At 63.5% G+C, this 57,381-nt stretch carries 49 protein-coding genes, 1 tRNA gene and 2 pseudogenes (1 of these 52 cut by a window edge); 27 read left to right on the plus strand and 25 right to left on the minus strand.

What is annotated here, in order from left to right:
• Nucleotides 1-77: 77 nt before the first annotated feature.
• Nucleotides 78-1,223, minus strand: coding sequence for a porin (locus QQK95_RS26950; protein ID WP_284277455.1), 1,146 nt, complete (start codon nucleotides 1,221-1,223; stop codon nucleotides 78-80).
• Between the two features lie 471 nt (nucleotides 1,224-1,694).
• On the opposite strand from QQK95_RS26950, the gene QQK95_RS26955 reads away from it, so the two are divergent.
• A tRNA-Ser gene (locus QQK95_RS26955) sits at nucleotides 1,695-1,785 on the plus strand.
• 295 nt (nucleotides 1,786-2,080) lie between these two features.
• Entirely contained in the window at nucleotides 2,081-3,256 is a 1,176-nt protein-coding gene (locus QQK95_RS26960) for a porin (RefSeq protein WP_284277456.1), read from the plus strand.
• A 380-nt stretch (nucleotides 3,257-3,636) separates the two neighbouring features.
• Here the strand turns inward: QQK95_RS26960 and QQK95_RS26965 are convergent, their stop codons facing one another.
• Entirely contained in the window at nucleotides 3,637-5,316 is a 1,680-nt protein-coding gene (locus QQK95_RS26965) for a tetratricopeptide repeat-containing sulfotransferase family protein (protein ID WP_284277457.1), read from the minus strand.
• 159 nt (nucleotides 5,317-5,475) lie between these two features.
• Here QQK95_RS26965 and QQK95_RS26970 point away from each other — a divergent pair, with 159 nt between their 5' ends.
• Nucleotides 5,476-6,588: a pyridoxal phosphate-dependent aminotransferase gene (locus QQK95_RS26970; protein ID WP_284277458.1), complete on the plus strand. Its 1,113-nt coding sequence runs from the start codon at nucleotides 5,476-5,478 to the stop codon at nucleotides 6,586-6,588.
• Here QQK95_RS26970 and QQK95_RS26975 read toward each other — a convergent pair.
• Nucleotides 6,585-7,112 (minus strand): MarR family winged helix-turn-helix transcriptional regulator, encoded by a 528-nt coding sequence (locus QQK95_RS26975; protein ID WP_284277459.1) that lies wholly within the window; start codon nucleotides 7,110-7,112, stop codon nucleotides 6,585-6,587. The genes QQK95_RS26970 and QQK95_RS26975 overlap by 4 nt on opposite strands.
• Nucleotides 7,113-7,290: 178 nt before the next feature.
• On the opposite strand from QQK95_RS26975, the gene QQK95_RS26980 reads away from it, so the two are divergent.
• From QQK95_RS26980 to QQK95_RS27010, 7 genes are all read left to right on the plus strand, one after another.
• Complete coding sequence (locus QQK95_RS26980; protein WP_284277460.1) at nucleotides 7,291-7,575, plus strand: acylphosphatase; 285 nt, start codon at nucleotides 7,291-7,293, stop codon at nucleotides 7,573-7,575.
• Between the two features lie 81 nt (nucleotides 7,576-7,656).
• Complete coding sequence (locus QQK95_RS26985) at nucleotides 7,657-8,298, plus strand: TetR/AcrR family transcriptional regulator (RefSeq protein ID WP_284277461.1); 642 nt, start codon at nucleotides 7,657-7,659, stop codon at nucleotides 8,296-8,298.
• Between the two features lie 72 nt (nucleotides 8,299-8,370).
• Nucleotides 8,371-9,534: an isovaleryl-CoA dehydrogenase gene (locus tag QQK95_RS26990; protein WP_284277462.1), complete on the plus strand. Its 1,164-nt coding sequence runs from the start codon at nucleotides 8,371-8,373 to the stop codon at nucleotides 9,532-9,534.
• 2 nt (nucleotides 9,535-9,536) lie between these two features.
• Nucleotides 9,537-11,144, plus strand: coding sequence for a carboxyl transferase domain-containing protein (locus QQK95_RS26995; protein WP_284277463.1), 1,608 nt, complete (start codon nucleotides 9,537-9,539; stop codon nucleotides 11,142-11,144).
• A gap of 1 nt (nucleotide 11,145) precedes the next feature.
• Complete coding sequence (locus tag QQK95_RS27000) at nucleotides 11,146-11,676, plus strand: O-acetyl-ADP-ribose deacetylase (protein WP_284277464.1); 531 nt, start codon at nucleotides 11,146-11,148, stop codon at nucleotides 11,674-11,676.
• A gap of 120 nt (nucleotides 11,677-11,796) precedes the next feature.
• Nucleotides 11,797-12,171: a hypothetical protein gene (locus tag QQK95_RS27005; protein WP_284277465.1), complete on the plus strand. Its 375-nt coding sequence runs from the start codon at nucleotides 11,797-11,799 to the stop codon at nucleotides 12,169-12,171.
• Nucleotides 12,172-12,220: 49 nt separating this feature from the next.
• Nucleotides 12,221-14,203 (plus strand): acetyl/propionyl/methylcrotonyl-CoA carboxylase subunit alpha, encoded by a 1,983-nt coding sequence (locus QQK95_RS27010; RefSeq protein WP_284277466.1) that lies wholly within the window; start codon nucleotides 12,221-12,223, stop codon nucleotides 14,201-14,203.
• A gap of 83 nt (nucleotides 14,204-14,286) precedes the next feature.
• Here QQK95_RS27010 and QQK95_RS27015 read toward each other — a convergent pair whose 3' ends face one another.
• Nucleotides 14,287-15,408, minus strand: a complete 1,122-nt coding sequence (locus QQK95_RS27015) for an ABC transporter substrate-binding protein (RefSeq protein ID WP_284277467.1) — start codon at nucleotides 15,406-15,408, stop codon at nucleotides 14,287-14,289.
• 425 nt (nucleotides 15,409-15,833) lie between these two features.
• The gene (locus tag QQK95_RS27020) at nucleotides 15,834-16,100 is read right to left on the minus strand and encodes an SEL1-like repeat protein (protein WP_010915070.1); all 267 of its coding nucleotides are present in this window, start codon (nucleotides 16,098-16,100) and stop codon (nucleotides 15,834-15,836) included.
• Nucleotides 16,101-16,537: 437 nt separating this feature from the next.
• On the opposite strand from QQK95_RS27020, the gene QQK95_RS27025 reads away from it, so the two are divergent.
• From QQK95_RS27025 to QQK95_RS27045, 5 genes are all read left to right on the plus strand, one after another.
• A complete protein-coding gene (locus QQK95_RS27025) occupies nucleotides 16,538-16,879 on the plus strand; it encodes a DUF2147 domain-containing protein (protein ID WP_284277468.1) in 342 nt (113 codons plus the stop codon).
• A gap of 223 nt (nucleotides 16,880-17,102) precedes the next feature.
• On the plus strand, nucleotides 17,103-17,258 hold the full coding sequence (locus QQK95_RS27030; protein ID WP_284277469.1) for a hypothetical protein: 156 nt from the start codon (nucleotides 17,103-17,105) through the stop codon (nucleotides 17,256-17,258).
• Between the two features lie 41 nt (nucleotides 17,259-17,299).
• On the plus strand, nucleotides 17,300-17,494 hold the full coding sequence (locus QQK95_RS27035; RefSeq protein WP_284277470.1) for a hypothetical protein: 195 nt from the start codon (nucleotides 17,300-17,302) through the stop codon (nucleotides 17,492-17,494).
• 116 nt (nucleotides 17,495-17,610) lie between these two features.
• Complete coding sequence (locus QQK95_RS27040) at nucleotides 17,611-19,074, plus strand: AMP nucleosidase (RefSeq protein WP_284277629.1); 1,464 nt, start codon at nucleotides 17,611-17,613, stop codon at nucleotides 19,072-19,074.
• A gap of 66 nt (nucleotides 19,075-19,140) precedes the next feature.
• Nucleotides 19,141-20,217, plus strand: coding sequence for an endonuclease/exonuclease/phosphatase family protein (locus tag QQK95_RS27045; RefSeq protein ID WP_284277471.1), 1,077 nt, complete (start codon nucleotides 19,141-19,143; stop codon nucleotides 20,215-20,217).
• Nucleotides 20,218-20,277: 60 nt separating this feature from the next.
• Here QQK95_RS27045 and QQK95_RS27050 read toward each other — a convergent pair whose 3' ends face one another.
• From QQK95_RS27050 to QQK95_RS27060, 3 genes are all read right to left on the minus strand, one after another.
• Nucleotides 20,278-20,943 carry a DUF922 domain-containing protein gene (locus QQK95_RS27050; protein WP_322791228.1) on the minus strand — a complete coding sequence of 222 codons (666 nt, stop codon included), beginning with the start codon at nucleotides 20,941-20,943 and terminating at the stop codon, nucleotides 20,278-20,280.
• The gene (locus QQK95_RS27055; protein ID WP_284277472.1) at nucleotides 20,940-22,619 is read right to left on the minus strand and encodes an electron transfer flavoprotein-ubiquinone oxidoreductase; all 1,680 of its coding nucleotides are present in this window, start codon (nucleotides 22,617-22,619) and stop codon (nucleotides 20,940-20,942) included. Before QQK95_RS27055 ends, QQK95_RS27050 begins: the two co-directional genes overlap by 4 nt.
• A gap of 63 nt (nucleotides 22,620-22,682) precedes the next feature.
• Nucleotides 22,683-22,841, minus strand: coding sequence for a hypothetical protein (locus QQK95_RS27060; protein WP_284277473.1), 159 nt, complete (start codon nucleotides 22,839-22,841; stop codon nucleotides 22,683-22,685).
• Between QQK95_RS27060 and QQK95_RS27065 the strand changes: the two genes are divergently transcribed.
• The 3 genes from QQK95_RS27065 (at nucleotide 22,840) to QQK95_RS27075 (ending at nucleotide 25,449) form a co-directional block, all read left to right on the plus strand.
• Entirely contained in the window at nucleotides 22,840-23,484 is a 645-nt protein-coding gene (locus QQK95_RS27065) for a hypothetical protein (protein ID WP_284277474.1), read from the plus strand. The genes QQK95_RS27060 and QQK95_RS27065 overlap by 2 nt on opposite strands.
• A gap of 223 nt (nucleotides 23,485-23,707) precedes the next feature.
• On the plus strand, nucleotides 23,708-24,589 hold the full coding sequence (locus QQK95_RS27070) for a uracil-DNA glycosylase (RefSeq protein ID WP_284277475.1): 882 nt from the start codon (nucleotides 23,708-23,710) through the stop codon (nucleotides 24,587-24,589).
• 47 nt (nucleotides 24,590-24,636) lie between these two features.
• Nucleotides 24,637-25,449, plus strand: coding sequence for a helix-turn-helix domain-containing protein (locus QQK95_RS27075; RefSeq protein WP_284277476.1), 813 nt, complete (start codon nucleotides 24,637-24,639; stop codon nucleotides 25,447-25,449).
• Nucleotides 25,450-25,549: 100 nt separating this feature from the next.
• On the opposite strand, the gene QQK95_RS27080 is transcribed toward QQK95_RS27075, so the two are convergent.
• Both QQK95_RS27080 and QQK95_RS27085 read right to left on the minus strand, forming a co-directional pair.
• Complete coding sequence (locus QQK95_RS27080; protein WP_284277477.1) at nucleotides 25,550-26,509, minus strand: DMT family transporter; 960 nt, start codon at nucleotides 26,507-26,509, stop codon at nucleotides 25,550-25,552.
• On the minus strand, nucleotides 26,506-28,812 hold the full coding sequence (locus QQK95_RS27085) for a xanthine dehydrogenase family protein molybdopterin-binding subunit (protein ID WP_284277478.1): 2,307 nt from the start codon (nucleotides 28,810-28,812) through the stop codon (nucleotides 26,506-26,508). Before QQK95_RS27085 ends, QQK95_RS27080 begins: the two co-directional genes overlap by 4 nt.
• A 151-nt stretch (nucleotides 28,813-28,963) precedes the next feature.
• Here QQK95_RS27085 and pepN point away from each other — a divergent pair, with 151 nt between their 5' ends.
• Nucleotides 28,964-31,609, plus strand: coding sequence for an aminopeptidase N (pepN, locus tag QQK95_RS27090; RefSeq protein ID WP_284277479.1), 2,646 nt, complete (start codon nucleotides 28,964-28,966; stop codon nucleotides 31,607-31,609).
• 197 nt (nucleotides 31,610-31,806) lie between these two features.
• Complete coding sequence (locus tag QQK95_RS27095) at nucleotides 31,807-34,128, plus strand: PAS domain-containing sensor histidine kinase (protein ID WP_284277480.1); 2,322 nt, start codon at nucleotides 31,807-31,809, stop codon at nucleotides 34,126-34,128.
• 32 nt (nucleotides 34,129-34,160) lie between these two features.
• On the opposite strand, the gene QQK95_RS27100 is transcribed toward QQK95_RS27095, so the two are convergent.
• The 15 genes from QQK95_RS27100 to QQK95_RS27170 all read right to left on the minus strand — a co-directional run bounded on the left by QQK95_RS27100 (nucleotide 34,161) and on the right by QQK95_RS27170 (nucleotide 51,167).
• Nucleotides 34,161-34,640: an EF-hand domain-containing protein gene (locus tag QQK95_RS27100; RefSeq protein WP_284277481.1), complete on the minus strand. Its 480-nt coding sequence runs from the start codon at nucleotides 34,638-34,640 to the stop codon at nucleotides 34,161-34,163.
• Between the two features lie 54 nt (nucleotides 34,641-34,694).
• On the minus strand, nucleotides 34,695-37,649 hold the full coding sequence (locus tag QQK95_RS27105) for a bifunctional [glutamine synthetase] adenylyltransferase/[glutamine synthetase]-adenylyl-L-tyrosine phosphorylase (RefSeq protein ID WP_284277482.1): 2,955 nt from the start codon (nucleotides 37,647-37,649) through the stop codon (nucleotides 34,695-34,697).
• Nucleotides 37,649-39,127: a sensor histidine kinase gene (locus QQK95_RS27110; protein ID WP_284277483.1), complete on the minus strand. Its 1,479-nt coding sequence runs from the start codon at nucleotides 39,125-39,127 to the stop codon at nucleotides 37,649-37,651. The genes QQK95_RS27105 and QQK95_RS27110 overlap by 1 nt, the downstream gene beginning before the upstream one ends.
• 8 nt (nucleotides 39,128-39,135) lie before the next feature.
• Nucleotides 39,136-39,810: a response regulator transcription factor gene (locus QQK95_RS27115; RefSeq protein WP_027041628.1), complete on the minus strand. Its 675-nt coding sequence runs from the start codon at nucleotides 39,808-39,810 to the stop codon at nucleotides 39,136-39,138.
• Between the two features lie 355 nt (nucleotides 39,811-40,165).
• Entirely contained in the window at nucleotides 40,166-41,716 is a 1,551-nt protein-coding gene (locus QQK95_RS27120) for a Do family serine endopeptidase (RefSeq protein WP_284277484.1), read from the minus strand.
• 134 nt (nucleotides 41,717-41,850) lie between these two features.
• Nucleotides 41,851-42,318 carry a cytochrome c-type biogenesis protein gene (locus QQK95_RS27125; protein ID WP_284277485.1) on the minus strand — a complete coding sequence of 156 codons (468 nt, stop codon included), beginning with the start codon at nucleotides 42,316-42,318 and terminating at the stop codon, nucleotides 41,851-41,853.
• Nucleotides 42,315-44,300, minus strand: a complete 1,986-nt coding sequence (locus tag QQK95_RS27130; RefSeq protein ID WP_284277486.1) for a heme lyase CcmF/NrfE family subunit — start codon at nucleotides 44,298-44,300, stop codon at nucleotides 42,315-42,317. The genes QQK95_RS27125 and QQK95_RS27130 overlap by 4 nt, the downstream gene beginning before the upstream one ends.
• 5 nt (nucleotides 44,301-44,305) lie before the next feature.
• A complete protein-coding gene (ccmE, locus tag QQK95_RS27135) occupies nucleotides 44,306-44,749 on the minus strand; it encodes a cytochrome c maturation protein CcmE (protein WP_284277487.1) in 444 nt (147 codons plus the stop codon).
• 8 nt (nucleotides 44,750-44,757) lie between these two features.
• Nucleotides 44,758-45,897 (minus strand): c-type cytochrome biogenesis protein CcmI, encoded by a 1,140-nt coding sequence (ccmI, locus tag QQK95_RS27140; protein WP_284277488.1) that lies wholly within the window; start codon nucleotides 45,895-45,897, stop codon nucleotides 44,758-44,760.
• 185 nt (nucleotides 45,898-46,082) lie between these two features.
• Complete coding sequence (locus QQK95_RS27145) at nucleotides 46,083-46,520, minus strand: hypothetical protein (protein WP_284277489.1); 438 nt, start codon at nucleotides 46,518-46,520, stop codon at nucleotides 46,083-46,085.
• A 208-nt stretch (nucleotides 46,521-46,728) separates the two neighbouring features.
• Entirely contained in the window at nucleotides 46,729-48,099 is a 1,371-nt protein-coding gene (locus tag QQK95_RS27150; RefSeq protein ID WP_284277632.1) for an ATP-binding protein, read from the minus strand.
• 40 nt (nucleotides 48,100-48,139) lie between these two features.
• The gene (locus QQK95_RS27155) at nucleotides 48,140-48,805 is read right to left on the minus strand and encodes a response regulator transcription factor (protein WP_019857144.1); all 666 of its coding nucleotides are present in this window, start codon (nucleotides 48,803-48,805) and stop codon (nucleotides 48,140-48,142) included.
• 90 nt (nucleotides 48,806-48,895) lie between these two features.
• Complete coding sequence (locus tag QQK95_RS27160; RefSeq protein WP_284277490.1) at nucleotides 48,896-49,195, minus strand: hypothetical protein; 300 nt, start codon at nucleotides 49,193-49,195, stop codon at nucleotides 48,896-48,898.
• A 171-nt stretch (nucleotides 49,196-49,366) separates the two neighbouring features.
• Nucleotides 49,367-49,774 (minus strand): DUF3168 domain-containing protein, encoded by a 408-nt coding sequence (locus QQK95_RS27165; RefSeq protein ID WP_284277491.1) that lies wholly within the window; start codon nucleotides 49,772-49,774, stop codon nucleotides 49,367-49,369.
• A 199-nt stretch (nucleotides 49,775-49,973) separates the two neighbouring features.
• Nucleotides 49,974-51,167: an amidase gene (locus tag QQK95_RS27170; RefSeq protein ID WP_284277492.1), complete on the minus strand. Its 1,194-nt coding sequence runs from the start codon at nucleotides 51,165-51,167 to the stop codon at nucleotides 49,974-49,976.
• 294 nt (nucleotides 51,168-51,461) lie between these two features.
• Here QQK95_RS27170 and QQK95_RS27175 point away from each other — a divergent pair, with 294 nt between their 5' ends.
• The 7 genes and pseudogenes from QQK95_RS27175 to QQK95_RS27200 form a co-directional block, all read left to right on the plus strand.
• On the plus strand, nucleotides 51,462-52,163 hold the full coding sequence (locus QQK95_RS27175) for a GntR family transcriptional regulator (RefSeq protein WP_284277493.1): 702 nt from the start codon (nucleotides 51,462-51,464) through the stop codon (nucleotides 52,161-52,163).
• A 49-nt stretch (nucleotides 52,164-52,212) separates the two neighbouring features.
• Entirely contained in the window at nucleotides 52,213-53,355 is a 1,143-nt protein-coding gene (locus QQK95_RS27180; RefSeq protein ID WP_284277494.1) for a substrate-binding domain-containing protein, read from the plus strand.
• A 103-nt stretch (nucleotides 53,356-53,458) separates the two neighbouring features.
• Nucleotides 53,459-54,523: pseudogene (locus QQK95_RS27185) on the plus strand (sugar ABC transporter ATP-binding protein); the annotation flags it as partial.
• A gap of 46 nt (nucleotides 54,524-54,569) precedes the next feature.
• Nucleotides 54,570-54,662 (plus strand): annotated as a pseudogene (locus tag QQK95_RS33560) (hypothetical protein); the annotation flags it as partial.
• 123 nt (nucleotides 54,663-54,785) lie between these two features.
• Nucleotides 54,786-54,953 (plus strand): hypothetical protein, encoded by a 168-nt coding sequence (locus QQK95_RS27190; protein ID WP_284277496.1) that lies wholly within the window; start codon nucleotides 54,786-54,788, stop codon nucleotides 54,951-54,953.
• Nucleotides 54,950-55,939, plus strand: a complete 990-nt coding sequence (locus QQK95_RS27195) for an ABC transporter permease (protein WP_284277497.1) — start codon at nucleotides 54,950-54,952, stop codon at nucleotides 55,937-55,939. Before QQK95_RS27190 ends, QQK95_RS27195 begins: the two co-directional genes overlap by 4 nt.
• 5 nt (nucleotides 55,940-55,944) lie before the next feature.
• Nucleotides 55,945-57,381 carry the 5' portion of an aldehyde dehydrogenase family protein gene (locus QQK95_RS27200; protein ID WP_284277498.1) on the plus strand. Its footprint extends 21 nt past the window's final position, so only the first 1,437 of its 1,458 coding nucleotides appear in the window; it begins with the start codon at nucleotides 55,945-55,947; the stop codon falls past the right edge of the window.

Here is a 57,381-nt window from a genome sequence, read left to right on the forward strand (position 1 = left end):
GTTGACCCAGCCACGAAACAAAAACAGCCCGGGCGTTTGTGCGCCCGGGCTGGATTTCACCTGTAAGGAACCAGCCCTTAGAAGGAGCGCTGGAAGCGGAGGATACCGCCGACACCGTCATCCTTGACAGCGCGGAAGTCGCCTGACGCCTTGTTGAAATAGTCGACTTCGGCCGTGACCGTGAAGCCCGGGACGATGTCGTAAGCGATGTTAGCCGCGAGACCGAAGGTCTTGCCGTCGTCATACGACGCCTGGACGTTGAACGAGGTCTTCTCGTTGAACTTGTAGGTGCCACCGCCCCAAACAGCCCAGCTTCCGTCCCAGTTCTTGTAGTAGTTGTGACCGGAATTCGGGTCGCCGACGTCAGACTTGTTGCCATAGCCAGCCATGACCCACAGCGCCAGCGCGCTGGTCGCATTGACGTCCAAACGAACCTTGCCCGAGACAGCTTCATAGTTGCTGTCGTACGCAACGACGCCGGAAATGCCACCCCAGCCCTGCGTCCACTTCACGCCACCGACGACATGCGGAACATAGCTGTCGATCGTGTAGGCGCCATCACCCTCTTCGAGCGAGACCACGGCCGAGAAGCCATTGCCAGCGTCGAAATAGTACTGGATGACATTGGTGTCGAAGCGGCCGTAGGGAACGAGCGTATCGTCGATCACATTGCCGGCGTAGCCGGTGAACGTGTTGAAGGCCGATTCGTCCTTACCGACGCGCAGGCCACCGAGCTGGATCCAGGCGAAATTCAGCGAGATACCGCTGTTACGGGCCTGCCAGTTGGCGGCGTCCGCGTTGTACGTCGGGCTGGTCGGATCCGTATCCTGGTTCGCATAGTCGCCCGAGCTGTTGCCGAAATTGAAGCGGGTCTCGGTGTAAGTCTTCAAGGTGCCGAGCTCGGTTTCCTGGCCGGTCCAGGTTTTCAGCGTGAAGCGGGCCTGCTTCCAGTAGGTGTCGTTGGTGCCGCCAACATCGAGATGATCCGGAACGTTCTGCACGCCTTCGCGATCACCCACGCCGATGTCGTAACGGACATAGCCGCCGATGCGCAGGCAGGTTTCGGTGCCGGGGATGTAGAAGTAGCCAGCGCCGTAGACGTCGCAGATCTTGACGTATTCAGCGGGTTCCGGCTCGGCGACGACGACGGCGTCGGCGGCGCGCGCACCGGAAACTGCGATCAGGGCCGCAGCGGAGCCGAGAAGAAGGCTCTTGATGTTCATTTTCTGACCTCCAGTCAAAAGTTAAAAAACGGGTCTGGGTATTCTTTGCTGAAGGACAGCGTTCCCTGCCCCATCCCCACTACCGAAAAAGATGCGCACCGCGCCGCTCCTTCGAAATCGACATTACCCATGAGGCGGCGGCGTTCAACAACGATCGTACCGGCGAAAGGGGTGTTGGGCTGCTATCCCCCAGCGTTGTTGCACAAATGACACGATTTGGCCTCACTCAGAAAGCTCTCGTTAACCATTCGGCCGCTCCAAGCGCTTGTTTCCGGCCGAATCCGGCAACCGGCAGACGGAATCAAGGCGAGGCTGCGAGTCATTAGCCAGGGATTTGCCGCAGAACCGCCCCACGCGGGAAAGGCGCGGTTCGGTGCGCCTGTCATTTTTCCATATAATGACTTCTTTTTCCGAGATAATGGCTGGGGCTTGTTGATTGTGCCGGCGCTTTTCTTTATCCAGCGGCGCAACGGAGAGGTGGCCGAGTGGTCGAAGGCGCTCCCCTGCTAAGGGAGTAGAGGTCAAAAGCTTCTCGTGGGTTCGAATCCCATCCTCTCCGCCATTCTGCTTCGCGCTGCGCGCTTCGAATCACATCAACCCAGGCCATTTGACGTCGACCAAGGCTCATCAGCCTGTCGTCTTGAAGGCGTGTATTGCAGTCGAAACCGAGGCCAATGCACTGGAGCTGGGGCGGCATTTCAATCCCGGATCAGGCAAGGCTTTTGCGAGCAAGTGATTTTGGCGAACCGCGTCCCGCCGACGGTCAATAATGCTATCTATCTGAGATAAAACGGAAAACGGCCATTTTGCCCGTTTTTCGCCGACCTCCACTCTCGATTCTGACTGGAGGTCAGAAAATGAACATCAAGAGCCTTCTTCTCGGCTCCGCTGCGGCCCTGATCGCAGTTTCCGGTGCGCGCGCCGCCGACGCCGTCGTCGTCGCCGAGCCGGAACCCGCTGAATACGTCAAGATCTGCGACGTCTACGGCGCTGGCTACTTCTACATCCCGGGCACTGAAACTTGCCTGCGCATCGGCGGCTATGTCCGTTACGACATCGGCGTGGGTGATATCGGTTCGTTCGATGGCGCGCGTACCTTTGACGTGAGGAGCGGCAAAGATCAGGCCACCTTTGAAAAGAACGCCCGCTTCACGCTGAAGACCTGGACTGGCCAGGAAACCGAGCTCGGTACGTTGAAGACCTACACCGAGACCCGCTTCAACTTCGGCAACAACAACGGTTATGGCGCCACTACCTTTGGCGATAGGACCGTCAACTCCGCCCACAATAAGGCCGTTTCGCTGAACTTCGCCTGGATCCAGCTTGGTGGCCTGCGCGTCGGTAAGGACGAATCGGCCTTTGATACGTTCATCGGCTACGCCGGCAACGTCATCCAGGATACGCTTGTCCCCTACGGCAACTTCGACACCAACGTCGTCCAGTACTATTTCGACACTGGCAACGGCTTCTCGGCCGTGGTCTCGCTCGAAGAAGGTTCGGGCGCGGTTGGCACGATCGACAGCTATGTCCCGCATGTTGTCGGCGGCGTGAAGTACACGCAGGGCTGGGGTGCCATCACCGGCGTCGTTGCTTATGACAGCAACTACGAGTCGGTGGCCGGCAAGGCCCGCTTGGACGTGAATGTCTCCAGCGCGCTGTCACTGTTCGTCATGGGTGGTTACGGCTCTGACGGCAAGCTCAACGACGACTCCACCAACTTCGTCGACGCTCATGGTCGCGGCTTCTACAAGCAGTGGGGCGGCAACTGGGCATTCTGGGCCGGCGGCACCTACAAGTTCAACGAGAAGACCTCGTTCAACCTTCAGGTGTCGGGTGACCAGCTCAAGAACTACGGCGTGGCTGCGAATATCGCCTATGACGTCGTTCCTGGCTTCACGGTCACGGCCGAAGTTGATTACGATCACTACGGCAAGTTTGGTGATGTCACGACCGACCCGTCCAATGTCGACTGGACCGGTGCCGGCAAGAAGAACAGCGTCGGCGGCATCCTCCGCTTCCAGCGCTCGTTCTAACAGACTTCGCTTCGGCGAAATTGGAACCCGGCGGGTAACCGCCGGGTTTTTTCTATTACGCTGGCAGTGTCCCGAGGTGCCGTCGCAGTGTTGCGTTCGGCGTCCGCCCAAAGTCGTCCTCCTTGGGCGTAGCGACGCAAAGCGGAGCGAGACTCAGGGATCCATGCCGTTACCCCAGCCGAAGAATGCAGCGGAGTAGAATTCCGCACCAGCCGCGCGTCAAAGTCACAACATGGATCGCCGGGGCGCCCCCACTGCTGTCCGGTCAAACCGAAATTGCGCCGGCGGGGGAAAGTCTCAGTGAAAGGCGCGAGCGCGATGGATCGGCGAGATTGACTACATGGTCCTGGGAAAGCCGCCCATAGGCTAGAATCTACTGGTCAAACCTCAGCAAGATCGCCCAGTGACTCAATCAGCGGCTGGATCTCGCTTTCGTAATTCCTCCATCGCTTGACGGACGACTTGTAGATCGGCTGACGAACCTGCCAGCGGCTGTAGGTATTTACCGACCCATCCCGATCAAAAAAGCGCAGGCAGGCATCGTCCCAGGGCAATCCGAGATAATCTATGAGCCGGCGCGACTGCTCCTCCTGATTTTCGATCAAAGTCTCATAGCGATTTTCGAAAATACGTCCGGGGAAAATCCGGCCCCAATGGCGCATCAAGCGATCATACTCCCTGTAGTAAAGTCCCAGCGTTTGAAGATCGGCGCTGTAGCTGTGCGCCTCATTGAACTGCAGGACGAAGGAGGAGATGCAATTGTCAATAGCGTCGCGGCGGCAATGAATGATGCGCGCATTGGGGAAGAGAATGCCGATCAGACCGATCAGCTCAAAATTGTGAGGCATCTTGTCGATTATACGAAGGGCATCTGGAGCCCGCTCACGCAGATAGGCAAGGTGCTCGTCAGCCAACGTCCTGGCCAGATCTTTGGTAATTGTCGCTACCGATTCGCTGATGTTCGCGTTGAAGCGGTTTCCGAGGCCAATAGCCATTGCTATTCGTCTAAGCTTGCTTAGCTCGCCGGCGCCATGAACCTTGGGATGGCTGGCACAGATCTGCTCTGTCAGTGTCGTGCCCGAGCGAGGCATGCCGACGACGAATACAGGGACCTCCGAGGGATTGCCATAAGCGGCCGTTGAGGCCACCAGTTCCGGCGAAAACGCTTCGATCATGGCATCGACCCAACGACGGTAGTTTTCCAGGTCGAATTTGTGGCCCGCGGCTTGATTTCCCTTCTTGAAGTGGTCCATCGCCTCCTTGTAGCGACGCATGTCGTTGAGCACCTTGCCGGCCGCGTGATGAAGCGCTGCCGCTCCCTCCGATCCGTGGTCCGTGTCTCGCAACTCGGCCAGGATTGCCTCGAGTTCCGGCGGCTCATCCGCGTATTTGCGCGTGTGTACAAGTCCATTGTAGGCAGCCGGTACGGCGATGCGCCGTTCAATCGTCTCCTTCAGATGAACGGCGGCCTCATCCATACGGCCCAAGCTTGCGAGTGCGTGGGACAGCCCCATTCGGGCCAGAGGATGATCTGGCGCGATCTTCAGCGCCTTCTCGAAGAGGAGCAACGCCATCTCCCCCTTGTCAAACGCACTGTAGGCATCACCCAAGGCGCAAAGCGCCTCCACCAGATCCGGCTTGACGGCCAAGGCGTACTGAATGTGCCGGATCGCTGGCGAAAACTCGCTCACTTTGAGATAGGCTTCCCCCAAGCTAAGGTGGTAATAGGGGTTACGAGGATCCGCTCCCACCGCTCGAGCGAAATACCGCAAGGCCTTTTCGTCATCGAACCCGAGCCCCAGCGTCCCCAGCATATACAGCGCCAGCGGATGTTCGGGCGTCCGCGCCAGAACCCTGAGGCAAAGTTCCTCGGCCTCAGTCAGCCGATCGGCTTGCTGCAGTTCGAGGGCCTGCCTCAACAGCATGTCGTCGGCATGCGTGCGGGACATGGCGACCTTTGACGGTTGGACCTTCGGTGGTGCCACTTTCGGCGATAACGCCTTCGTCGCGGTTTGGGTCTTGAGGTGCTTTGCCCAGGCGGGCGGCAATCGATTGCTCATCATGTCTCGCTAGCAAAAGGGGGCAGGAGAATCCAGCAAATCCGACGTGACGCCGGCCATCCGCGGCACGTCACGTTGCCCCGCCGGCAGCTCCTGCGAACTTGCGTCCAACCATCTGCCACGCTAGCAAGAAGTCCCCTTTCCAAGCGAGTTCCCACCATGCGTCTGCGCCCTCCCCTTTCGCCGCTTGTCGCAGCACTTCCGTCGACCGTGCCGTTTGTCGGCCCGGAAGCGCAGGAGCGTGAGCGCGGGCGGGCTTTTCGTGCCCGCATCGGTGCCAATGAGAGCAGTTTTGGTTCTTCGCCGCGCGTCATCGCCCGCATGGAGCGCGTCGCGCGCGACCAGTGGATGTATTGCGATCCCGATAATTACGAGCTGAAGGTGGCGGCTGCCGCGCATCACGACGTGGCGGTCGAGAATGTCGTTGTCGGCGAAGGCATCGATGGTCTGCTCAGCCTGGTGGCGCGTATGTACGTGGCACCTAGCGATGCCGTGGTCACTTCGCTCGGCGCCTATCCGACCTTCAATTTCCATATTGCCGGCGTCGGCGGGCGGCTGGTGACGGTGCCTTACGAGGACGACCGCGAAAGCCTGGATGGTTTGCTTAAGGCCGTCGTCAAGGAGAAGGCCCCGCTCGTCTATCTGTCCAACCCGGACAATCCGATGGGCAGTTGGTGGGAAATGGACGAGGTGATCCGCTTCATCGAGGCGCTGCCGGAGACCGCCATGCTGGTGCTCGACGAGGCCTATGGCGAATTGGGGCCGGCCTCGGCCCTGCCGCCGATCGATATCTCGCGACCGAATGTCATCCGCATGCGCACCTTTTCAAAGGCTTATGGGCTTGCCGGGATACGCTGCGGCTATGCGATTGCGGAGGCCCAGGTGATCCGCGACTTCGAGAAGATCCGCAACCACTACGGCGTCAGCCGCATGGCGCAGATCGCCGGTGTCGAGGCACTCGCCGACCAGGCCTATCTCGAGACGGTGGTGGCGCGGGTGGCTGCCGGGCGCCGGCGCATCGCGGCGATCGCCGAGCAGAACGGGTTGAAGCCGCTGGCCTCGGCGACCAATTTCGTCACCATCGATTGCGGCCTTGACGGCGCCTTCGCGCTGAAAGTGCTGCAGGGGCTGTTGTCGCGCGACGTGTTCATCCGCAAGCCAATGGCGCCAGGGCTCGACCGCTGCATTCGCGTCAGCGTCGGCCTCGAGCACGAACTGGACATCTTTGCCGAGGAATTGCCGGGCGCGCTGGCGGCGGCGCGAGGGAACTAGGCTCTTTCACGGCGTTCGGATGCTGGCGCTCCGCTTAGCAGATGCCTGGCGCGTACCAATATGTCCGACAACTCCGCGGCTTCCTCGTCGTCCAGGCCTGCCGTCAGGCGGGTCAGATCACGATCGGCGGCATCCTGGAGTGCGGCAAGCGCGGCGTGGCCGCGCATGGTGAGAGAGAGCACACGCCGATGCGAGGCATCGCGGCCGGCACGCGCTTCGATCAGGCCGGCGGCAGAGAATTTTCGAAGGATTCTCGTGATATAGGCCGGGTCCAGCTGGAGTTCCCCGGCAATGTTGGACGCTGCCGGTCCGAAATCGATTTGAAACACCCTCGCCAGAAAGCCTGCCTTGCCGGGGCTGCTGGCAATGTGGCCGGGTCGACGGGCCAGTTCGAACAGCACCCGCGCCTCGATCAGCGTATAGGCACTGTGTGTCAAGGTCTCGTCGAGCAGCCCGATCAGACCGGTGTAGAACCGATTGAAACATCTGAGGTCGCTGACCAAGGCACTCCGATTGGCTGGCATGTCATGCGCCTTCCCTGAGATTCCAGTCGGCAGATCATTGCGCAAAAGTTGACCAAGTCAACCATTTATTGGATCAAGTCATCCATCTTGAGAGAGCCTCGGCTCCAATTCGATAGTCCCCTCCAAGCCAGTTGCCTTCGCTCGTTCCTGCGCCAGACTCTATGCAAGGGAGCGCGCGATGAACGATCGGAAAAGGGCAGTGCGAGCCTGCGTACATGGCAGGGTGCAAGGCGTCGGCTACAGGATGTGGGCGAGAGGCGAAGCGGCAGGGCTTGGGCTGGTGGGCTGGGTGCGCAACGAAAGAGACGGCTCGGTAACAGCATGGCTTGCCGGCGCCGACGCGGCGGTTTCGTCCATGATCGAACGGCTTCGGCAGGGCCCGGCGGGCGCTTCAGTCACGCGGGTCGATGTCGAGGAGATCGAGACCTGGACCGCGCCTGGAGATTTCAGGATCGTCGCATAGGCGCATGCGCGTCACGCGAATCAGTTTGACGCCCTTGAATTAATTGAACGTTCGTTTTATTATCGTTCTAACGAGGCGATCATGGCGCGCACCACAGGATCCGACGGCGAACGAACCGAGGCGGCAGTCCGCGAAGCGGCGGTCAACCTGATCGCACGCTATGGCTACGAGGCGATGTCGATGCGCCGGCTGGCGGCCGAGGTCGGCGTGCAGGCCGCCGCGCTCTATCGCTATTTCCCGACCAAGGAAGACCTGCTGTTCACGTTGATGCGCGAGCACATGGAGGGACTTCGGGAGGCCTGGGAGCACGTCAGGCCAACCGATGCGGATCCGGCGGAGCAGCTTGCAGCCTATGTGCGCAACCACATCGCTTTCCACATCGAGCGCCGCCATGCCACGCATGTATCGAACATGGAACTGCGCAGCCTGTCGCCCGACAGGCTGACACAGATCCTCAAGCAGCGCACGGCCTACGAAAAAGAACTGCGCGCCATCCTGCGCGAAGGCGCCGACACCGGAAGCTTTAGCATCGAGGACACCGGCCTGACGGCCATGGCGCTGATCCAGATGATGACGGGCGTCATCGTCTGGTTTCGACCGGGCGAGCGGCTGTCGGTCCCTGAAGTGACGGCGACATATCTTTCAATGACAATGCGCCTGGTTGGCGCGAGGATGGATACCTACAGCGCCGCACGTCCCTTGGACGCGCAAAGGACGCTGTAGCACTTGAATTTTGCGCATGATCCTTTCCGAAAATCGAAGTCGATTTTCGGGTCGTGCGGCAGGAGGAACGCCATGTACACGAACACGCTCAGCTTCGGGCATGACGAGGACATCGAGGCGCTGCGCGACATGGTGCGGCGCTTCGCCCAGGAGAGGATCGCGCCGATCGCCGGCGACATCGACCGCCAGAACGAATTTCCGGCGCATCTGTGGCGCGAGCTCGGCGAACTCGGCCTGCTCGGCATCACCGCCGATCCCGATTTTGGCGGCAGCGGCATGGGTTATCTCGCCCATGTGATTGCGGTGGAGGAAATTTCCCGCGCCTCGGCTTCGGTCGGCCTCTCCTACGGCGCCCACTCCAACCTGTGCGTCAACCAGATCAACCGCTGGGCGACGCCGGCGCAGAAGGAGAAATTCCTGCCATCGCTGTGCTCAGGCGAGCATATCGGCGCGCTGGCCATGTCTGAATCCGGCGCCGGCTCGGATGTCGTCTCGCTCAAGCTGCGCGCTGAAAAACGCAATGACCGCTATGTGCTCAACGGCACCAAGATGTGGATCACCAACGGCCCGGACGCCGATACGCTGGTCGTTTATGCCAAGACCGATCCGGACCGCAAGTCGCGCGGCATCACCGCCTTCATCGTCGAGAAGGCGATGACGGGATTCTCCGTGGCGCAGAAACTCGACAAGCTCGGCATGCGCGGCTCCAACACCGGCGAGCTGGTTTTTTCGGATGTCGAGGTACCTTTCGACAATGTCCTGCACGAGGAAGGGCGTGGCGTCGAAGTGCTGATGTCGGGCCTCGACTATGAGCGCACCGTGCTTGCCGGCGGCCCGATCGGCCTGATGGCTGCCTGTCTCGATGTGGCGATCCCCTACGTGCACGAGCGCAAGCAGTTCGGCCAGCCGATCGGCGAGTTCCAGCTGGTGCAGGGCAAGCTGGCCGACATGTACACGGTGATGAACGCCGCGCGTGCCTATGTCTATGCCGTCGCCGCCGCCTGCGATCGCGGCCAGACCACCCGCAAGGACGCCGCCGGCTGCGTGCTGTTCGCGGCTGAGAAGGCAACGCAGATGGCGCTGGACGCCATCCAACTGCTGGGCGGCAACGGCTATATCAACGAATATCCGACCGGACGGCTGTTGCGTGACGCCAAACTCTACGAGATCGGCGCCGGTACCAGCGAAATCCGGCGCTGGCTGATCGGCCGCGAGATCATGGCGGAGGGGGTGTGAGCATGGCCGTCCTGCAAACCCAGATATCCCCCTCCTCCGACACTTTCCGCGCCAATGCCGAACGCATGCGTGCGCTGGTCGCCGATATCGCCGACAAGGCCGCAACCGTCGAGCGCGGCGGCTCGGAGGAGGCGCGCGAGCGCCATATTTCGCGCGGCAAGCTGCTGCCGCGCGAACGCCTGGCGCAATTGCTCGACGCCGGCTCGCCCTTCCTCGAGATCGGCCAGTTCGCGGCGTGGTCGATGTATGGCGAGGAGATTTCCTCGGCCGGCATGATCGCCGGCGTCGGCCGGGTCGAGGGCACCGAGGTGATGGTCGTCGTCAACGATGCCACGGTGAAGGGCGGCACCTACTATCCACTGACGGTGAAAAAGCATCTGCGGGCGCAGGAGATCGCGCTGCAGAACAATCTGCCCTGCATCTATCTGGTCGACAGCGGCGGCGCCAATCTGCCCAACCAGGACGAGGTGTTTCCCGACCGCGAGCATTTCGGCCGCATCTTCTACAACCAGGCCAACATGTCGGCTGCCGGCATTCCGCAGATCGCCTGCGTCATGGGGTCCTGCACGGCCGGAGGCGCCTATGTGCCGGCGATGTCGGACGAGACAATCATGGTGCGCAACCAGGCGACCATTTTTCTCGGCGGCCCGCCGCTGGTGAAAGCGGCCACCGGCGAGGACGTCAGCGCCGAGGATCTGGGCGGTGCGGATGTGCATACGCGGCTTTCCGGCGTTGCCGACCATTATGCGATGGACGACGAACATGCGCTCGCCATCTGCCGGCGCATCGTCAAAAACCTGAATCGGAACAAGACCGTAAGCCTGAACTTACAGAGATCGATTCCGCCGCTTCATCCGGCGGATGAACTCTACGGCGTCGTGCCGACCGATCTGCGCCAGCCCTACGATGTGCGCGAGGTGATCGCTCGTCTTGTCGACGGCTCCGAATTCGACGAGTTCAAGCAGAACTACGGCACGACGCTGATCACCGGTTTTGCCCATCTCCACGGCATGCCGGTCGGCATCATCGCCAACAATGGCGTGCTGTTTTCCGAAAGCGCGCTGAAGGGCGCGCATTTCATCGAGCTGTGCTGCCAGCGCGGGATCCCGCTGGTCTTCCTGCAGAACATCACGGGCTTCATGGTCGGCCGGAAATACGAGGCAGGCGGCATCGCCAAGGACGGCGCCAAGCTGGTGATGGCGGTTGCCACCGCCAGGGTGCCGAAGGTGACGGTCATCATCGGCGGTTCGTTCGGCGCCGGCAATTACGGCATGTGCGGCCGTGCCTATTCGCCACGCTTCCTGTGGATGTGGCCGAACGCCCGGATCTCGGTGATGGGCGGCGAACAGGCGGCAACCGTGCTCGCCATGGTCAAGCGCGAAGGCATCGAGCGCAAAGGGGGCGAATGGAGCGCCGAGGAGGAGGCGAAATTCAAGAAGCCGATCCTGATGAAATACGAGCATGAAGGCCATCCGCTCTATTCGTCCGCCCGCCTCTGGGATGACGGCATCATCGATCCGGCGAAGACGCGCGAGGTGCTGGCACTCAGCCTCTCCGCGTCGCTCAACGCCGAAATCGGGGACACGCGCTTCGGCGTGTTCAGGATGTGAGATGGGCAAGGCGCTGGACAGGATCCGCATCCAAACCGGCGACATCACGAAGCTGGATGTCGACGCCATCGTCAATGCCGCCAACACCTCGCTTCTCGGCGGCGGTGGGGTCGATGGCGCCATCCATCGCGCCGCCGGCCGCGAGCTCGAGTTCGAATGCCGGATGCTGGACGGATGCAATGTCGGCGACGCCAAGATCACCAAGGGTTACAAATTGCCGGCTCGGCATATCATCCACACGGTCGGGCCGGTCTGGCAGGGCGGCGGCAAGGGCGAAGCCGAACTGTTGGCCTCCTGCTATGTCAGGTCGTTAGAGCTCGCGGCCGCCAATGATTGCCGTTCGGTGGCGTTTCCGGCGATTTCGACCGGCGTCTACCGCTACCCGAAAGATGCGGCGACCGAGATCGCTGTCGGCACGGTCAGCATGATCATCGAACAGAAAACCATGCCTGAAACCGTTATCTTCTGCTGCTTCGACGAGCACATGGCGGAACTATACCAGCGAACCGTTGCTGCGCTCCGGAAGGGTTGAACTGTATGGACCAACCGATACATCAGCACATGCCAACTCGGATTCCCGACAGCGAACTGGCGGCGAGGAAAAATATTCGCTACTGCTTGTCCCGCGCAATGCAATGGGGACAGGGTGGAAATGGAATTGAAATATCGCCGGGGCATGACCGCCTCGATACTTGCAGGAATACTAATATTAGTAACAGCCGGCGCCGGCCAGGCCGGATCGCTGGCCGGAAGCGAGGGAGACAAACGCTCCCCGCCGGCTTTGAATGGCGACCCGAAGTCGCCATGCACCAAGGCATACAAGGCCTATGTAGCGGCCAGCGGCCATTCGGCCTACGCCACCACGCCGTATTCCAGGGTGGTCTCGCTCTACATCCTGTGCGGCGCGCGGCTGAATGCACCGTCGCAGAAAGTGGCGGAAGAGCTGGCGATGAAATCCTGTCTGGCCACGCGCGCGCACTACAAGGTGACGAACGGCGGCGCCTGCGAGATCGCTGCTTCGAAGTAGGCCGGCGCCTGCCCGAATGGCGCCGCCCGAAACAAACCCGGGAGGCTCCATGTTCAGCAAGATCCTGATCGCCAATCGGGGCGAGATCGCTTGCCGCGTCATCCGCACGGCCCGCAAGCTCGGCGTGCATACCGTCGCCGTCTATTCGGACGCCGACGCGAAAGCTTTGCACGTCGAGATGGCCGACGAGGCGGTCCATATCGGCGCCTCGCCGGTTGGCGAAAGCTATCTGCGCGGTGACCGGATTGTCGCGGCTGCGCTTTCTACGGGGGCGCAGGCCATCCATCCCGGTTACGGCTTCCTGTCGGAAAACCCCGATTTCGTCGACCAGGTGGTGGCGGCGGGGCTTACCTTCATCGGCCCCTCGGCCGCCTCGATCCGCGCCATGGGGCTGAAGGACGCCGCCAAGCGGCTGATGGAGAAAGCCGGCGTTCCAGTCGTTCCGGGCTATCATGGCGAAGCGCAGGAGATCGTGCTGCTTGCCTCCAAGGCACGCGAGATCGGCTATCCCGTGCTGATCAAGGCGCGCGCCGGCGGCGGCGGCAAGGGCATGCGGCGCGTCGAACATCCCGATGATTTCTCCGAGGCGCTGTCCAGCGCCCGGCGAGAGGCAAAGGCTGCTTTCGGCGACGACCGCGTGCTGGTCGAAAAATATGTCGACAAGCCGCGGCACATCGAAGTGCAGGTGTTCGGCGACAATTTCGGCAATGCCGTGCACCTCTACGAACGCGACTGCTCGGCGCAGCGCCGCCACCAGAAGGTGATCGAGGAAGCCCCCGCCCCCGGCATGACGCCGGCGCTGCGCAAGGCGATGACGGAAGCGGCGGTGAAGGCCGCCAAGGCGATCGGCTACTCAGGCGCCGGCACCATCGAGTTCATCGTCGATGCCTCGCAAGGGCTGAAGGCCGACCGCTTCTGGTTCATGGAGATGAACACCCGCCTGCAGGTCGAGCATCCCGTTACCGAAATGGTCACCGGCACCGACCTGGTCGAGTGGCAATTGCGGGTCGCCAGCGGCGAAAAGCTGCCGAAGACGCAGAGCGAGATCGCGCTGACCGGCCATGCCTTCGAGGCGCGCATCTATGCGGAAGACGCGGCAAAGGGATTCCTGCCGGCAACAGGCACGCTGCATCATCTGAAGTTCCCCGAGGCCGCCCCCGAGGGCGCCACGATGCGCGTCGAGACGGGCGTGCGGGCCGGCGATGCCATCTCACCCTACTATGATCCGATGATCGCCAAGCTGGTGGTTCATGCAAAGGACAGGCAAGCAGCGCTGGAAGCGCTCGGCGCGGCGCTGTCGCAGACTGAAATCGCTGGTTCCACCGTCAACACCGGCTTTCTTGCCGCCCTGGCCGCCGATCCCGACTTTTGTGCTGGCGATGTCGACACCGGCCTGATCGGCAGACATCAGGCGGCACTGACCGGGGTCGCGCCGCCGAGCGGCGAAATCATCTCGGCAGCAGCGCTTGCCGCTTCCGGCGCAGGGGTATCGCCGCCATCGAACGACCCATGGTCTTCGCTTTCCGGCTACGCGCATTTCCACGGCGTGGCGCGACGCACGCGGCTGAAGTTCGGCGAGACCGATATACTGGCAAAGGTCTCGGTGCGGCCGGACGGGCGCTTCCAGGTGGCGCTCGATGCGCCCTATGACAGCACCAATTCGCATGATTTTCGCGCCGCTCCGCGCCTCGCCCGCTGGCCTGGCCACATCACGGTGTTCGAAGGCGCCGTCGGCTACACATTCGCGGTACCGGACCCGTTGGCACGGAGCGATGACGCGGCTGCCGCTTCCGGCAGCCTGCGCGCGCCGATGCCGGGTCTGGTCAAGCTGGTGCGCGTGGCGAAGGGCGACGCGGTGATCAAGGGGCAACCGCTGCTGATCCTCGAGGCCATGAAGATGGAGCACACCATCGCCGCCCCGCATGATGGGGTGGTAGCCGAGATCGCCACCGAAGGTGCGCAGGTCACAGACGGAACCGTGCTGGTGCGGTTCGTAGAAGAACAGAGCGCCCAGACCGCCGCCGCAGGCTGACAAGCGGAGCGCTTCGCGGACCGCCAACAAAATGGCCGGGGCGAAACCCCGGCCATTTCCCTGGATTACATCATTACCGAGGATTACTGCGCGATCGGCGCGTACTTGCCGGCATGCCACTGGTTGATGTCGTAGCTGGCGTTCTTGAGGTCGCCCTTCTCGTCGAAGGTGACGTCGCCGACAACGGTGCTGATCGGCGTGCCGTTCTTCAGCGCTTCGGCGACCTTGGCCGGATCGTCGCTGCCGGCGCGCTTGATGCCTTCGGCGAAAGCCTGGACCACGGCGTAGGAGAACAGCGTGAAGCCTTCAGGCACGAAGCCGCCGGCCTTGATCTTCTCGACGGCTGCCTTGGCTTCCGGTTTTGCCTGCGGGTCCGACGGGAAGACGAACATGGTGCCTTCGCCAGCCGGGCCGGCAACCTGCCAGAATTCCGGCGAGGCGATGGAGTCCGGCATGATCAGCTGAAACTTCAGGTTCTGTTCAGCCGACTGACGCAGGATCAGGCCGGCTTCAGGATGGTAGCCGCCGAAATAGACGACGTCGGCCTTGAGATCCTTCAGCTTGGTGACGAGCGCCGAATAGTCCTTCTCGCCGGGATTGATGGCGTCATAATAGACTTCCTTGAGGCCGCCAGTGTTCATGGTCGCCCTGACGGCATCAGCCACGCCCTGCCCGTAAGCGCTCTTGTCGTGCAGGATGACGACGTTCTTGCCGGCATACTTCTTGGCGATCCACGGACCGATGAAGGCGCCCTGGGCATCGTCACGCGTATAGAGGCGCATGATGGTCGGCCAGCCGGCCTTGGCGGCCGCGTCGGTCAGCACCGGGTTCGAGGAAGCCGGGCTCATCATCAGCGCGCCGGCTTCGGCATAGACGGCCGAGGCGGGAATGCTCGAGCCCGAGCAGGCATGACCGTCGATGAACTTGACACCGTTGGCGACGATACGGTTGGCGACCGACACGGCCTGTTTGGGATCGCACTGGTCGTCCTCGATGTCGAGCTTGATCATCGAGCCGTTGACGCCGCCCGCGGCGTTGATGGCATCGGCGGCGGCCTGTGCGCCCTGTTTGAACTGGTCGCCGATGGTGGCGAGCTGCCCGGTCATCGGACCGACCACCGAAACCGTGATGTCGTCGGCGAATGCGACCGGCGCGCTCATCATCAGGCCGAAAATAGCCGCGCTCAAAATACTCATTTTTTTCATGGCAATAGAACTCCTCCACTCACGCGCGGCCGTCCCGGCCGCGCTTCTTCCAGAGAGGCGGGACAATTTCATCCTTCATTGGGCCTGTCTAGGCGCATTGGCGCCACTCGATTGGGCCTGCGAACCCTCATCCACGCAAAAAGCCACGCCAGCCTTGTTCCGGCTGGTCGTGGCTTTTTGCCTAGCGGGCTGTTTCCCCAGCGCCCCCGCGCCGCGAACCCCAATTTGGCCTTCCCTGTCTTCCCTGCCCTGATCCGAAACCGGATTCTTCTCGGCATCATGGTCTGTTGTACGGCCTGGCTGGTCCGGCCTGCCGCATTCTTGTCGTTGATGGCCTGTGGCCTGGCTGTCTGCGCAGCCTTATCCCTGTTTTGGCCCGACCGTCTTGAAGCGGTCTTGGCCCGAGCGTCCCCGTCTGCTGGAACTCAGTGCATGGTCATCCATTCGCGGGCTTCGCGCAGCGCCTTGGCGATCTCGACCTTCGACATGGCGGCCGACAGTTCCGAGCGCAGTTCCGCGGCGCGGGCCGAGCCCTTGATGGCGGCGATGTTGAACCATTTGTGGGCGGCGACGACGTCGGTCTCGCAATCGCGGCCGGTCGCATACATCATGCCCAGTTCGAAAAGGATGTCGGCCTGGGCAGTTGCCCCCATGGCGCCGAAACCTGCTTCAAGCATTTCAAAACGTGCCATTTTAGTCCCCTGTCTGGCTCCCGAGAGCTGCCTCCGTTCGTCTGTCCGGGCCGCTCTTTCGATGCTTCCGAGAATGCCGATCAGGCTTGAATCCGTCGTTAAATGGCGTGCTTAATTTGAGGAAAACAAAGCTAAAACAATAGGTAAACGCTGAAATTCGTTAAGGATACGAAGCCAGCAATTCAGCCGATTATCGTCAAATTCGACGAAAATTTTCCGTGCCTCGATCAACACTCCGCTAACCACGGGAAACAAACGAGACGCGCCGGTCGTTTTCATTTCCTCGCCGACAGAGCCAACACAGGCGGCTTCAAAATGCCAAAATCTTCCGTCGCGGCACCGCTTTTGTTTTGCCGGGAGCTGGATTAGCTTACGTTTGCGTAAGCGGCAGACCGGCGAGGCGGAGAATTCGGCCGGCTATCCAAAGGGAGCAAGACATGTTTCGAAAAGTGAGCCTGGCTCTTGCAGCCACATTGATCATGGCGGGTGCGGCGTGGGCCGATCCGATCGAGGGCAATTGGAAAACGCAAGCCGGCGATACAGCGGCCATCTCAGGCAGCGGCTCGTTTTCCATCACGCTCAAATCGGGCAAATATGCCGGCAAGACGATCGGCTCGCTCAAGGCGGCGGGCGACAACAAATATGCCGGCAGCATCACCGACCCTGCAAACGACAAGACCTATTCGGGCAAGGCGACACTGTCGGGCACCGCGCTCAAGATGAGCGGCTGCGTGCTTGGCGGGCTGATCTGCAAGAGCCAGACCTGGCACAAGCTCTGATCGGCCTATCCTTGTGACATCATGACGGGGCCCGACGGGCCCCGTTTTCGTTTCACCGGCACCTCAAGGCCTGGGCCCCTTGCCTCGCTGTCGGTGGCCGCTCAGGCCGGCGACGACCGCCCAGATCCCGTCAATCAATTTGAACCGCAGATGAACGCCGGCATCAGAGCCGGTTCAGAGGCGTTGGGGCATTCTCGGGCGTGTTGAAGGAGACACGACCCCAATGCTTGCTCGCCGCTTCACCATCGTCTGCCTGCTGATGAGCCTGTTTGGAATGTTCTTCGCCATCCTCGTCGCCGAAGCGGGTCGTTCTCCCCGCGCCTGGGACGAAGCCACCAGACTATGCCGCTTCGCCTGCCCGACCAACCTTCGCCACTGAAACAAAGAAACCCGGACCTCGAAAAGAAAAGCTCAAACATCATGACCCGCATCGCCGCCAACACCCTCAAGATCGTCCGGCTCCTGCCGCGGGCGGCGCTTATCCTGGTGCTCCTGGCCGCGCCGGTCCTGGCGGTTCCGATGATGCGCACCGATGCCGGCTCGACGATCGAGGCGCCGGCCCTGAGGAAGTCCGGCGTGGGTTTCGTTCTGCTGGTCAGCCTGCAGCGGGGATAAAGAAAAATGGCGCTTTGGGCGCCTTCGACAGCGACACCCCTCCCAACCGCTCGTCCAAGTCTCTATATTGAGCCATGGAAAAGCGAATCTACCCCCAAGCTATCGAATCGGTCGTCATGCCGGAGCCTTTCGGCCGGCAAAGCTTCGACAGCGCCGAAAAAGCCGTTGCCGCACTGCAGCTGCTTTACGACCGCAACACCAAGTTCCTGCGCGACGCCTTCGCGGCCCTGGCGGCCGCCGGCGGCGACAGCAGCAAGCGCTACCGCGCCTTCTATCCCGAGATCGGCGTCACCACGAGCTCGTTCACCCAGGTCGACTCGCGCCAGGCCTACGGCCATATGCCGACGCCCGGCCATTTCGCCACCACGATCACGCAGCCGCACCTGTTCGAGAGCTATCTGGTCGAACAGCTGCGCCTGATCATGCGCAACCATGGTGTCTCGGTCACGGTTTCGGAATCGACCACGCCCATTCCGCTGCATTTCGCCTTCCTGGAAGGAACTTACGTCGACGGAGCCGCCGCGGAGCGTATCAAGCGGCCGATCCGCGACCTGTTCGATGTGCCGGATCTCGACGGCACCGACGACCAGATCGCCAACGGCACGTTCGAAGTGGCCTTCGGCGAACCAAGGCCGCTGGCGCCGTTCACGGCGCAGCGCATCGACTATTCGCTGCACCGCATGACGCACTATACGGCGACCAGCCCGCAGCATTTCCAGAACTTCGTGCTGTTCACCAACTACCAGTTCTACATCGACGAGTTCGTCGCCCGCGCCCGCGATCTGATGGAAAAGGGCGGCGGCGGTTATGTGGAATTTGTCGAGCCGGGCAATGTCGTGACCAGGGCCGGGCAGAGTTCGCCCAGTGAAGGCGTTGGACCGCAGCGCCTGCCGCAGATGCCGGCCTATCACCTGAAAAAGCGGAACCATGGCGGCATCACAATGGTCAACATCGGTGTTGGCCCTTCGAACGCCAAGACGATCACCGACCATATCGCCGTGCTGAGGCCGCATGCCTGGGTGATGCTTGGCCATTGTGCCGGGCTGCGCAACACCCAGGCACTCGGCGACTACGTGCTGGCGCACGCCTATGTGCGCGAGGACCATGTGCTGGATGACGACCTTCCGGTCTGGGTGCCGATCCCGCCGCTGGCGGAGATCCAGGTGGCGCTGCAGGAGGCGGTCGCCGAAGTCACCGGCCTGTCCGGCTACGACCTGAAGCGCATCATGCGCACCGGCACGGTCGCCACGATCGACAACCGCAACTGGGAACTGCGCGACCAGCGCGGACCGGTACAGCGCCTGTCGCAGTCGCGCGCCATCGCGCTCGACATGGAATCGGCGACGATCGCCGCCAATGGCTTCCGCTTCCGCGTGCCCTATGGCACGCTGCTGTGTGTTTCCGACAAGCCGCTGCATGGTGAGTTGAAACTGCCGGGCATGGCGACGGAGTTCTACAAGCGCCAGGTGGCGCAGCACTTGACCATCGGCATCAGGGCAATGGAAAAGCTGGCCGAGATGCCGATGGAGCGGCTGCATTCGCGCAAGCTCCGGAGCTTTTCGGAGACAGCATTCCAATAGGCGGCCGTAGCGCCTTGGCGAGACACCTCGTCGTCTTGCCCAAGCCGCAATTTGGCCGATAAGCAGATGAAACGGATCGTCAGGCGGCATTCGGCAGACACGACCTCGATGATGACAGGCGCGCGCTTGAAAATGACGGCTGGGTTGGCATTCCTGGCGATGACGGCACTGTCGGCCGCGCTGTTGGCCGGTTTTTTCGGCACGCTGCATCCGGCTTTCGATTCCTTCTCGCACTTCCGCATTCACTTCAGCGTGCTCATGGCGCTTCTGGCATTGCCGCTGCTTGCCAGTTCGTTTCGGCTGCAAGCGGCGGCGGGGCTGCTTTTTGCCATTACCTGCCTGGCCACGACGGCAAGCGCCTTGCCGAGGCTTTGGCCGCAGCCGGCGGTCGCCAAGCCCGCCGAGCAGGCTGTCTACAGCCTGCTGCAGATGAATTTGCGCTTCAACAACCCGACACCGAAGAAAGTGCTCTCGCTGATCGGCCGCACCAATCCGGATGTGATCACCCTCGATGAGGTGTCGCAGATGTGGACGACAGAGCTTGGCACCATCGCCAGCGCCTACCCCTATCGTATCCTGTGCCCCTACCCGAACGGCATGTTCGGAGTGGCGCTGCTGTCGCGCCGGCCGTTCGTGGCCGGCACGACACCGCGTTGCGAGCCGCGCGGCGCGATGGCGACCGCCACCATCGACTTTGGCGGGATCGACGTCGATGTCGCCGCGATCCATTTGAGCTGGCCGTGGCCGAAGGAGCAATACTGGCAGATCGGCGAACTGGCGCAGACATTGGCCGGGTTGGGGGGGACCGCGATCATGGCCGGCGATTGCAACGCCGTGCCGTGGAGTGCGGCGGTACGGCGGGTCGCGGCTCTCGGCGGACTGACACTCATGCCTTCGGCCGGGCCGACCTGGATCCACCGGACACTGCCCGACGTCCTGCGCCGCTATGCGGGCCTGCCGATCGACCAGGTGTTCAGCAAGGGCGGGTTGACCATCCTGTCTTCGCAGCGACTGGAGGATACCGGCTCCGACCATCTGCCGGTGCTGGTCGAGTTCACGCTAAGGCCTGACGCGCCAAGGCCGGTCGACGAGCATGAAACCGCGACCGTTTCCCTGGTCCAGCCGGTCAAACCGCTCGGCTGATTTCGGCCACCGTCTGCCGCGCGAGAAAACAGCTTGCTGTTCGAAGCCGCAGATCACGCTCTAAGATTTCGCCAAGGCATCAACCAGATATTCCACGTGACCACCTTCCCGGTGCTCACGTGCGTCAAAAGCGTTCTGCTTGCCCTCGTACTCGTCAAAGATAGCATCGATGCGCCGACGCGCCTCGCGCCGCGTCTTGGAACATTGCGTATCGTCCGGAGTGGTCAGGCCGGTAAGCGATTTCTCGGTCGCCTTCATCATCTCCCTGGCAATGGCGCCATGGGTCTCTTCATGCGTGCGAACACCCGTGAAGAACCGCGCCCAGCGCTTGTCGAGCGCCGGCAGGAGCGCGGAAGCGACATGGGGATAGGTAAAACTCAGGTTGAGTGTGCCGTTGGCCTGCTTGATCCGGCAGGAGCCCTTGATCTGAACGAAGTCGAAATCCCAATCCTTGGTATAGCTGGTCTGCGCGATGGCGCGAGCCATGAAGCCATGCCTTGGCCCGTTGCGATCCATGGACTCGATCAGCGCCTCGCCGGTCGTGCCCGAAATATCGTATGTCTTCGTCTTGACCAGGACCTTGACGTCCGCCGAGGCGACGGACGTCAGGCTGCACAACACGCCGATAGTCGCCAGAACTGAAAGTGCATGCAAGCGCATCCACGCTTCCTTCAAAGATGGCGTCAGGGCAGACGATAGCATGCCGCCGGCGCTGAAGGCATTCACATACCCTGGTAGACCGGGCCCTCGCCGCCTTGCGGCGGCACCCAGTTGATGTTCTGGTTCGGGTCCTTGATGTCGCATGTCTTGCAGTGGACGCAGTTCTGCGCGTTGATGACGAAGCGCACGTCCTTCGCCGCCGGATCGGCGGCGGCATTGCCGTCCTTGTCGACCCATTCATAGACGCCGGCCGGGCAATAGCGTGTCGAAGGCCCGGCGAAGACATCATGCTCGGACCGCTGCTGCAATGCCATGTCGCCGACGACGAGGTGGACCGGCTCGTTCTCCTCGTGATTGGTGTTGGACAGGAACACCGAGGACAGGCGGTCGAAGGTCAGCACGCCATCAGGCTTCGGATAGGCGATCTTCGTGTGCTTGGCGGCGGGCTCGAGCGCGGCATAATCGGCCTTGCCGTGCTTCAGCGTGCCGAAGGGCGAAATGCCGAACAGCGTGTTCAGCCACATGTCGAGGCCACCGAGACCGACGCCGACGATGGTGCCGAAGCGGGACCACAGCGGCTTGACGTTGCGAACCTTCTTCAGATCCTTGCCGATATCGGTCGTGCGCCAGGCTTGCTCGTAGGAGGCGAGCTCGTCATTGGCGCGGCCGGCGCCGATCGCCTCGGCGACATGATCGGCCGCCAGCATGCCCGACAGCACCGCATTGTGGGAGCCCTTGATGCGCGGCACGTTGACGAAGCCAGCAGCGCAGCCCATCAGCGCGCCGCCCGGGAAGGACAGTTTCGGCACCGACTGCCAGCCGCCCTCGGTGATGGCGCGCGCGCCATAGCCAAGCCGCTTGGCACCCTCGAATGTGCCTGCGATCGCCGGATGGGTCTTGAAACGCTGGAATTCCTCGAAGGGCGACAGATACGGATTCTTGTAATTGAGATGCAGCACGAAGCCGACCGCCACCTGGTTGTCCTCAAGGTGATAGAGGAAGGAGCCGCCGCCGGTCTTCATGTCGAGCGGCCAGCCGAAGGAATGCTGGACCAGGCCCGGCCGGTGGTTCTCCGGCTTGACCTGCCAGAGTTCCTTGAGACCGATGCCGTATTTGCCGGGCTCGCGGCCGTCGGAGAGTTTGTATCTGGCGATCAGCTGCTTGGCCAGCGAGCCGCGCGCGCCTTCGCCGATCAGCACATATTTGCCCATCAGCGCCATGCCCGGCGCGAAGCCCGGACCATGCGTGCCGTCCTTCTCGACGCCCATGTCGCCGGTGACGACGCCGGTGACGGCGCCCTCCTCGTTGTAGAGCAGGCCGGCAGCGGCGAAGCCCGGATAGATTTCGACGCCGAGCGCCTCGGCCTTGCCAGCCAGCCAGCGGCAGACATTGCCGAGCGAGACGATGTAGTTGCCATGATTGTTCATCAGTGGCGGCATCAATATGTTGGGCAAGCGGAACGAGCCGGCGGGGCCAAGCACCAGGAAATGATCCGCCGTGACCGGCGTCTTGAAAGGGTGGCCTTCCTCCTCGCGCCAACCGGGCAGCAGCCGGTCGATGCCGATCGGATCGACGACGGCGCCGGAGAGGATATGGGCGCCGACCTCGCCGCCCTTTTCCAGCACGACGACGGAAAGCTCGGGATTGACTTGCTTGAGGCGGATGGCCGCGGCAAGGCCGGCCGGACCGGCGCCGACGATGACCACGTCGAATTCCATGCTTTCGCGTTCGATATCGCTCATCAACCCCTCCGCACTGGCTTGCCGCTGTTGCGTATCTTGCTGGCTCCTGCGCTGCATAGCGCATCAATTGGCGACAGGAAACCGGCGCAGACGTGACAATGCGGTTTTGGCCAAAAAGTCGCGCATCTTGCGGCAGGGCAGCCATTTGCGCCCGGCAAGACCGGCCAGCCTTGCGTTTTTTAATTGTTCGGCGGCTTGCTTATCGGCCATACTTCCCGCCATGCGCATTCCTGGGCCAGCGGGCTTTTCTTCGACGCGCTTTCTTTTCCCGCCCGGCCGGGCCTGCCGGGCGGTCCTTCCGGCCCTTCTGATGTTGGCATCGGGGCACGCCGCCGCCGACGAGGTGAAGGTCTGGGCGACAGGCGCCTACTCCTTCTCCGACGAGCTTGGCGGCTTCCGCATCACCGGAGCCTCCGGCATCGGAACCAAGGACGATCCGCTGGTCATCACCGAAGAGCTGAATTCGGCAACACCCGTGACGCTGACCATCCGCACGACAAAGCCGATCCAGACATTCGGCAAGGCGGGCGAATTCGCCAATGGCATCATGTACATGCGCATCAACGCGCTCAACAACAGCGGCCAGGCCTGGATCGAATTCCAGTTTGAGCTTCAGGAGATACTGGATCAGCCGAGCGTGTTTGGTGACGGGCTTTCCTTCGACCAACGCAACAAGACGCCCGACAATATCTGGTCGAGCAATTTCGCCGATTTCGACCGGGAGTTCGAACCGTATGACCGGCTGCTGTTCAAGAACGGCAAGGTCGACCCGCTGAAGACCGTCAGCTTCGAGTTCCTGATGACCGATTACACGCCGCGATGGACGTTCTATCTGGTGCAAGATCCGCGCATACCGACAGGATAAGGTGCGCTGATATTCAGGTGAGGCCGGCCTGCAAATGGCGAATACCTGCGCTTCCCCGTTCTACTGCGTCGCAGTAGAACTGTGCTCACGTACTTGAGTACGCTCCGCTCCGGTTCTCGGTATCCACCATTTTCGACTCGGCCTGACCTGCATCTCAACACACCTTGGTGCGGAAAGGATTGCCTTGCTTGCAAATTGGCGCTCAGCGGACGAATGTGCGCGCATGACTGCCGCCTCCCCCAACAGCCCGACCGATATTGCCGACATCCTGGCCTTCTATGCCAGTGCCGGCGTCGACGAGGCGCTGGAAGACGCCCCGGTGAATCGCTTCGCCGAGGCGGCGCCGCGACCTGTCGAGCGCGCGCCGGCGCCGGTGGCGCCGCCTCGCGAAGAGAAGGCGCCGGAGCGGCCAGCAGCACCGCCCGGATTGGATGCAAGCAAGGTCCCGGATGCGCCACCGGCGCGTTCATCGGTCGCCGCGGTGCCGGACGAAGCCCAGGCGGCGCTTGCGCGCCAGTTGGCGGCAACGGCAACGACCCTGGACGAGTTGCGCCAGCACATGGCTGCCTTCGACGGCTGCAATCTCAAGGCCACCGCCAAGAACCTGGTGTTCGCCGACGGCAACCCGGAGGCCGCGGTGATGCTGGTCGGCGAAGCGCCGGGCCGCGACGAGGATATTGAGGGCTTGCCCTTCGTCGGCCGCTCGGGCCGGCTGCTCGACCGCATGCTGGCCGCGATAGGGCTCGACCGCACTTCGGTCTACATTGCCAACGTCATCCCGTGGCGGCCGCCTGGCAACCGCACGCCGACGCCGCACGAGACGGAAATCTGCCGGCCGTTCATCGAGCGGCAGATCGAACTGGTCAATCCCAAGGTGCTGATCAATCTCGGCGGACCATCGGCCAAGACCTTGCTCAACACCTCGGAAGGCATTTTGCGGCTGCGCGGCAACTGGCGTGTCCACACCACCGCCTCCGGCATCGCCATTCCGGCCATGCCGACGCTGCATCCGGCCTATCTCCTGCGAACGCCCGCGCACAAGAAGCTGGCGTGGCGGGATTTTCTCGAGGTCAAGGCGAAGCTGCGGGCGCTCTCCTCGCGATAACCTCGGAGGTAATTGAAATCCCTCTGCCGCCGCCTTAATCCTGACCCATGACATCAGCGCAAACCTCCGCCGGCAGTCTTATCCGCGAATGGCGCACGCGCCGCCGGATGAGCCAGCTCGACCTCGCGATGGAGGCCGAAATCTCGCAGCGCCATCTGAGCTTTGTCGAAAGCGGGCGGGCCGCGCCGTCGCGCGATATGGTGCTGCATCTGGCGGAGCAGCTTTCGATCCCGCTGAGGCAGCGCAACCAGCTGCTGCTGGCCGCGGGCTTCGCGCCGAGCTTCAGCGAACGGCCGCTCAGCGACACGACACTGGCCCCGGCGATGGCGGCGGTCGAGATCGTGCTCAAGGGCCACGAACCCTTCCCTGCGCTGGCGGTGGACCGGCACTGGAACCTGGTCTCGGCGAATGCCGCGATCGCTCCCTTCCTTGCCGATGTCAGCGAGGCTTCGCTGCTGACGCCGCCGGTCAACGTGCTTCGCCTTTCCCTGCATCCCGGCGGCATCGCACCGCGCATCGTCAACCTCCAGGAATGGCGCACGCATCTGCTTGAGCGTCTCAAGCACCAGAACGATGCCAGCGGCGACCCGGTGCTGGTCGAATTGGAACGCGAGTTGCGCGCCTATCCGTCCGGGCTGAAGGGCGGCAGGCCGACACCCGTCGAGCCGAATGCCATCGTGCATCCGCTGCGCCTCGCCCATGGCGATCAGGTGCTGTCGTTCATCAGCACCATCACCGTGTTCGGCACGCCGCTCGACGTGACCTTGTCGGAACTGGCGATTGAATCTTTCTTCCCGGCCGACGAGCAGACTCGCTCGGTGCTGGTGCGGCTGGCCAAGGAGCGGTCGGAACGGTCGTAACTGAGGAGATCGGCCCTTCGCCATCGCTCCCCGGCCCTTCGGGCGTTCGTCATTCGTAAAGCCAAGCAATTGGCTCTCCGTCCGCTGCGCGGACCTCTCCTCACCCCTGCGGCAGCGCCACCTTGCGCGTTCGCGTGCGCTCCAGGCCCAGTTGCCGCTCGCGCCAGATGATGAAGATGCCGGCGGCCACCACGATCGCACCGCCAATGAGCGTGTTCAGCGAGGTTACGTCGGAGAAAATGAAATAGCCGACCACAACGCCGAGGATCATCGAGGTGTATTCGAACGGCGCCACCACCGAGGCCTCGGCATGGCGATAGGCCGAGGTCATCAGGATCTGGCCGAGGCCGCCGCAGAAGCCGGCCATGACGAGCAGCGCGGCTTGCGCCGGCGCCAGAGCTTGCCAGCCGAAAGGCAGCGTCAGCAACGAGAGCACGCTCGCCGTCGACGAGAACCATAGCACGATGGTCGCCGTCTTCTCCGTCTGCACGAGATTGCGCACGAGCAGCATGGCGACAGCCGAGATCGCCGCCGCCACCAGCGCGGCCATGACGCCCAGGACCTCCTGGTCGTCGAGCGCTTCATCCGAGTTGAGCAGGGTCAGTTCCGGCCAGGAAATGATGAGCACGCCAATGAGACCGACGGCGACAGCGCTCCAGCGATAGACGCGGATGGTCTCGCCAAGGAAGACCGAGGAAAAGACCACGACCAGCAGCGGCTGTGCATAGTTCAGGGTGATCGCCTCCGGCAGCGGCAGCCTGGTGAGCGCGAAGAAGCCGAGCCCCATGGCGCCGACGCCGACGACGCCGCGCGCGACATGGTTGAAGGGACGTTTGGTGACGAATGCCGTCGCCAGCTGTCCCCTCAACGCCAGGAAGGCGATGATCGGGAAGATGGCGAAGAAGGAGCGGAAGAAGACGATCTGTCCGGCCGGAACGTCGCCGGCCGCCTTGATGCAGGTTTGCATGCCGACAAAAACCGCCACCGAGACGATCTTTAGCGCGATGCCCCTCAGCGTGCCGTGGCCGTCCGTCGCTCCTGGTTCCGCCCCTGATGTCACGTCGGCGATGCGCCCCTGATCGCGGCCCAGATGCGCGCCGGCGTCGCCGGCATCTCGATATGCCTGATGCCATGGGCGCGCCACAGCGCGTCGGTGACGGCATTGAGCGCCGCCGGTGTCGAGCCGATCGTGCCGGCCTCGCCCGCGCCCTTGATGCCCAGCGCATTGGTGGTCGAAGGCACGTTGCGGGTCTCGAAATGGAAGAACGGGACATTGTCGGCGCGCGGCATTGCATAGTCCATGAAGCTCGCCGTCAAGAGCTGCCCATCCTCGCCATGGATGGTGTTTTCGGTCAACGCCTGGCCGATGCCTTGCACGACGCCGCCATGCACCTGGCCGGCAAGCAGGATCGGATTAACGGTGACGCCGAAATCGTCGACGATGGTGTAACGGACAATCTCGGTCGCGCCGGTGTCGGGATCGATCTCGACCTCGCAGATATGGGTGCCATTCGGATAGGTGCACTCGTCCTGCACGAACTCGCCGAACCCCTTGAGATCGTCGGGGTTTTTCGCCGCCTTGGCAATGGTGGCAAAATCGATGCTCCGGTCGGTGCCGACGATGCGGGCAACGCCATCGGCCAATTCGATATCGCCGGCCGAAGCCTCAAGTTCGTCGGCGGCGATGCGCTTGATCTTGTTGGCCAGGTCCTCGCCAGCGCGGGACGTTGACACACCCCCCAGCGGAATGGAGCGCGAGCCGCCGGTGCCGCCACCCGCTTTCAATTCGTCGGTGTCGCCCTGGCGGACATGGATCTTGTCGATGTCGAGTTTGAGTTTTTCCGACAGGAACTGCGCATAAGCGGTGGCATGCCCTTGGCCATTGGTCTGGGTGCCGATCTTCAGCGTCACCGTGCCGTCGCCATTAAGCTCGACAAAGGCCGGTTCGGAGCCTGGAAAGGCGCAGGCCTCGATATAGGTCGCCATGCCGATGCCGCGGATCTTGCCGCCGGCTTTGGACTGTTCCAGCCGCTGCGGGAACGCCTTCCACTCAGAACGTTCGATGGCACGGTCCATATGCCCTTCGAATTCGCCATTGTCGTAGAGCCGGCCTGTCTGCGTGCGATAGGGAAACTGCTCGGGGCGGATGAAGTTGCGGCGGCGTATCTCTTCGACAGGCAGGCCGAGATCATGCGCGCAGGCATCGACCAGCTTTTCCAACAGGAACGCCGCTTCTGGACGCCCGGCGCCGCGATAGGCGTCAACCGGGCAGGTGTTGGTGTAGAGGCCGGTCACCGAGACATCGAGCGCCCTGATATCATAGACCCCGGTCGACATGGTGACGCCGATATAGGGAATGAATGGGCCATATTGCGAGACATAGGCGCCGATATTGGCAAGCAGCTCGACCCTCATGCCGAGAAAACGGCCATCCTTGTCGAGCGCCATCTCGGCCATCACCGCATTGTCGCGGCCTTGCGCGTCGGTCAGGAAATGTTCGGTGCGGTCACCGGCCCACTTCACCGGGCGGCCAAGCCGCTTCGCCGCCTCGAGCACCAGCGGATATTCGCGGTAGACGAAGCTCTTCGGCCCGAAACCGCCGCCGACATCGGGCGTGACGACGCGCAGCTGGTCCTTCTTGATCTTGAACACGCTGGCCAGGATGTATTGCATGGAATGCACACCCTGTGACCCGGTGGTCAGCACGAGGCGGTTCTCCCCGACATTCCATTCGCCGATCGCCGATCGCGGCTCCATGTAGTTGCAGACCAGCCGATTGTTGACGAATTCGATGCGGGTGACGTGAGCAGCCCCAGCGAAAGCCGCGTCCGTCTTTTTCTTGTCGCCGATATGATAGGTGAAGGCGCGGTTGGAGCCGAGTTCCGGCCAGACCAGCGGCGTGCCCTCGGCAAGCGCCGTCGCAGTGCCGGAGGCGGCATCCTCGCCGTCATAATCGACCTCGATAAGTTCGGCCGCATCCTGCGCCAAGGCGCGGCTGTCGGCGACGACAAAGGCAACCGCATCGCCGACATAGTTGACGCGGTCCCGGCACAGGATCGGAATGTCGCGCGTCGGCGCTTTGGTGCCGTCTGGCTGTGCCTGCATGACGCCTGACTTGAGATCGCGCAGATGGGTGAGGTCCTTGCCGGTCAGAACGAGATGGACGCCGGGTACCGCCTTCGCGGCCTCGATCGAGCCGATGGTGAAGCTCGCCTTGGCGATCGGCGAGCGCAGGACATAGCCGTGCAGGACACCGGCCGGCTGGATATCGTCGGTATAGCGACCCAACCCCTGGATGAAAGCGGCATCCTCGCGCCGCAGCACGGAAGCGCCCATGCCGAATTTCGGTGTGACAACGGTCATGGCTGCCTCGCGGGGATGTGGAAAGGAACGCCTGAAATAGGCATCGGCCGAGTTTTGTCGAGGGGCCATTTCGTGTAAAGAGCGCGGACTTCAAATTTCTTGGACCAGCGGGAACCCCGCGTCCAACGCAATCGACAGGAAAAACAACGGAATGCGCACGGACACCGGCCAGGTCTTCAAGCTCGAAGACTATCGCCCCAACGACTATCTCATTCCGCAGACCAACCTCACCTTCCGCCTTTCGCCCAAGGCCACGATCGTCATCGCGACACTGACGGTTGAACGCCGCGACGGCGTAGCCGCGACCGCGCCATTGGTGCTCGACGGCGACGGGCTGGCGCTCAAGCGCATCGAGATCGACGGCAAGAAGGCAAAACCGGCGGACCTGCTGGCGACGCCTGACCAGCTCACCATTCTCAAGCCGCCGGCCGCACGCCGCTTCCAACTGCTGATCGAGACCGAACTGGCCCCGGCGGGCAACGAGGCCCTGATGGGTCTCTACCGGTCGAACAATGTCTATTGCACGCAATGCGAGGCCGAGGGCTTCCGCCGCATCACCTATTTCCTCGACCGCCCCGACATCCTGTCCGTCTATACCGTGCGGATCGAGGCGCTCCGCGACGAGGCCCCGCTGCTGCTGTCCAATGGCAATCCGGGAGCCAAGGGCGATATCGGGGATGGCTGGCACTATGCCGTCTGGCATGACCCCTTCCCCAAGCCGTCCTACCTGTTCGCGCTGGTTGCCGGCAATCTCGGCCAGGTCGCCGACAGTTTCGTCACGATGTCCGGCCGAAAGGTCGAACTCGGCATCTATGTCGAGCGCGGCAAGGAGAAGCTGGCCGGCTACGCCATGGACGCCCTGAAGCGGTCGATGCGGTGGGACGAGGAGGCGTTTGGCCGCGAATACGACCTCGACGTCTTCAACATCGTCGCCGTGTCCGACTTCAACATGGGCGCGATGGAGAACAAGGGTCTCAACATCTTCAACGACAAATATGTGCTGGCCGACGAGGAGACGGCGACGGACGCCGATTTCGCCAATATCGAGGCAATCATCGCGCATGAGTATTTCCACAATTGGACAGGCAACAGAATCACTTGCCGTGACTGGTTCCAGCTTTGCCTGAAGGAAGGCCTGACGGTGTTCCGCGACCATGAATTCTCCGCCGACCAACGCTCGCGCGCGGTCAAGCGCATCGCCGAGGTGCGCACGCTGCGCGCCCACCAGTTTCCCGAGGACCAGGGCCCGCTGGCGCATCCGGTGCGACCGCGCCGCTACCGCGAGATCAACAATTTCTACACGGCGACGGTCTACGAAAAGGGCTCCGAAGTGGTGCGCATGATCCGCACCATCCTGGGGGCAGATGCCTTCCGCGCCGGCATGGACCTGTATTTCGAACGGCATGACGGCGAAGCGGCGACCATCGAGGACTTCATCAAGGTGTTCGAGGATGCCTCGGGCCGCGACCTGTCGCAGTTCGCGCTCTGGTACCATCAGGCCGGCACGCCCAATCTGACGGTCAGCTCGACGCACAATGCGGCCGCGCGGGAATTCACGCTCGAAATCGAGCAGTCGGTGCCGCCGACACCCTCCGAAAGCCGTAAGCGGCTGATGCATATTCCGCTCGCCTTCGGGCTGATCGGCGCCGGCGGCAAGCCTGTCGCGTATAGCGGCGTCGAGGGCGCAAGCGTCGAGGACGGTGTCATCCATCTACGCAAGCGCCGCCATGTGGTGCGGTTCTCGGGCGTTGCCGAGCGTCCGGCGGTGTCGCTCAACCGCGGCTTTTCGGCGCCGGTGACGCTGTCGGTCGAGCAGAAGGCCGACGACCAGTTCTTCCTTGCCCGCCATGACAGCGATGCCTTCTCGCGCTGGCAGGCCTTCAACACGCTGCTCACCGATGCGCTGATCGCTGCTTTCCGCGAAATCCTTGGCGGCAAGCAGCCGGTCTTAGCAACACGGCTGACCGAGCTCGCCGGCAGCATCGCCGGCGATGAGACGCTGGAGCCTGCTTACCGGGCGCTGGCGCTGGCACTGCCGGGCGACGCCGACATCGCCCGCGACATCGGCAAGAACATCGACCCTGACGCCATCCACGCAGCCCGGCAGGCCCTTGCGCTGGCGATCGCCACGGCCAATGGCGAGGCATTTTCCAGCCTGTACCACAGCCTTGCCGACAAGGCCGCCTTCAGCCCCGACGCGGCGAGCGCAGGACGACGCGCCCTGCGCAACATTTTGCTGGACTATCTCTCGCTGCTGCCGGGCGGAGCGGCGTCGGCGGCCAGGCATTTCCAGTCCGCGACCAACATGACCGACCGTGCGGCGGCCCTTGCCGTGCTCGCGCATCGCCACCATGCTTCGCTGGAAGCAAACGAGGCGCTGGCGGCTTTCGAAAAGACCTATGCGTCCGATCCGCTGGTCATGGACAAATGGTTCCAGATCCAGGCTAGCGTGCCGGGGCCGCAGGCCGTGGAAACGGTCCGGGCACTGTCAGCCCATCCGGCCTTCTCGATGGCCAATCCGAACCGGGTGCGTTCGCTGATCGGCACATTCTCCAGCGCCAACCAGACCGGCTTCCACCGCGCCGACGGCGAAGGCTACCGGTTCTTCGCGCAAACGGTGCTCGAGGTCGAGAAGCGCAATCCGCAAGTGGCGGCAAGGCTGGCGACGGCACTGCGGTCGTGGCGTTCGCTCGAGCCGGGCCGGCAGGCCAAGGCCAGGGAAGCGCTACTTTCGATCGCCAATGCCGAAAACCTGTCGGCGGATCTGCGAGATATTGTCGAACGCACGCTGGCCTAGGCGCCCCCTTGCCTTCTCCCGTGTGGGAGAAGGCCCAGCCGCCGCACCCCAGAAGCGCATTATTTTAGTCGATTTTTAATCTTTTTTCGCCGGGCCACTGGACAAGGCGAATCACGTTTGATTCTTTACTGACGATTCGGAAGTGCGGCGTTTGCCGGATCACAAAGCAGCATAGGCAAATTCGGGGAGTGCCATTTATGGCAAAGGCGGACGCGTGGGGCGCGCCCGGTGGGATGGTTTTTGCGCGTCGCGAGGCGCGCAGCGACGGTCTTGCCGGGAATACGCGGCTCATCGCCGAACCGGCCTACAAGCGGCTTCTGGCCGCCGAACCGCTGCTGCGCCGGTCGATACCGGCCCTCATCATCATCTTCCTGCTCGTTATCGCGGCGCTGCGCGTGCTGTCGTTGATGAACGAGCGCGACGATGTCGAGCGCGATGCCAAGGCGATCCTGACGCTGGCGGCGGGTCAGCTGGCCAGTTCTCTGGCCACCACCTCGGACACGGTGCCCGGCGCTGTCCAGGACCTGCTGGAAACCACCAGCCGCCAGGGCGCGATGGGCCGCAGCCACGTGCTCGTCATCACCGACAGCGCCTTCAAGATCACCGCGGTGACGCCGCGCTCGATGCCTTGGCAAGGCCATTCGCTCGACGGCCTCGTCCAGGGCGGCCAGCCGCTGTTCATGTTCGGCGACCGTGCCGGCGTCATGGAGGTCAACATCGGCGGCCGGGACTGGTACGCCGCGGTCAGCGTGGCCAAGGATCGGAAGGGAGCCGCGGCGGCGCTGGTGCCGCAGGAGGCGGTCTTCGACACATGGCGCAAGACCGTCTCGCTCAACGTCACCCTGTTCGTGCTGACGGCCGGCGTGCTGATCATCATCCTCTACGCCTATTTCGGGCAGGCGGCGCGCGCCCAGGCCGCCGACCGCATCTACCTCGAAGCGCATCAGCGCATCGACATGGCGCTGGTACGCGGCCGCTGCGGCCTGTGGGACTGGGACATGGTGCGCGGCAAGATGTACTGGTCGCGTTCCATGTACGACATGCTGGGCTACGAACCCTGCGAGACGATGCTCTCCTTCGGCGAAGTCGACGAGATCATCCATCCCGAGGATGGCGACCTGTTCGAGCTCGCCAACAGAATTGTCGCCCGCGAGATCGACCACATCGACCAGGTGTTCCGCATGCGGCATGCCGATGGCCAATGGGTGTGGATGCGCGCCCGGGCGCAGGTCATGGATCCGGAAGCGCCGGAAATCCAGCTGATCGGCATCGCCGTCGACGTCACCGAGCAGCGTCATCTGGCGCTGCGGTCGGAGGCCGCCGACCTTCGCCTCAGGACCGCCATCGAGAACATCAACGAATCCTTCGTGCTGTGGGATTCGGCGCAGCGGCTGATCATGTGCAACTCCAAGTACCAGCAGGACAACGGGCTGTCGGATCGCGACGTGATGCCGGGTGTGACGCGCGCTTCGCTGGAAGAGCGGATGCTGGCCTTTGCGTCCGAGCGCCGGCTTGCCAACACCAACGGCCCGCAAGGCGGCGCCACGTTCGAGCGGCAGCTGTCCGACGGCCGCTGGCTGCAGGTCAATGAGCTCCGGACCCGGGATGGCGGCATCGTCTCGGTCGGCTCCGACATCACCCAGATCAAGCTGCACCAGGAGAAGCTGGTCGACAGCGAGCGGCGGCTGATGGCGACGATCCACGATCTCAGCCTGGCGCGGCGGGCCGAAGAGGAACGATCGCGCGAACTCGTCGACCTCAACCGCAAATACATGAAGGAAACCGAGCGCGCCGAGGCGGCGAACCGGGCCAAATCCGAATTCCTGGCCAACATGTCGCATGAACTGCGCACGCCGCTGAACGCCATCATCGGCTTCTCCGAACTGATGGAACAGGGCCTGTTCGGTCCACTGGGGTCGGCGCGTTACGAGGAGTACGCCACGGATATCAACAGCAGCGGCAAATACCTGCTCGGCGTCATCAACGATATTCTCGACATGTCCAAGATCGAGGCCGGCCAGTTCTCGCTGGACCAGGAGCAGATCGACCTCGGTCCGCTGATCAGCGAGACAGTGCGCGTCGTCTCGCTGCAGGCTGCGCAAAAGGCGATCACCGTGGAAACACGCATCGCCAATGCGCTGAGCTTGTTCGCCGATCGCCGCGCGATCAAGCAGATCGTCATCAACCTCCTGTCCAACGCGGTGAAGTTCACCGGCCAGGGCGGCCACATATCGGTCAGGGCCCGCAACACATCCGGCGCCCTGGTGCTGACCATCGAGGACAATGGCTGCGGCATCCCGAAGGAAGCGCTCGGGAAGCTCGGCCGCCCCTTCGAACAGGTGCAGAACCAGTTCTCCAAGAACCACGCCGGATCTGGCCTCGGCCTTGCCATCTCACGCTCATTGGCCGAGCTCCAGGGCGGCGCGCTGAAGATCCGTTCGACCGAAGGTGTCGGCACGATCGTGTCCGTGCGCATTCCGGTGAAGAAGGCGCCACCGGCGGTCAAGGCCGCCGCTTGAGCAGGCTCCGGGCGAGATCGCCGGAGCCTGGATCAAACGATCTTATTGGACGCTGTCGTCATTATCCGGTTGGCGGTGATGGCCAAAGCGATGGCCTTCGGCAGTTCGCTCTTCTCGATCTTGCCGTCATTGTTCTTGTCGAGCATGGCGAACACCTTCTTCTCACGGCTGGTGATATCATCCGTGGTCAGCGTGCCATCGCCCCTGGTGTCGTAGCGGGCGATGATGCGCCTGGCCATCCGCTCGAAACGCGCCTTCTCCAGCGCGTCGGCAAGTTGGGCGACGGTCAGCTTGCCGCCATTGGCGGCGACGAGCTTCTTCAGACGCGCGTTCATGGCGTCGGAGAACTGGTCGAAGGTGATGGCGCCGTCTGAATCGCTCATCGCCTTGTCGAGGCGGGCCATCATGCCGTCGCGCATCTTCGCGCTGGCATTGTTTTCGGCATAGGCGGTGGTGCCGACGGCGCCGGCGAGTGCCGCGAAGGCAAGGGCAAGCTTGGTTGACTTTCTCATGGTCTTCTCCTGTTGCATCGTCACCCCCGATGCGGCCGGACAACCGATTCACGGTCATCCGGCACGAAGCAAAAGATCAAAATCCTTCCTGATCCTCTGCGACGTCTCCTTGAGGTGCGCTTCCAGCACACCGAAATCCGGCAGGTCGGTGACCGCCAGAAGCAGATCCGAAAGCCCTGGCGGAACGTCGTCGCGCTCGAACGGGCCGGTGAGGCACAGCCTGGTCATCTGGGTCAGCGCCAGATAGAGCGCGAAGGCGACACCAAGCTCCTGCCTGAGCCCGGCATCGGCGAAGCTTGGCGCGAGGCGGGACAGGATCTCGGCCGTGCCGGTGACACGCGGCCCGGCCTCGACCTGCCCGGTGATGACAGCCACCTGGGCGATGAATTCGAGATCGATCAGCCCGCCGCGGATCAGCTTGATGTCCCAGAGATCGCGCGCGGGTTTTTCCTTCTCGATCATGGCGCGCATGTCCGAAGCCTCGGTCCTGACCTTTGCCGCGTCGCGCGGCTGGCCAAGCACGGCTGCGACTTCCGCTTCGACCTCGGCGCACAGGCCGGCATCGCCGCCAATGGCACGCGCCCGCGACAGCGCCATGTGTTCCCAGGTCCAGGCTTCCTGGCGCTGGTATTTCTTGAAGGCATCTATGTGGGTGGCCACCGGCCCCTTGTTGCCGGAGGGCCGCAGCCTCAGGTCAAGTTCGTAGAGCACTCCCTCCGCTGTCGGCGCCGATACGGCGGAGATCAGCCGCTGCGTCATGCGGGTGTAATAGTGGGAAGGCGCCAGTGGCTTGTCGCCGTCGGAGTCCTCGGCGTCCGCGTCATGGTCGTAGAGCAGGATGAGGTCGACATCCGATCCCGCGGTCAATTCGCGGCTGCCGAGCTTGCCCATGCCGAGCAGCGAAACCACGCCGCCGGCAATCGTGCCGTGCCGCGCCGCGAATTCGGCCGTCACTGCTTGCAACGCCGCCCCGATGGTGAGATCGGCGAGATCGGAAAAAGCGCGGCCGGCGCGAGCCGGATCGATCGAACCGGCAAGCAGCCGCACGCCGATCAGGAATTTCTGCTCGGAGGCAAAGATGCGCAGTCGGTCGAGCACTTCCTCATAAGCCCTGTCGCCTTCAAGGAAGGCCGAAAGCCGCGCCGAAAGATAGGCGCGGTCAGGCAGTTCGGTGAGAAGAGCGGGGTCGAGCAAGCCATCGAACACATGCGGCCGGCGCGTGATGATCGCCGCCAGCCGGGGTGCCGCGCCCATGATCGTCGCCATCAGCTTGAGCAGCGCCAGGTTGGACTGCAGCAGCGAGAACAGCTGGATGCCGGCCGGCAGGCCGGCAAGGAATTCGTCGAACCGGATCAAGGCTTCGTCCGCCCGGCGCGTCTGGCCGAAGGCCTTGAGCAGCGCAGGCGTCAACTCCGTCAGCCGCTCACGCGCCTCCGCGGACTGGGTGACGCGATAGCGGCCGAAATGCCAGCCGCGAATGACCCGGCAGATGTCGCTCGGCCGCTGGAAGCCGAGACCCTGCAAGGTCTGCAGCGTGTTGGGGTCATCGACATCGCCGGTGAAGACCAGATTGCCGATGCCCGCCGAAAGCTCCGGGGCTGTTTCGAACAGTGCCGCATAGTGGCGTTCGACCTGCTGCAGCGAGGCGCGGAACGCCAGGGAAAAGGCCGCCGCATCGGCAAAGCCCAGCATATGGGCGATCCGCTCCAGCCCTTCATCGTCCTCCGGCAGCGTGTGCGACTGCTCGTCCGCCACCATCTGCACGGCATGCTCGACGCGGCGCAGGAACCAGTATTGGCGGGCGAGTGCGTCACGCGCATCAGCGGTGATCCAGCCGCGCGCGGCGAGCTGGCTGAGCATCGGCACGGTTTCGCGGCCGCGCAGTTCCGGGAAACGGCCGCCGGCGATGAGCTGCTGCGTCTGGACGAAGAACTCGATTTCGCGGATGCCGCCGCGGCCGAGCTTGACGTTGTGGCCCTTCACGGCGATCTCGCCATGGCCCTTGTGGGCGTGGATCTGGCGCTTGATCGAATGAACGTCGGCAATCGCCGCGTAGTCCATGTATTTGCGCCAGATATAGGGCTGCAACTCCTTGAGGAAGGCGGCTCCCGCGGCAAGATCGCCGGCCACCGGACGCGCCTTGATCATCGCCGCGCGTTCCCAGTTCTGGCCACGCGCTTCGTAATAGCGCAGAGCCGCTTCAACCGGGATCGCCAGCGGCGTCGAACCGGGATCGGGGCGCAGCCTGAGATCGGTGCGGAAGACATAGCCGTGCTCGGTACGGTCCTGCAGGATGCGCACCAAGCGGCGCGTCAGCCGCGAAAACAGCTCCGTGGCGTCGAGAGGGTCGACGACGGCTGGCGCTTCCGGATCGAAGAAGACGACAAGATCGATGTCGGAGGAGAAATTCAGCTCATGCGCGCCAAGCTTGCCCATGCCGAGCAGGATCCAGCCCGATTGCAGCGACGGATTGTCGAGATCCGGCAGTTTGAGCTTGCCCTGGCCATGCGCGTCACGCAGCAGGAAGTCGACGGCCGCACGCGTGCAGGCATCGGCAAGATCGCTTAGCCGCCGTACCGTCAGCGACGTTTCCGCCGCACCGGCAAGATCAGCCAGCGCGATCAGGAAATGCGCCTCGGCCTTGCACTGGCGCAGTTCCATCATCAGGCTGGATTCGGAAACCGTCTCGGCCAACGGCGCCTGTTCGATCGCAGCGGTGATCGCTTTCAGCCGCGCGTCGACCGGCTGGTCGAAAAGGGCATCCAGGATCTGCGGCCGGCGCCGCGCCGTGTCGCGCAGGAAGGGTGAAAGGTCGAAGACGGCGGCCAGGAAATCCTGGCCCTCCCCCTTGCCGGCCAGGAATTTGGCCAGCCGCGTCAACCCTTCCTCGCGTGCCACAGCATTGATTTCGGCCAGTTCCTGCCGCGATCGGCCGTCATCGAGGGGGGCGAGTCCGAGGGCAGGCTTCAACTGCCAGTCCGTGACTATCCGCTTCGCAACCGCAGCCATCAGTGATCCTCCCGTGCAGGGAAACTCATGACCACGGATAGTCCCGGATTGCCAGGCAAGAGATCAAGCCGTCCATAGTGGAAGGTCATGACCGCCTTGGCGAGGCTGAGGCCCAGGCCGGAGCCCGGTTGAGAACGGCTCTTCTCCAGCCGAACGAAGCGTTCGGTCGCGCGGGCTCGATCGGCATCATCCGGAATGCCCTGGCCGTTGTCGGCGACACACAGCCTGATCTCGCCATGGGTCCGCTCGAGCGTCACGCGAACCGCCGGCTTGGACGTGGAGTCCGTCGAATATTTGATCGCATTGTCGACGATGTTGGACAGCGCCTGGCCGATCAGCTCGCGGTTGCCGTCGACGATAAAGGCACCATCCACTTCGGCCTCGAGCGAAACTCCGGCCTCTTCCGCCACCGGCTCGTAGAGCTCGGCGACATCACGCACGGCCGCCGCCAGATCGACCCGGTTGGTGTGTTCGGACGAATATCCGGCCTCCAGCCTGGAGATCATCAGGATGGCGTTGAAGGTCTTTATCAGCTGGTCGGACTCGGCGATGGTGCCTTCCAGCGCCTGGCGGTAATCGGCGGGCTTGTGCTTGCCGGAAAGTGTCGCTTCGGCGCGGTTGCGCAGGCGGGTCAGCGGCGTCTTCAAATCATGCGCGATGTTATCGGAAACCTGCTTGAGGCCTTCGTTGAGCGTGGCGATCCTGGCCAGCATGGAATTGAGGTTTTCCGAAAGCCGGTCGAACTCGTCGCCGGCTCCGGTCACCGGCAGCCGGCCTGAGAGATCGCCGCCCATGATGCGACGGCTGGCCTCCGACACGCTGTCGATGCGCTTCAGCGCGGCGCGCCCGACAAAGAACCAGATCAGCAGTCCGCCGAGCCCCATCATGCCAAGCGCCAGCGTCAGCGCGCGGCGGATCACGGCGCGAAAGCGCTCCGGTTCGCCAAGATCGCGGCCGACCAGCATGATCATCTGGTTCGGTAGCCGCAGCACCAGCGCAATGGCGTTGTGGCCCTTCTCGCCTTCGGCCTGCACCGTGTTCTCGCCGGTCGAAGGCGGCGGCGTCTGATCTGATGTTCCGCTACGCAGGCGATCAAGCTCGCCTTCGCCGAAGCGCCTGTAGGAGAACGGCTCGGTCGTCCAACCTTCCGTGTCGATCACCCCCGGCTCGAGGCTCTGCACGTTGCCGGTCAGGATCTGGCCATTGGCATCGGCGATGAGATAGAGGTTGGCACCAGGCTGGCGGGAGCGGTTTTCGACCACGCGCACCAGCACGGGCAGGCCACCGCGCTGATAGGCGCGGGCGAGGCCCAGCACTTCGTCGTTTATGGTCTCCTGCGTCTGCGCCGTCAGCATGCGCGCGGAAAGCGAGGTCATGTAGAAGACGAGCAGCACGGCGCAGAGCGCGAAGAGCAGAAGATAGAGCGCCGAAAGCCGCGCTGCCGTCGTCTTCATGATGGCCGGCACGGAAAGAGCCATGCTGCCGCCTAACCGCCCTTCAACATGTAGCCGGCGCCGCGAACCGTATGCAGAATCGGCTTGTCGAAGCCCTTTTCGATCTTGCCGCGCAGCCTCGAGACGTGGACGTCGATGACATTGGTCTGCGGATCGAAATGATAATCCCAGACATTTTCGAGCAGCATGGTGCGCGTCACCACCTGGCCGGCATGGCGCATCAGATATTCGAGCAGGCGGAACTCACGCGGCTGCAGCGTGATCTCGCGCGCCGCCCGGCGCACCGAATGCGACAGCCTGTCGAGTTCGAGGTCGCCAACCCGGTAGACGGTTTCGGCCTCCTTGGCGCTGGCGCGCCGGTTCAACACCTCGACGCGGGCCAGAAGTTCGGAAAACGCATAGGGCTTGGTCAGATAATCGTCGCCACCGGCGCGCAGGCCGGTGACCCGGTCATCGACCTCGCCCAGTGCCGACAGGATCAGCACGGGCGTGGTGTTGCCCCGGGAGCGAAGACCGGCAATGACCGACAGGCCGTCGCGGCGCGGCATCATCCGGTCGATGACCATCACATCATAATCGCCGGCATCGGCAAGGGCGAAACCGGTCTCGCCGTCACCGGCGACATGGGCGGTATGACCAGCCTCGGCGAAGGCTTTCTGCAGATAATCGGCAGCCTCGCGATCGTCTTCTATGACGAGAATCTTCATAGGGCCGTTATACGCGATTTCGCTGGAAGGTTGAGTGGCAGACATCTGCATTTTAGCCTTTGCCAAAGCGCATCGCGATCAAGATGATCGAGGCCCAGCGCGGAAGAATCTTATTCTGTGATTGTCTTCATCCCGGACATGCCAGCTTCGGGGCATGATCCGGCAAATCATCACATCCTCTCGGCCCAGGCCCGAGGCAACGTCTTTGGTTAGCTTTCAAAATGTGCGGCAGCGGGCGATGGGAGGCCCGCTGCCGCTGGAGGAGAGCACGATGACTGACTAACGTACCCGGCTCCATGCTTTCCCATGCGGCGGCTCGGGGGTGTTTGATACCGCCGCACCGGAAAAGTCGTTGTCAGCCCTTGGCAACGGGCAGCGCGACGAACCGGTTGTTGTTGTCGCGGGTGATCTGCATCAGCACCGCCTTGCGGCCGGACTTCACCGCATCGGTCATCGCCTTGGTGACATCCTCGGTGCCAGCCACTTCATTCGAATTGACCGCGGTGATGATGTCTCCCGGCTGGATGCCGCGGTCGGCGGCAGCGCTGTCGGGATCGACATCGGTCACCACAAGACCCTTGCCGTTTTCGGACTTGGTGACGGTGAGGCCGAGATCGGCCAGCGTGTCAGGCTTTGCCGGAGCGGCGGGCTGCTGCTGCTGGTCGTTCGAGGCCTGCTTGTCGCTGGCCGGCAGCTTGCCGAGATCGACCTTGATCGTCTGGCTCTTGCCGTCGCGCCAGACGGTGACGTCAACCGACTTGCCGGGCGAATAGGCGCCGATCAGGCGGGCGAGTTCCTTCGGCGAGGCAACATCCTTGCCCTCGACCTGGGTGATGACGTCGCCAGCCGTGATGCCGGCCTTCTTGCCGGGGCCGTCGTCCTGGGCGCTCGACACCAACGCGCCATTGTTGGACTTCAGACCGAGTGATTCGGCGATGTCGGAGGTCACCGGCTGGATTTCGACGCCGAGCCAGCCACGCTGCACCGCGCCGTTCTTCATCAGATCCTCGACAACCTGCTTGGCGGTCGAGGCAGGAATGTCGAAGGCGATGCCGACGCTGCCGCCCGAGGGCGAGAAGATCGCCGTGTTGATGCCGACGACCTGGCCATTGAGGTTGAAGGTCGGGCCGCCCGAATTGCCCCGGTTGACCGAGGCGTCGATCTGGAGGAAATCGTCATAAGGGCCGGCGCCGATATCACGGCCACGCGCCGACACGATGCCGGCGGTGACGGTGCCGCCGAGGCCGAACGGGTTGCCTACGGCCACGACCCAGTCGCCGACGCGAACCTTGGAATCGTCGGCGAAGTCGACATAGGTGAACTTGCCGCCGCCTTCGACCTTGAGCACGGCGAGATCGGTGCGCGGATCGGTGCCGACCAGCTTGGCGTCGAGTTCCTTGCCGTCATTGGTCACCACGGTGAAGGCAGTGCCCTCTTCGACGACGTGGTTGTTGGTGACGAGGTAGCCGTCCTCGGAGATGAAGAAGCCGGAGCCCTGCGCCACCGGGCGCGGCTGGTCGTTGCTGCGGTCGCGATGACCGAAGCGGCGGTGGCCTTCATCGTTCTGGCCGCCTTGATCGCCAAAGCCGCGGAATTCCTTGAAGAAGCGGCGCAGTTGCGGATTGTTGGGAAGGTTGTCGAAGCCGTCCTGGCCATCGGAGCCATCATCGGCGGTCGGCTGGATCTTGGCCTTGACCTTGACGCTGACCACGGCGGGCGAAACGCGCTCGACGACATCGGCGAAGCCTTGCACCTGGGGCGCCTCGACGCGTACGGCATCGGCCAGAACGGGGCTGGTTCCGCTGGTCAGCGCGCCAACGCCGATCATGCCGGCAACGGCGACGGAAGCGGCGGCAGCCAGGAGACGCTTGCGGGTGCGGGAATATGAATTGGGGGCAATATTCATGGGGTCTCGTATCCTCTTTCAAAGGGACGCTGCTTGATCGGCATCCTCGGGGAGAGAGAATTAGAGCGGCGCACATTACAGCGCCATTTCCGACACATGAAACTTTGGTAATGTTGGCGGGGCGGTCGTGGCCGTCAGTCGCGGTGCAGGATGGCGTCCAATGCCGCCTGTTCATCGGCGGACAGGGTCTTCGTCGCCGGGGTCCGGCGTGACCGCGCGGTCAGCACTATGAATACGCCGCCGACCAGCAGCAACAGCACTGGCGTGCCCCAAAGCAGCGCGTTGCGCAGGTCGAAGCGCGGCTTGAGCAGCACGAATTCGCCATAGCGCGAAACGACATAATCCATGACCTGCTGGTCGGTGTCGCCAGCGACGAGGCGCTGGCGCACCAGGATGCGCAGGTCGCGGGCGAGGTCGGCATCGGATTCGTCGATCGACTGATTCTGGCAGACCATGCAGCGCAGGCCTTCCGACAGCGCCCGCGCCCGCGCCTCCAGCGCCGGATCGGCCAGCATCTCGTCGGGCTTCACCGCCAGCGCCGTGCCGGCAAAGCCGAGCGCCAGCATCAGGACGAGTAGCACGGCGCAGAACCTTGCCTTCATGGCAGGACCGCTGGCGCCTCGGCCTGCTTGCGCCGGCGCGAGGGCGCGCCGACACGCAGGCGCCTGTCCATCAGCGACATGGCAGCGCCCGCCATCATCACCAGTCCGCCGCCCCAGATCAGCGTCACCAGCGGCTTCCACCACAGGCGCACCACGACCGAGCCGTCCTTGGCTTCGTCGCCAAGCGAGATGTAGAGCTGGGAAAGACCGAGGGTCTTGATGCCGGACTCCGTCGTCGTCGTCTGCCGCACCGGATAGAAACGCTTGGCCGAACTGATTTCGCCGACAGGACTGCCGCTGATACCGATCAGTTCGAAGCGGCCACGGTCCTCGCTGTAGTTTGGCCCCTGCGCCGGATAAAGCCCGACGAAACGCAGCGTATGGCCTGACAGTTCCACCGTCTCGCCAGCACGCATGGTGAGGATCTTCTCGGTGCCGAAGGAGAGCGTGGCGACGATGCCGAGCAAGGTCAGGCCGAGGCCGAGATGCGCCAATGCCGTGCCGAAGACCGAGCGCGGCAGGCCGGCAAAGCGCCTGAACATGACGGCCGGTGCAACCGATCCGACGCCTGACTTGACGGCGAGGTCGGTGAGCGCACCGGCGACCAGCCAGACCGCAAGGCCGATGCCGAGGGCGGCGAACACCGACGCGCCGTCGATAAACAGGCCCGTGACAAGCATTGCCGCCAGCGCCGTGGCGAATGCCGCCATCAGGCGCTGCGACGCGGCGATGATGTCGCCGCGCTTCCAGGCCAGCAGCGGGCCGAACGGCACGAGGACCAGAAGCGGCAGCATCAAGGGGCCGAAAGTCAGGTCGAAGAACGGCGCCCCTACCGAGATCTTGTCGCCGGTGAGCGCCTCGAGCGCCAGCGGATAGAGCGTGCCGACGAGCACCGTGGCGGTCGCCGTGGTCAGGAACAGATTGTTGAGGACGAGCGCGCCTTCACGCGAAATCGGATGGAACAGGCCGCCGGCCGTCAATCGCGAGGCGCGCAGCGCAAACAGCGCCAGTGAGCCGCCGATGAACAGCGTCAGGATGCAAAGGATGAAGACGCCGCGCGCCGGATCGGTGGCAAAGGCATGCACCGAGGTGAGCACGCCAGAGCGCACCAGGAAGGTGCCGAGCAGCGACAGCGAGAAGGTGAGGATGGCGAGCAGCAGCGTCCAGATCTTCAGTGCCGAGCGCTTTTCCATGACGATGGCCGAATGCAGCAGCGCGGTGCCCGCCAGCCACGGCATGAAGGAGGCGTTCTCGACCGGATCCCAGAACCAGAAGCCGCCCCAGCCGAGCTCGTAATAGGCCCAGTACGATCCCATGGCGATGCCGCCGGTCAGGAACATCCAGGCGACCAGCGTCCATGGCCGCACCCAGCGCGCCCAGGAGGCGTCGATACGCCCCTCGATCAGGGCGGCGACCGAGAAGGAAAAGCAGATGGAGAAGCCGACATAGCCGAGATAGAGCAGTGGCGGATGAATGGCGAGGCCGAGATCCTGCAGGACCGGGTTGAGGTCGCGACCCTCGATCGGCGCCGGATTGAGCCGGATGAAAGGATTGGACGTCGCCAGGATGAACAGGAAGAAGGCAGCGCCGATAGCGCCCTGCACGGCCAGCACATTGGCGCGCAATGTCGCCGGAAGGTTGGAACCGAAAGCCGCAACGAGAGCACCGAAAAAGGTCAGGATGAGCACCCAGAGCAGCATCGAGCCTTCGTGATTGCCCCAGGTTCCGGTGATCTTGTAGATCATCGGCTGCAGCGAATGCGAGTTTTCCCAGACGCTCGCCACGGAGAAATCGGAGTTCGCGTAGGCGCTCGCCAGCGCGACAAAGGACAGCGCCGTCAGCGCGAAGCCAGTCACCGCCACAGGACCGCCGACAGCCATCAGGCGCTGGTTGTTCAGCCGCGCGCCGAACAGCGGCACGATCGTCTGCACCAGCGAAAGCGCGAACGCCAGGACCAGGGCGAAATGTCCGGTTTCAACCATGCCCCTCACTCACTCTTGCTCTCCTGCCAGACACCCTTGGCCTTCAGCCCGTCGGCCACTTCCTTGGGCATGTAGCGCTCATCATGCTTGGCAAGCACGCTGTCGGCAACAAAGACGCCGTCCGGGCCGAAACTGCCCTCGGTGATGACGCCCTGCTCCTCGCGGAAGAGGTCGGGCAGGATGCCGGTATAGGTGACCTTGACCGATTTGTGCGTGTCGGTGACCGAAAAGCCGACCGTCGCGCCCTGCCCGCGCTGGATGGTGCCTTTTTCGACCAGACCGCCGAGCCTGATGCGCTGGCCGGGCTGGACACTCGCCGTGGTGAGGTCGGCCGGCATGTAGAAATAGGAGGCCTTCTGGCCAAGCGCGTAGAAGGTCAGCCCAGTGGCGGCGCCCAGGAAAGTCAATCCGCCTGCTATGACCGACAATCGCTTCTGCTTGCGTGTCATGACACGTTCTACTCCGTCGCCGTCAGGCCGAGCGAGGCGGCAAAAGCGGTGAATTTCTTGGCCTCGTCGCTGCCAGCGCCAAAGACGGCAATGGCACGAGCGAGCGCCTCGCGCGCCTGATCGGCCTTGCCCAGCACGACATAGGAACGAACGAGCCTCATCCATCCTTCCGGGTCACGCGGATTTTGCCGCAGTTTTTCGTCGAGGCCGGCGACCATCGTGTTGATCATGGCTTCGCGATCCTGCGGCGACAGGGAAGACGCGGCATCGACATCCGAGGCATCTGGACCCTTCGCGGCGGCACCGGAAGCGACTTCGGGGCTGGCGGATTTGGCCAGCGCCTGCTCGACAGCACTGCGCCATGGCGAATCCTGCGGCAAAGTGCCCAGCATCGCCTGCCAGGCCGTCGCCGCCTCCTTGTTGCGTCCCTCCTGCGCCAAAGCCACGGCCAGGTAGAAGCTGGCTTTCGCGTTGGCCGGATCGAGCTTCAGCGCCGCCTCGAAGGCATCCTGGGCATCGGCCGAGACAATGCCGCCTGCCGCACCGGCGATTGCCTCGCCGAGGCCGGCCTGGCGAACAGCGCTGTCGCCGTCGAGACGGATGGCATTGCGGTACGCCGCGACCGCGTCGGAGAACCGCTGCATGCGCAAATAGACCGGGGCCAGCACGTCCCATCCCCTGCCGTCGGAAGGGTTGGCGGCGAGATGGGCCTCGGCCCGTGCCACCAATTCGTCGACCGAACTGTCGGCCGGATTCTTGGCCAGCCTTGCGCTAAGCGGCTGTGCCGGCAGGTCAGGCGAGCCGATCTGGCTGTAAACGCCCCAGCTGACCAGCGGCACCGCCAGCACGGCGACGGTCGCGACAAGCCGTACCGTGACCGAGGCCTGCCCGGCCGATGCCTGGCCAGCCGTATCGGCATTGTCGAGGCGAAGGATGCGGCGCGCGATTTCGGCGCGCGCCTCGGCTGCTTCCGCCGGCTGGATCAAGCCGCGCCCGGCGTCGCGGTCAAGCTCGGACAATTGATCGCGATAGACTTCCAGATCGTGATCGCCGCTCGACGACGCGCCTTTGGCTCCCGCGGCCAGCGGCAGCAGCACCGCCAGGCTCGCGCCCAGCGTCAGTATTGCGGCTATGACCCAGAACAGCATGGTTCTTCCAATAACGACAGAGCCCTGCCCTGCCAACTCAGGCATCCTGCGACGCTTTGACGGTCAAAGCGCCTGACGTCCTTGATCGACATCAACCGGCCGGATTCCAACCGGAGCCGGCCTGATCCTTGTTTGTGCATGTCGTTGTCCCAAAACCGCGCGTACGTTTGGGCGACATGCAGATGTCAGGTCAGCGGCGTCCAGCTGCCATCGGCATTGCGGCAAGCGGTTCCGCGCGCCGTCACCCCGGCGCCGCCTGTGAACACCGTCTGCGTGTACTGGCGGCAGTCCTGCGAACCGACGCGATAGGGTTGGGCCGGAACCACCTCGCCATAGTGCGAAGCCTGATCGCCCTTCCATGCCACCTTCTGACCGCTTGTCGTATATTCGAGCGCCTTGTATTCGGCCTCGAGCGCGCTGCGCTTCTCGGCGTCACTGAGGCCATTGCCGATCGAACCGCCGATGAGGCCGCCGTCCATCGCCGAAATGATCGACTTGGTGACCTTGCCGCTTGTCGGAGGCGTCGAGGCCGGTGTCGGCGTCACGGTTGGGCCCTTGCCGCTCAAGGTGGTGCAGCCGGAGACGGCCAGCAATGCGGAAACAAGCGCGACGCGAATCTTCATGCCAACAACCGGTTTTCTTGAGTTGGAGCCTGCCATGGATGCGCCGGGGGCCGCGTCATCGGAGAAGTAGGCGTGGCCATAGTATTGATATTTGTCGGAAATTTGGCCGCTGCCGGCGAGTTCAGGAGCATTCGGCATTGCTCCGGGATCAATCGATATGCCGCCATAACAAACGCCTTCCATCGCTGTCGGTTGGTCCGGGAAAGCGTCACTGAAGGCTCCGCAAGCGCACCACTGCCTTCAATCCACCCAGGCCGGACCGTTCGAGCGCGAGAACGCCTCCATACTCGTTGACGAGGTCGGCGACAATGGCAAGTCCCAGACCTGTTCCCGGTTTTGTCTCATCCAGGCGCCTTCCGCGCTTCAGCGCGTCGCGCGCCTTGTCCTCGGGAATGCCAGGACCGTCGTCGTCGATGCTGATCTCGAACAGATTGTCGTCCTTGCCGGCCAACGGCGCCACCGTGACCGAGACCGCGCTTTTTGCCCACTTCATCGCGTTTTCAAGAAGGTTGCCGAGCAGCTCCTCGAGGTCCTCGCGCTCGCCGGCAAAGACGATCTCGGTGGCCGGCAGCGACAGCGACAGGCTGGTCTGCGGGTTGAGCTTCTGCAGCACCCGCACCATGCGCTGCACCAGCGGCGTCACCGGCGTGCGGTAGACGACGCTGTCGCGCTGCGCCGCGACGCGGGCGCGCTGCAGATAATGGTCGACCTGCTTCTGCATCGAGGCGGCCTGCTCGGCGATCAATTGTCCCTTGGCGCCGCCAAGCGCCCGGCCTTCGTTGAGCAGCACCGCAAGCGGCGTCTTCAACGAATGGGCGAGATTGCCGACCTGGGTTCGCGAGCGCTCGACGATGCGTTTGTTGTTTTCGATCAACGCGTTGGTTTCGTTGGCTAACGGCTCGATCTCGGCCGGGAAGCGACCGTCGAGTCGCTGCGCGGTACCTTCGCGCACCATGGCAAGAGCGTTGCGCACCCGGCGCAGCGGCTGCAGGCCGAGCAGGATGGCAATGGCGTTGATGGCGATCATGCCGACGCCGAACAGGCTGAGATAGGTCAGCAGGCGGCGCTGGAAGGTGGCGATTTCCTGTTCGAGTTCGCTCTGGTTGCCCATCACGCGAAAACGCGCGGCGCGGTTCTTGGCGTCGAGCACGAATTCGCTCTCGAACACTTCGAGCTGCTCGCCGTCTATGCCTTCGGCCGAATAGCTGCGCTGGAAGCTGGCATTGAAAGGCACCTCGGCGACGCTTGGCGACGGGATCTTGCTCGTCATCGACGACGAATGAAGGTCGCCATGCACGCCTTCCGAGGCAGGCTCGACCGACCAGTACCAACCGGACTTCGGCTCGGAGAAACGGAGGTCGCCAAGGTCCGGGGCGCCGGTGAGCGCACCCGTGTCGGAAATGCCGATGGAGCCGATCAGGTTGAACAGATGCGCCGAAAGCAGGCTGTCGAAGCCGCGCTCGCTGGCTTGGCGGTAGAGCGTGGTGATCAGGGTGAAAATGACGACAAGGGTCAGGATCGCCCACACCGTGGAAAAGGCGATCACACGGAACGTCAGCGAACGCGGCCACAAACGCAGCGAAAGCGGCGTCCTTGCGGTTGGTTTGAGCGGTTCCGAGTTACGCCTCCGGCTCGCGCATGCGGTAGCCCATGCCACGCACGGTTTCGATCATGTCGATGCCCATCTTCTTGCGCAGCCGCCCGACAAACACCTCGATGGTGTTGGAATCGCGGTCGAAATCCTGGTCATAGAGATGCTCGACCAGTTCGGTGCGCGAGACGACCTCGCCCATATGGTGCATCAGATAGGCTAGCAGGCGGAATTCATGCGAGGTCAGCTTCAGCGGCACGCCGTCGACATCGGCCTTCGAGGCCTTGGTGTCGAGGCGCAGCGGCCCGCAGGTGAGTTCCGACGAGGCATGGCCGGCCGCGCGGCGGATCAGCGCCCTGAGCCGCGCCAGCACCTCCTCGATGTGGAACGGCTTGGTGACATAGTCGTCCGCGCCGGCATCGATGCCCGAGACCTTGTCGCTCCAGCGGTCGCGCGCGGTCAGGATCAGCACCGGCATCTTGCGGCCACCACGGCGCCAGCGCTCGACCACGCTGATGCCGTCCATCTGCGGCAGGCCGATGTCGAGCACGACGGCGTCGTAAGGTTCGGTGTCGCCGAGGAAATGGCCTTCCTCACCGTCGAAGGCGCGGTCGACGACATAGCCGGCGTCGACCAGCGCGTCCGCTATCTGCCGGTTGAGATCCTTGTCATCCTCGACGACGAGTACGCGCATGCGGAGATCGATACCTTTTGAAGAACTTGTTCAGATATAGGCCGATTCCGGCGGCCTGGGAAACGTGGCCTTGCAAGATGGAAGATTGGGTCAGTTCTGCGGAACGACGATCTCGGAACGGCGCGGACGCTGACCGTCCTTGCCAGGCACCAGCACGACGATGACGCAGACCGGCTGGCCACCGCGTGTCGACTGCGAGGCCTTGGCCAGCGTCCCGCCATTCTGTTCGGCCACCTGCTGGCCGATCGCGTAGCAGTCGGACGCGGCCAGGACGATCGGGCTGGACTGGCCGAGCGCGACCACCGGCATCGCCATCGCCTGCGACGCCAACAGCCCGGCGGCACAGAGCGCCAGGGTCGCGGTTCGAAAGTGGGAGCGAAGCGTTTTCATGGTCGGCGTTGTAACGCATCGGTGCTGAACGTGAAATGAACGGTGATCGATGCGAAAAACATGCCCGCTGCACCCTTGAACGCGATAGCACCGACTGCGATTTCGACGCCCCGATCCGACGAAATCCCGGAGATGCCAATCTGACTCCGTTACAGTCAGATTGAAAGCGTGTCAGGCATTTTCCTGCGTCAGCGCGCGAAACCGCAGCAGCCCGTGATGCACAAGGAGATCCTCGTCGTAACGGGCCTCGGTGAATTCAAGCGACAACCGCGTCTTGCCGCGCCGGCCGACCACCAGTGCGGCGTTGGCAAGGCGGGCCTTTATGGCGGCCATGATGGCAAGGGTTTCGTCCTCACCATGGGCTTTCGACCAAACATGCAGCGTAATCAACTGATCGTCGTCATTCTCGGCGCCGGTGTCCCAGTCAAAGGCGCTGGTCTGACCAAAGGTCACATAGGGAAAAGCGGCATTTTCCGTCGCCCGCTCGAGCAGTCCGGCGCCGCCGAGCAGCGCGGACAGCGACTTGTCGCTTTTGAGCCTTAGAAAAAGTGCCTGCAGCAAATCGCCGGGCGCGGTCATTTGTCGTCCCCCCTCGCCTGTCATGCCTTGTGCAAGCGGTTCGTCATACTGGCAAATTCACGCGCGGCGTACCCGCTCGTCAAGCCTGCGCCATATCGCATGATTCGCCTCGGCGCGATGATGAACGCCGATGATCCCGAAAATACGACTCTGTTATGAACGGATTGCCATGCCGGACAACCCTGCAGGACCAATCTGCTCAGCCGGCATGTTGCCCGAGCGCCTTGCGACAAAGGGACAGCAGAGCCATGTCGGAATTGTCAGGACCAAGGATCGAAATTCCGAACGGCAGCCTCTCCACCTCGGCGATCGGCATCGATATCTGCGGCAAGCCGCTCAGCCCCGCCGAGCAAAGCATCGAAATCGAACGGCCCCGGTAGGCCTCAAGCCCCTCTCCGGCCATGCCCAACGGCAAGGCGACCGAAGGGGCGGTTGGGAAGACCAGCGCGGCTCCCGAGCCAACCAGTGACGACAGCCGGTCTTGTATCGCGGCTTTCGCGGCAAGAGCCGCTTCGTAGTCGGCGTTCGACACCCCCTCTGCCCAGTCGAAGCGCTCACGCACCCCCTCGCCGAAGGCCGGTCGATGCTCGGTGATCCAGGCACCGTGATCGGACCAGGCTTCGTAGGCCTGGATGGTGCGAAAGGTCGGCCGCCAGGCATCAAACCCCTCCGGCGCGACCCGGACCTCGCCCGCGATATCGATGATGCGGAACAGTCGCTCGAGCGCATCTTCAAAGACGCGGCGCTCGGCATAACCCAGGACGTAACTGGCAATATCCGTCGCGACGACGAGGCGAGAGATCGGCGGTTGAATGGCGGGCTGCGGCAGCAGCAGCCTGGCCACGGCCTCGTAGACATCGATGTCGCGCGCGAACCAGCCGACGGTGTCGAAGCTGCGCGCCAGCGGCTGCAGCCCGGCGGTGTCGATCAGTCCATGGGTTGGGCGCAGGCCGATCAGCCCGCAATAAGAGGCCGGCAGCCTGATCGAGCCGCCCGTATCGGTGCCGAGCGCAATATCGGCGAGGCCGGCCGCGACCGCCGCGGCCGAACCCGAGGACGATCCGCCCGGGATGCGGCCCGGCGCGCGCGGATTCACCGGGGTGCCGTAATGCGGGTTCTCGCCATTCATCGAATAGGCGAACTCGTCGGTATGGGTCTTGCCGACAAACCGGGCGCCTGCATCCAACAATGTCTGCACCACCGGCGCCGTGTCGGGCCTGCCGCCGCTCCAGTCGCGCCGCAGCGGATGGCCGCCGCCAGTGGGATAGCCGGCGACGTCGTAGAGATCCTTCACCGCCAGCGTCAGGCCGGCGAGCGGCCCGCTTGCGGCCGAAGCAATCGGAATTGGCGGGTAATCCACGAAAGCCCCGACAGGATCAGTCCGCAGCAGCATCGACGCCTCGCAGCTAAAATTTTTGTCACCGCATATTCAAAGCGTCCAATCCGCCAAAATCCCAAAATTTCGGGAATCTTGCCGTCTGCGGCCGCTGGATATCCATATTTGGAAACATGCCTGGCCGCAAACTGAAATTTTAGTATGGCATCTTAAAAAATTAATATGCAATAAAACCAATATAATAACTCCATCATCATTGCTCAATTTTCAAAAAATGACGAAAATCAGCTTGATTGCCCTGGCCGTTGGTGCTTAGCCTATGGCCACTGACCCCCAGCAAAGGGCATCGGAATGGCTGCAAATGAAGATGACGATGACGTGGTGGTCGACGCTTCGGTTCGCCGGAGCCGCGCCGAATTCGTGTTCGAAGCGCTGCTGAAGACGATCGTGCGGGTCGACCGCCGGCCGGGCGATCTGCTGCTCAAGGACGACATCGCCAGGGAGCTTGGCGTGTCACGCCAGCCGGTGACCGATGCGATCAACCGGCTGGCCGGTCTGGGGCTGGTCACGGTGATCCCGCAGGTCAATTCCTACGTCTCGCGCATTTCACCGGCCGACGTCATCGAAAGCTCGTTCCTGCGCAGCGCCGTCGAGGCGCAAATCGTGCATGAACTCGCGTCGCATCCGAAAGCCGCGATCGTGACGGCGCTGCGCAACCAGCTTCTGGAGCAGGTGCAGCTTGTCGCCGCCGGCAACGTCGACGGCTTCCACGAGGCGGATGACGCTTTCCACCGCATGCTCGCGCAACTCGCGGGACTGCCGGGGCTCTGGGACCAGATCGCGGCGGCGCGGCTGCATCTGGTGCGTGTGCGCCGGCTCGGCCTGCCGCGTCCCGGTCGCCTGGCCATCTCCTACGCCGAGCACTCGATGGTGGTCGACGAAATCGAGGCGGGACGGCCGCGCAAGGCGGCCAACACCATCGCCCATCACATCCGCTACAACGAAGGCGAATTGCGTCGCCTCCAGAAGGACTTACCGCAATATTTTCTTTGAAAAACTGCAGCGGAATCAACCGCTCAGGGGAACATTACGGAGAACACTCGTGACCAGATCGTCTCGCCTTCGTCCACTAGCGCTTGCCTTCTTGCTGTCGGCCGCACCGATAGCGGCCTTCGCCGCCGATCTGCCGCCCGAAGCCGCCGCGCTGATGGTGCCGCTGCCTTTGTCGCCAACCGGCCAGCCGGTGGTCGGCTTCCCCGATGGCGCGCCGGCCAGCCCAGCCGCATCACTGACCTTCACCGCCAACGAGTTGGCAAACCTCAAGGCCGGCAATTTCACCGCCGGCATCGCCATGCAGGCAATGGACTCGCCGTGGAACACTTTGCAGGTCGAGGCGCTGAAGAAGACGCTCGATGAATACGGCATCAAGGTCGTGGCGGTCACCGACGCCAAGCAGGCGCCGACCGCCCAGGCCGATCAGCTCGAAGGCATGATCGCGCAGAAGGTCAATCTGATCTTTTCGGTGCCGATCGACCCCAAGGGCCAGGCCGACACCTACAAGCGGGTGTCCGAAAGCGGCGTGAAGATCGTGTTCATGGACAACGTCGCCTACGGCATGGCGCCGGGCAAAGACTATGTCACCGTGGTCGCCTCCGACAACGAGCAGAACGCGGTGTTCGCCACCGATGAGCTTATCAAGGCGATCGGCGGCAAGGGCGAAGTCGGCCTGATGACCTATATCCAGGAATCCTATTATTCGATCGCGGCACGTGTCGCCGGCTTCGAGAAGTCGGTCGCGGCCCATCCTGGTGTGACCGTGGCGGCGCGCGAAAAATTCACCCAGCCGCGCGAAGCCTATGACAAGGCCGTCGCCATGCTCACGGCGCATCCCGACATCAAGGGCATCTTCGCGGTGTGGGGCGACCCTGCCATGCAGACGCTGGCCGGCGCAGAATCGCTCGGCCGCAACGACCTCGTCGTCACCACCAACGATCTCGGCCCGGACAGCGCGCTCTACATTGCCCGCGACCAGATCATCGCCATCGGCGCGCAACTGCCCTACGATCTCGGCATAGCCGAAGCCCAGGCGGGTGCTGCCGCACTGCTCGGCAAGCAGGTGCCGCCTTACATCTCGCTGCCTTCGCTGCGGGTGAAGAAGGCCAATCTCTTGTCGGCGCTGAAGCAAGTGACCAAGCAGGACGTGCCGGACGATGTCGTCAAGGCCTGCGCCGGCGCCTGCTACTGATCTGATCCCGGGCGGCGGGTCGACCCGCCGCCCATACCGCATACCGCCTCTTTCGGGAACCGCCATGTCCGCTGCCGACAATCCCCTGCCCGCGCTGGTTTCCATGCGCGGCATCGTCAAGCGGTTCGGCGCCAACATCGTGCTGCGCATTGTCGATTTCGACGTCCGGGCGGGCGAGGTCCACGCGCTGCTTGGCGAGAACGGTGCCGGCAAATCGACGCTGATGAAGGTGCTGCTTGGCATCCACAAGCCCGACGAAGGCACGATCCTGGTGCTCGGCGAACCGTTGACCTCGACATCGACGCGCGCGCGCCTCGAGGCCGGCGTGGCGATGATCTTCCAGGAGTTGAGCCTGGTGCCGGCGATGAGCGTCGCCGACAATCTGTTTCTCGGCCGCGAGCCGATGCTGTTCGGCGGCCGCATCGACCGCCGCCGCATCCGGCGCGAGGCCACCGACCTGATCGCAAGACAGGGTTTTGCGCTCGATCCGGACGCCCGCATCGAGGACCTGCCGTTCGCGGCGCGCCAGCAGGTGGAAATCCTCAAGGCACTGTCGCGCGGCGCCTCGGTGATCGTCATGGACGAACCGACCTCCTCGCTCACCGTGCGCGAGGAAGAGGTGCTGCACGCCACCATCGCCCAGTTGCGCGCCGCCGGTATCGGCATCGTCTATATCAGCCATCGCATGTCGGAGATCTTTCGTGTAGCCGACCGGCTGAGCGTCATCAAGGACGGCCAGATCCAGGGACCGTTCGCCACCGACCAGATCACCATACCGGAAGTGTCGCGGCTGATGGCGCGCTCCGCCTCGGTCGTGGTGATGAAGCCGAAAGCCCGGCGCGAACCTGGCGAAATCGTTTTCGAGGTCGTTGGGCTGAGCACGGCACGGAAGCTGCGCGATATCGGCCTAGCCGTGCGCGCCGGCGAGATCGTCGGCATAGCCGGCCTTGTCGGCAGCGGCCGCTCGACGCTCGCCAAGGCGCTGTTCGGGCTGATCCCGGATGCGCGCGGCGATGTGCGGCTTGGCGGCAGCGAGATCGGCGCACTGGCGACGCCGCCGCGCATCCGTGCCGGCATGGCGCTGGTGCCGGAGGATCGCCGCGCCGAAGGCGCTGGTCGCCCAGCACAGCCTGGCCGCCAATGTGGCGCTGCCCAATCTTGCCGAACTGACGTCGCGCTGGCCGGGCGTCCTGTCATGGCGACGCGAGACCGACATGTTCCTCGGTTTTCGCGATGCGCTGCACATTGCCTGCCGCGAGCCGGGCCAGCCGGCCTCGGAACTGTCCGGCGGCAACCAGCAGAAGGTGGTTTTCGCAAAATGGTTCGCCAGCAATCCAAAACTGCTGATCCTCGACGAGCCAACGGCGGGTGTCGACGTCAACGCCAAGGCGGAGATGCGGGCGCTGGTGCAGCAGGCCGCCGAAAAGGGCATGGCGGTGCTGCTGATCACCTCGGAGCTCGATGAACTCGCAGGTCTCGCCGACCGGCTGATCTATATGGTCGACGGCCGGCTGGTGGCGAGCGAGGCCACGGCGCACGGCGAGGAAGAAATCCGCACCGTGCTGCAGCAACTCGCCATCACACACGAGGCCGCATGACCAACTCGATCCTGACCTCAAGCCCGATCGCGGCTGTGACGGCTGCCGGACGCGCCTTCGGGTGGCAGAAAGCCAAACGCCTGGCGCGCGACCACATCACCTTCATCGTCTTCGGGCTGATCACGCTGTTCTTCATCCTGCATGCGCCCAACTTCGCCTCGCTGGCGACGGCAAACGCCATCGGCCGCATCACCGCCGTGGTCTCGATCATGGCGGTCGGCATGACCATGGTGATCATGTGCCGCGAGATCGACCTGTCGGTCGGCGCCCTGGCCAGTCTTTCGGCCATGGTCGGCGCCATGCTGATGCAGACCGGCATCGCGCCATGGCTGTCGATTCCGGTCATGACGGCCTTCGGGGCGCTGATCGGACTGGTCAACGGCCTGATCGTCACCCGGTTGCGCATCCCCTCCTTCCTGGTGACGCTGGGCATGCTCAGCATCCTGTCCGGTACGGCACTGACGCTGACCGATTCACTGCCGGTGCCGATCGGTGACCGGACGCTGGGCAAGATCATGGCCAATGGCACGCTGATCGGCCTGCCGGCGGCGGTGTGGTGGACGGTGGCGTTCGCGCTGGCCGGCATCTACGTGTTGCATCTCTCGGTGATCGGCAGGCAGATGGCGGCAACCGGCGGCAATGAGGCAGCGGCACGGTTTTCCGGTATCGACGTCGACCGGGCCAAGTTGGTGGCCTTCGCCGTCTGCGGCGCCTGCGCCTCGTTCGCGGGCTATATGCTGGCGGCGCGCGCCTCGGCCGGCAACCCGAGCGTCGGAGTCGGGCTCGAGCTCAACGTCATCGCCGCGGTCATCATCGGCGGCACCAGCCTGTTCGGCGGCCGCGGCTCGGTGATCGGCTCGGTGATCGGCGCCATCTTCATCGGCATCCTGGCCTTCGGCCTGGTGGTGATTGGCCTTTCGACGACCATCCAGGAGATCGTCAAGGGCGTCATCATCATCGTTGCCGTCTCGTTGAACCGGAGATAACCGCCATGACCGCGCAAACCGGGCTGCCGATCGAAGGCAGGATGTATATTGGCGGCCACTGGACATCAGGCCGGGCGACGCGCGCGATGGCCGTATACAGCCCGGCCACGGAAGAGCTGGTCGGCTCCGTCCCGGAAGGTGCCGCGGGCGACGCCGAAGACGCGCTGAGGGCGGCCCGCGCCGCCCAACCGGGCTGGGCAGCGCTGCCACCGATCGAACGGGCTCGGCTGTTGCGTCGGCTTTGCGCCCTGCTGGAGCGCGATCGCGAAACCATTGCCCGGCTGATCACCCTGGAACAGGGCAAACCGATCGCCCAGGCGCGCGGCGAAGTCGGCGGCGCCATCGGCTTCATCGAGTTCGCCGCCGAGAATGCCAGGCGCATCGAGGGCGACATCATCCCCTCCGATACGGCGGGCGAGGAAATCTGGATCCGGCGCGTGCCCCATGGCGTGGTGGTCGGCCTGACCGCCTGGAACTATCCGGTGGCGCTGGCCGGCAGGAAGCTCGGCCCGGCGTTGGCGACGGGCAACACCATCGTGCTCAAATCGCACGAGCTGACGCCGCTTTCCCTGCTCGAGATCGGCCGGCTCTGCGAGGAAGCCGGCGTTCCGGCCGGCGTCGTCAACATCGTCAGCGGCCGTGGCCGCGAGGTCGGTGAGGCGCTGGTGCGCAGCCCGCTCTCCGATCTCGTCACCATGACCGGCAGCGTGCGCGCCGGGCGCGAGATCTATGCCGCCGCCGCCAACAGCCTCAAGGTCATTCGCCTGGAACTGGGCGGCAAGGCGCCGTTCATCGTCATGGACGACGCCGATATCGATGCCGCGGTGGATGCGGCGATCATTGCGCGCTTCACCAATTGCGGCCAGATCTGCACCTGCAACGAACGCATGTACCTGCACGAGACCATCGCCGACCGGTTCCTCGACAGCTTCGTCGCGCGGGCAGCAGCGCTGCGGATCGGCAACCCGCTGGAGGCGGTCGATCTTGGCCCCAAGATCAGCCGGCCCGAACTCGACAAGGTCGAAACCATGGTGGCCGAGGCCGTGCGAGGCGGCGCGAAGCTGCTCACCGGCGGTCATCGGCCGAAGGGGGGCGCCTTTGCCAAGGGCCACTGGTTCGAGCCAACCGTCATGATGGCGCCTTCGAATACGGCGCCAATCATGCAGCAGGAGATTTTCGGGCCGGTCGTGCCGGTCATGCGCGTCGCCGATTTCGACGAAGCGCTGCGCCTGGCCAACGAGTCCGAATTCGGCCTCTCCGCCTATCTGTTCACCGGCAGTCTTAGCCGTGTCATGCGCTTCAACCGCGAAAGTGCCTTCGGTGAGCTCTACATCAACCGCACCTGCGGCGAGATGGTCCAGGGTTTTCATTCCGGCTGGAAAAGCTCCGGCCTCGGCGGCGAGGACGGCAAATATGGCTTCGATGCCTATCTGCGCAAGAAG

This window comes from Mesorhizobium huakuii (assembly GCF_030160235.1).
Lineage (GTDB): Bacteria > Pseudomonadota > Alphaproteobacteria > Rhizobiales > Rhizobiaceae > Mesorhizobium > Mesorhizobium huakuii.

Bases quoted from the DNA above. Each gene is read 5' to 3' on its own strand.
- QQK95_RS26950 (WP_284277455.1), bottom strand. From the start codon at position 1,223: ATGAACATCAAGAGCCTTCTTCTCGGCTCCGCTGCGGCCCTGATCGCA.
- QQK95_RS26960 (WP_284277456.1), top strand. From the start codon at position 2,081: ATGAACATCAAGAGCCTTCTTCTCGGCTCCGCTGCGGCCCTGATCGCA.
- QQK95_RS26965 (WP_284277457.1), bottom strand. From the start codon at position 5,316: ATGAGCAATCGATTGCCGCCCGCCTGGGCAAAGCACCTCAAGACCCAA.
- QQK95_RS26970 (WP_284277458.1), top strand. From the start codon at position 5,476: ATGCGTCTGCGCCCTCCCCTTTCGCCGCTTGTCGCAGCACTTCCGTCG.
- QQK95_RS26975 (WP_284277459.1), bottom strand. From the start codon at position 7,112: ATGCCAGCCAATCGGAGTGCCTTGGTCAGCGACCTCAGATGTTTCAAT.
- QQK95_RS26980 (WP_284277460.1), top strand. From the start codon at position 7,291: ATGAACGATCGGAAAAGGGCAGTGCGAGCCTGCGTACATGGCAGGGTG.
- QQK95_RS26985 (WP_284277461.1), top strand. From the start codon at position 7,657: ATGGCGCGCACCACAGGATCCGACGGCGAACGAACCGAGGCGGCAGTC.
- QQK95_RS26990 (WP_284277462.1), top strand. From the start codon at position 8,371: ATGTACACGAACACGCTCAGCTTCGGGCATGACGAGGACATCGAGGCG.
- QQK95_RS26995 (WP_284277463.1), top strand. From the start codon at position 9,537: ATGGCCGTCCTGCAAACCCAGATATCCCCCTCCTCCGACACTTTCCGC.
- QQK95_RS27000 (WP_284277464.1), top strand. From the start codon at position 11,146: ATGGGCAAGGCGCTGGACAGGATCCGCATCCAAACCGGCGACATCACG.
- QQK95_RS27005 (WP_284277465.1), top strand. From the start codon at position 11,797: ATGGAATTGAAATATCGCCGGGGCATGACCGCCTCGATACTTGCAGGA.
- QQK95_RS27010 (WP_284277466.1), top strand. From the start codon at position 12,221: ATGTTCAGCAAGATCCTGATCGCCAATCGGGGCGAGATCGCTTGCCGC.
- QQK95_RS27015 (WP_284277467.1), bottom strand. From the start codon at position 15,408: ATGAAAAAAATGAGTATTTTGAGCGCGGCTATTTTCGGCCTGATGATG.
- QQK95_RS27020 (WP_010915070.1), bottom strand. From the start codon at position 16,100: ATGGCACGTTTTGAAATGCTTGAAGCAGGTTTCGGCGCCATGGGGGCA.
- QQK95_RS27025 (WP_284277468.1), top strand. From the start codon at position 16,538: ATGTTTCGAAAAGTGAGCCTGGCTCTTGCAGCCACATTGATCATGGCG.
- QQK95_RS27030 (WP_284277469.1), top strand. From the start codon at position 17,103: ATGCTTGCTCGCCGCTTCACCATCGTCTGCCTGCTGATGAGCCTGTTT.
- QQK95_RS27035 (WP_284277470.1), top strand. From the start codon at position 17,300: ATGACCCGCATCGCCGCCAACACCCTCAAGATCGTCCGGCTCCTGCCG.
- QQK95_RS27040 (WP_284277629.1), top strand. From the start codon at position 17,611: ATGCCGGAGCCTTTCGGCCGGCAAAGCTTCGACAGCGCCGAAAAAGCC.
- QQK95_RS27045 (WP_284277471.1), top strand. From the start codon at position 19,141: ATGAAACGGATCGTCAGGCGGCATTCGGCAGACACGACCTCGATGATG.
- QQK95_RS27055 (WP_284277472.1), bottom strand. From the start codon at position 22,619: ATGAGCGATATCGAACGCGAAAGCATGGAATTCGACGTGGTCATCGTC.
- QQK95_RS27065 (WP_284277474.1), top strand. From the start codon at position 22,840: ATGCGCATTCCTGGGCCAGCGGGCTTTTCTTCGACGCGCTTTCTTTTC.
- QQK95_RS27060 (WP_284277473.1), bottom strand. From the start codon at position 22,841: ATGGCGGGAAGTATGGCCGATAAGCAAGCCGCCGAACAATTAAAAAAC.
- QQK95_RS27070 (WP_284277475.1), top strand. From the start codon at position 23,708: ATGACTGCCGCCTCCCCCAACAGCCCGACCGATATTGCCGACATCCTG.
- QQK95_RS27075 (WP_284277476.1), top strand. From the start codon at position 24,637: ATGACATCAGCGCAAACCTCCGCCGGCAGTCTTATCCGCGAATGGCGC.
- QQK95_RS27085 (WP_284277478.1), bottom strand. From the start codon at position 28,812: ATGACCGTTGTCACACCGAAATTCGGCATGGGCGCTTCCGTGCTGCGG.
- pepN (WP_284277479.1), top strand. From the start codon at position 28,964: ATGCGCACGGACACCGGCCAGGTCTTCAAGCTCGAAGACTATCGCCCC.
- QQK95_RS27095 (WP_284277480.1), top strand. From the start codon at position 31,807: ATGGCAAAGGCGGACGCGTGGGGCGCGCCCGGTGGGATGGTTTTTGCG.
- QQK95_RS27100 (WP_284277481.1), bottom strand. From the start codon at position 34,640: ATGAGAAAGTCAACCAAGCTTGCCCTTGCCTTCGCGGCACTCGCCGGC.
- QQK95_RS27105 (WP_284277482.1), bottom strand. From the start codon at position 37,649: ATGGCTGCGGTTGCGAAGCGGATAGTCACGGACTGGCAGTTGAAGCCT.
- QQK95_RS27110 (WP_284277483.1), bottom strand. From the start codon at position 39,127: ATGGCTCTTTCCGTGCCGGCCATCATGAAGACGACGGCAGCGCGGCTT.
- QQK95_RS27115 (WP_027041628.1), bottom strand. From the start codon at position 39,810: ATGAAGATTCTCGTCATAGAAGACGATCGCGAGGCTGCCGATTATCTG.
- QQK95_RS27120 (WP_284277484.1), bottom strand. From the start codon at position 41,716: ATGAATATTGCCCCCAATTCATATTCCCGCACCCGCAAGCGTCTCCTG.
- QQK95_RS27125 (WP_284277485.1), bottom strand. From the start codon at position 42,318: ATGAAGGCAAGGTTCTGCGCCGTGCTACTCGTCCTGATGCTGGCGCTC.
- QQK95_RS27130 (WP_284277486.1), bottom strand. From the start codon at position 44,300: ATGGTTGAAACCGGACATTTCGCCCTGGTCCTGGCGTTCGCGCTTTCG.
- ccmE (WP_284277487.1), bottom strand. From the start codon at position 44,749: ATGACACGCAAGCAGAAGCGATTGTCGGTCATAGCAGGCGGATTGACT.
- ccmI (WP_284277488.1), bottom strand. From the start codon at position 45,897: ATGCTGTTCTGGGTCATAGCCGCAATACTGACGCTGGGCGCGAGCCTG.
- QQK95_RS27145 (WP_284277489.1), bottom strand. From the start codon at position 46,520: ATGAAGATTCGCGTCGCGCTTGTTTCCGCATTGCTGGCCGTCTCCGGC.
- QQK95_RS27155 (WP_019857144.1), bottom strand. From the start codon at position 48,805: ATGCGCGTACTCGTCGTCGAGGATGACAAGGATCTCAACCGGCAGATA.
- QQK95_RS27160 (WP_284277490.1), bottom strand. From the start codon at position 49,195: ATGAAAACGCTTCGCTCCCACTTTCGAACCGCGACCCTGGCGCTCTGT.
- QQK95_RS27165 (WP_284277491.1), bottom strand. From the start codon at position 49,774: ATGACCGCGCCCGGCGATTTGCTGCAGGCACTTTTTCTAAGGCTCAAA.
- QQK95_RS27170 (WP_284277492.1), bottom strand. From the start codon at position 51,167: ATGCTGCTGCGGACTGATCCTGTCGGGGCTTTCGTGGATTACCCGCCA.
- QQK95_RS27175 (WP_284277493.1), top strand. From the start codon at position 51,462: ATGGCTGCAAATGAAGATGACGATGACGTGGTGGTCGACGCTTCGGTT.
- QQK95_RS27190 (WP_284277496.1), top strand. From the start codon at position 54,786: ATGGCGGTGCTGCTGATCACCTCGGAGCTCGATGAACTCGCAGGTCTC.
- QQK95_RS27195 (WP_284277497.1), top strand. From the start codon at position 54,950: ATGACCAACTCGATCCTGACCTCAAGCCCGATCGCGGCTGTGACGGCT.